This is a genomic window from Agrobacterium sp. MCAB5, assembly GCF_052114365.1.
Classification (GTDB): Bacteria; Pseudomonadota; Alphaproteobacteria; order Rhizobiales; family Rhizobiaceae; genus Agrobacterium; species Agrobacterium tumefaciens.
The window spans coordinates 169,199-226,869 of the sequence record NZ_JBFREP010000004.1; the positions used below are offsets into that span (position 1 = coordinate 169,199).

Here is a 57,671-nt window from a genome sequence, read left to right on the forward strand (position 1 = left end):
GTGGACGCCCTGGCGRTAYTGGATGCTGCATCGATGACCTATGTCGCTCTTCTGCACAGCATCGTGCTCGGGGCGGGCACGCGGCTCATCATGGCCGATCTGCGTGAAATGGCGCAGGAGCTGGGCTTTGAGGAATGCAGGACGCTGGTTGCGACCGGAAATCTGGTCTTCCGTGCACCGGAGGCGCCTGTCTGCGAAATCGAGGAGGCGCTGGAGCGCGCCTTTGAAAAACGGTTCGGCAAACACGTCGATATTCTCGTTCGCTCAGCGCCTGATTGGCTTGCCCTGACTGCCACAAACCCGTTTCCGGATGGCAATCCACCGGATGTCTGCGTAAGGGTGATGCGCAAGCCGCTTGCCGGGGATTATCTTGGAATCTTGGAGAAGTACCGCCAGAAGGAAAAGATCGCCATTGTCGGCGGTGACCTGTGGATCGACTTTTGCGGCAAGCCAAGCGAAAGCCGGCTTCTCTCTGCGCTGACCACGAAGAAGCTCGGCATCGGCACGACCCGCAACGCCAACACCGTCAATGGAATTGCCGAAATGCTTCGCTGAGCCGCCGTTCACCTTTGACTGGAACCGGAAAATTCTTTATCAGCCTGCCTGCCCATCTGCGAAAGAGGGCGTTCTTTTTTATTCCAACACCACCCGCATTCGTTGGCGGGACTGGATCAGGAGCATTCGACGATGTCACAAACCGTTTCCCTTACATTTCCCGATGGGTCCGTACGCAGCTATCCCGCCGGCACGACCGGCCGCGAGGTCGCCGAATCCATCTCCAAATCGCTTGCGAAGAAGGCTGTCGCCATTGCGCTTGATGGCACCGTGCGCGATTTGTCCGAGGCAATCACCGATGGCAAGATAGAAATCGTCACGCGTGAGGACAGCCGCGCGCTGGAACTCATCCGCCACGATGCCGCCCACGTCATGGCCGAGGCCGTGCAGGAGTTGTGGCCCGGCACGCAGGTGACGATCGGCCCTGTCATCGAGAACGGCTTCTATTACGACTTTGCCAAGAACGAACCTTTCACGCCCGAAGATCTGCCGAAGATCGAAAAGCGGATGAAGGAGATCATTCAGCGCAACAAGCCGTTTACCCGCGAAGTCTGGTCGCGCGAGAAGGCCAAGGAAGTGTTTGCCGCAAAGGGCGAAAACTACAAGGTCGAGCTGGTCGATGCCATTCCCGAAGGTCAGGACCTGAAGATCTATTATCAGGGCGACTGGTTCGATCTTTGCCGCGGCCCGCATATGGCGTCCACGGGTCAGGTCGGTACGGCCTTCAAGCTGATGAAGGTAGCCGGCGCCTATTGGCGTGGTGACAGCAACAATGCGATGCTGTCGCGCATCTACGGCACCGCCTGGGCGACCCAGGAAGAGCTGGACAATTACCTGCACGTTCTGGCCGAAGCCGAAAAGCGTGACCACCGCCGTCTTGGCCGGGAAATGGACCTGTTCCATTTCCAGGAAGAAGGTCCGGGCGTGGTCTTCTGGCACGGCAAGGGCTGGCGCATGTTCCAGACGCTGACGGCCTATATGCGCCGTCGACTTGCCAATACCTATCAGGAAGTCAACGCGCCGCAGGTGCTGGACAAGTCGTTGTGGGAAACCTCCGGTCACTGGGGTTGGTATCAGGAAAACATGTTCGCGGTGAAATCCGCCCATGCCTTTACCCATCCCGATGACGAGGATGCGGACCAGCGCGTCTTTGCCTTGAAGCCGATGAATTGCCCCGGCCACGTGCAGATCTTCAAGCATGGCTTGAAGTCTTACCGCGAAATGCCCGTTCGCCTTGCTGAATTTGGTAATGTCCATCGCTACGAGGCTTCAGGTGCACTGCATGGCCTGATGCGCGTTCGCGGCTTCACGCAGGACGATGCGCATGTCTTCTGCACGGAAGAGCAGATGGCGGCGGAATGCCTGCGCATCAACGACCTGATCCTCTCGGTCTATGAGGATTTCGGTTTCAGCGAGATCGTCGTCAAGCTTTCGACCCGTCCGGAAAAGCGCGTCGGTTCCGACGATCTCTGGGACCGTGCCGAAAGCGTCATGATGGAGGTTCTGAAGACCATCGAGGAACAGTCCGGCGGCCGCATCAAGACCRGCATTCTGCCGGGCGAGGGCGCTTTCTACGGGCCAAAGTTCGAATATACGCTGAAGGATGCCATCGGTCGTGAATGGCAGTGCGGCACGACTCAGGTGGACTTCAACCTGCCGGAACGTTTCGGCGCCTTCTATATCGATCAGAACTCCGAAAAGACGCAGCCGGTGATGATCCATCGCGCCATCTGCGGCTCGATGGAGCGCTTCCTTGGTATCCTGATCGAGAACTTTGCCGGTCACATGCCGTTGTGGTTCGCGCCGCTTCAGGTCGTGGTCGCGACGATCACCTCGGATGCGGACGATTATGGCCGCGAGGTTGCCGAAGCACTGCGCGAGGCGGGTATGGCTGTCGAAACCGACTTCCGCAACGAGAAGATCAACTACAAGGTCCGCGAGCACTCGGTGACCAAGGTGCCGGTCATCATCGTCTGCGGTCGAAAGGAAGCGGAAGAGCGCACTGTCAACATCCGCCGTCTCGGTTCCCAGAACCAGACGCCGATGTCGCTCGAAGATGCGATTACAAGCCTCGTGGAAGAGGCGACGCCGCCGGATGTGAAGCGCAAGCTTGCGGCGAAGAAGCAGGTTGCGTGACAAAAAACAACGGCCCCTTCGGGGGCCGTTTTCGTTACTGGCTGAGGGAAGTGCGGCCTATTCGAAATCGCCGGTCATGTCTTCCGGCGCCTGATCCTTCATCAGCACTTCCACATCGGCGTCCCGGCCGGACGTGACCTTGAAGTTGCGCTGGTAGACCTTGTCCTTGTTGCGTGCCATGGCGGTATATTCGCCTTCCGCCAGAACCATGGTCGAAAATGCGCTGACGCTTTCGTTCACAACGTCGCCGCCGCCGTTCAGCACCGACCAGGCCGTATCGGCAATGGCTTCGCCGCCCTGTTCGGAGACGAGTTTGAGCGTGATCTGTGCCGCCTGATGCTGCAGGGTCGCTTCGGTCAGCTTGCCTGCCTCCACCTGAATATCGGCGCGCACCACCGCATTGACGTTGCCGTATTCGGAAACGACATGATAGGTRCCKGCATTGAGGCGAACGACGGTGTTGGGCTTGATGTCGGCCATGACAAGGCCGCGCTCGCCATCCGGTCGGGCGTCGGAGGAATAGACGGAAAATTTGAGCTGGTTAGCGGAGATCTGTTTGTCGGAACCCGCGATCGCATTCAGAACGAAACCGCCAGCATCGAGAATCAGCACCTGTTTCTGGACATTACCGGAGCTCGGAACATTGAGTTTCTTGGTAACACCTGCGCGCCCGAAGGCAACGTTGACGAAATATTCGCCGGGTACCAGATGGAACTGCGCCGAACCACCCTCGGAGCTTGCCAGCATCGGCAACTTGCCGTCAGCGCCCGGAATGGGGCTGAAGACGCGCCAGGAAAGGCCTTCCTTCACCGCTTCGCCTTCACTCGTCAGTTTCGCTTCCATGTCGATATCACGGGCGGTGCTTGCGGGGGCATTCGGGGCGGTAGGAGCGGTGAAAGCATTGAGTTTCGGCATTTTAGGCGTGCCGCCAAGCTGCTTGAAGTCCTTGAAAGCGTCTTGCGAAAAGGCTGCCTGTGATAAAACGCCGATCGCGGCGAACGCAATGGCCAGACGTGCCGCGATTTTGATTGCCGACATTTTCGATACCGATTGACTTCTTGATTTTCCCGCATCACTTCAAAACCAATGCCGTGGCTATTTCAAGGCCCATAATTTCGCGATGACAGCACAATGGAAGAATTTTGATCATGACAAGTGACATCAAGCTCCTCGACTATCTCAAGGTTCGCCGCTCCACCCCCGCCCTGCAACTTGCCGAGCCGGGTCCATCGAAAGCGGAAATCGAGGAAATCCTGCGCCTTGCCGTGCGCGTGCCTGACCATGGCAAACTGGCGCCGTGGCGCTTCATCGTTTATCGCGGCGACGACCGCGTGCGTCTGGGMGARGARGCKCTCCGGATCGCGCTTGAGAAGAACCCGGAACTGGACCTGCAGCAGCAGGACGCGGAGCGCACCCGCTTCACGCGCGCTCCCGTCGTCATCGCCGTCATCAGCACCGCCAAGCCGCATTTCAAGATTCCGGAATGGGAACAGGTCATGTCCGCCGGTGCGGTGTGCCTCAATCTCATCTTCGCCGCCAACGCCAATGGTTTTGCGGCGAACTGGCTGACGGAATGGCTTGCCTTCGACCCGGCCTTCCTGTCGGAACTGGGGATTGCCGCAGACGAGAAGGTCGCCGGATATATTCATATCGGCTCAACGACATTCCCGCTTGTGGAGCGGCCACGGCCGGAGCTTGCGGATGTGGTAACCTGGGTTGGGGAYGTCTGATGTTCTAYACCACCGACACCAACCAGCACGGCCTGCCGCATGATCCGTTCAAGGCTATCGTCGCGCCCCGGCCGATCGGCTGGATTGGTTCTAAAGGCCGGGACGGCTCTTTCAACCTGTCGCCCTATTCGTTTTTCAACGCGATTTCGGACCGGCCGAAGCTGGTGATGTTTTCCTCCAGCGGGCGCAAGGACAGCCTTCGCAATGTCGAGGAGACCGGTGTCTTCACCGCCAACCTCGTCAGCCGCCACCTCGTCGACCGGATGAACGCGTCTTCTGCGCCGGTGAACTATGATGTCGACGAGTTCCGGCTTGCCGGTCTGACTGCCGTTGACGGGCGGGTGGTGGATGCGCCTTTCGTGGGGGAGGCGCTGGCCGTTCTGGAATGCCGCGTGACCGAGATCATCCAGCTGAAGGACATCGACGGYACGCCGGCGGACTCGTGGATGGTGATAGGGCAGGTCATGGCTATTCACATCGACGATRCGATMATTCGTGATGGTCGCATMGATATGGGACTGGCACGTCCGGTGGCCCGTATGGGTTACATGGACTACTGCGACGGCGGCAGCGACGTGTTTCAGTTGAAGCGTCCGTCTACTGCGCCGTAGAACTTCTTTGCCGGCAACTGTTAAATTTTATGGTGAACCAAACGTAAACTATTTGCGCCTAGAGTTTTATACATGGCGGCGGCAATGATGCCGTCGTCCATTGTTGCGAATGTGTTTCGAGGCTCAGGTGATCGTACAGGCATTTCTTCGCTGGTCTGAAAAGGCTGGATCGACCGAGCGGGCGAAGGCCGCCAATGCGCTCGGCCGTGCCTATCTGCATTCAGACATGGCGCGGGAGAACCGTGACGCCGCCTATATGGCGATGACCTATCTTCTTGACGACCCTTCTCCGCGCGTGCGGCTGGCACTTGCCGAGGCGCTGGCGGATGATCCCGATGCGCCGCGCGCCATTCTCGTTTCGCTTGCCGAAGACCAGCCGGAGATTGCCTGCACCGTGATYGCCCGCTCGCCGGTTCTYGGCGAGGCCGATCTGGTCGATCTCGCCGGGCGCGGCGAAAGCCTGACACGCGCCTTCATTGCGGCAAGGCGGGGCCTGCCGCGCGGTGTCTGCGCAGCACTTGCCGAAGTCGGTGATCTGCCGGAAACGATGATCCTTCTAGAGAACGACGACGCCTTCATCACACCGTTTTCGCTGCGCCGCATTGCCGAGCGGCATGGCTGCAACGCCGACATTCGCGACCTGCTACTGTGCCGAGAGGTGCTGCCCGCCGATACCCGCCATCTTCTGATGGCGCGCGTCAGCGAGGCCCTGGCAGGTTCGGCGCTGGTTCATGCCCTGATCGCGCGCAACCGCGCCGACAGTATTTTCCGCGAAGCGGAAGATTCCGCCACCATCCTCATCGCCGCCAATGTTTCGTCGCCGGAGTTGCCGGCGCTGGTGGAGCATCTGCGGCAAAGGCTGGAACTGACACCGGCGCTTCTCATCCATGCCGTCTGTTCGGGCAGGCTGGAGTTTTTCACGGCTGCGATGGTCAATCTCTCAGGTCTCGATGACCGCAAGGTGCGCGCCATTCTGGCGACCGGACGGCCGCACGCGCTGAAGGCGCTGTTCCAGTCCGTCGGTCTTTTGGGCGATGTGGTTGATGTCTTCATTGAGGCGACGCTGATGTGGCGCCGTGCCGCCCGATCGCATCTGTCGCAGGCCGCAGCCTCTGTATCGGCCGAACTGCTTGCGCATTTCCGCAACGTCGATGGTTCCGAAAYGCTTTTCGAACTCTTGCACGCCGTGCGTAAACTGACCATTGCCGAGGAACGGCAGAAAGCGCGGCACTATGCGGAAGCGCTGACGGTCGAGGCGGCCTGAGGCTTACTTCTCGAACCGCTTGGCAATCCACGAATAGCTGTTTTCCACCATTCTGACCGGCGTTCCGAGCAGGTGCTTCACGCCTTCAGTGGAAGGCAGGATGCGGCTGACGCGGCTGATCGCCTGTTTTGTCAGGCTCTCTTCTTCCTTTTGCGTGACCTGTGCCGGTGGCTCCTCTGTTCCGGCCGGGGCCGTGGCGACGGGAGGCTGCGTTGCGGGCGCGTTGCCCGCAGTCTGGGGYGTCTGCTCGCCCGGTGTCTGGCACACGGCCACCACGACCGGGTAGGACGCATTTGCGAAACGTTCCAGCTCTTTCTCCGACACGGCGTCGCATAGTTCGATGCTCGTCCAGCGCTGCTGCGAGGTGGCGAGGTAATGGCAATCGGTGGCGGTGTCGTCACAGCCTAGGAAGGTCATGAGAACGAGGGCTGTTTTCATGGTGTGTGTTGCCTCTGTCGGGAATTATGCTCTAGAAACTCATCTATCCCGATTGCAGTGACATTACGACGAAATACGCATTTTTTTGAGAGAAAGCAGGCATCGCATTGGCCCCCGAAATCAAGCTTGAAACACCCCGGCAGGAAGCGGTTCTGCGCCTTATCGATCTGTCTAACGTCTATATGGCGTCGCTTTATCCCGCCGAAAGCAATCATCTGGTCGATATCGGCCAGCTGGAAAAGGACAATGTCTCCTTTTTCGTGGCGCGGCATGATGGCCGTGTCGTTGGCTGCGGCGCGCTGGTGGAGGCGGGTGACGGTACGGCGGAGGTCAAGCGCATGTTCGTCGATCCGGAGGCGAGGGGATTGCGGATCGGCAAGCTGATCATGGATACGCTCATTGCGCGCGGCGCCGAGCTAGGGCTTACCGCCATCCGGCTTGAAACCGGCATCAGCCAGCCGGAGGCGATCGGTCTTTACCGCAAGGCGGGGTTTGTCGAGATTGAGGCGTTTGCGCCCTATAAGCCGGACCCGCTCAGCCTGTTCATGGAGAAGACGCTTTAAAGGCGAGGCGGGCGCTATYGGCGCGCTTTGCAGAACACTCGATGCCGCCTTTGGCGATGTCATCCTCGGCCTCGTGCCGGGGATCTGCCGACGTCTGGTAACATCGTTGGGTTGCAGATGCCAGGGACGGGCCCGAGCATGACGAAGACGAGTTTTAAGACGCTGCTTTTCGGAACGCCGTCGCTTCGTTGCTATCCTCTTCACGCGCAACGATGTCGTCGAGCGGGTCATTTTCAGCTGTAGGGGTCGGCGGAACGTCGACGGTGGMGCCAGYGGAGATTTCCACCTCTCGCACCCATTCCCGCCAGATTGCCACCAGCAGCGCCATCAGCACCGGGCCGATGAAGAGGCCGAGGAAGCCCATGGTCTTGACGCCGCCGACGAGGCCGAAAAAGGTCGGCAGGAAAGGCAGCTTGATCGGGCCGCCGACGAGTTTYGGACGGATSGTCTTGTCGACGATGAAAAGCTCGACMGARCCCCAGATGAATAGCCCMAGGCCATAAGCGGGAGAGCCGCTGGCGACCAGATAGATCGATACGAGAGTGAAAGAGAGCGGCGCGCCGCCCGGGATGAGCGCCATGACACCGGTGAGCACGCCGAGTGTGACGGGCGAGGGGACGCCGGCAATCCAGTAGGCAATGCCGAGGATTATGCCTTCGCCGATGGCGATCAATGTCATGCCGGTGACGGTGGAGCTGATGGTGGCTGGCACGACGCGGGAAATGCGCTCCCACCGCGTCGGCAGGATGCGTTCYCCCACAAGATCGACCTGATGGGAGAAGCCGGCACCGTTGCGATAGACAAAGAACAGCGCAATCAACATGAACAGCAGGGTCAGCACGAGGTGGAACGCGCCGTTGCCCGCGGCGAGGATCGCCCGGTAGATATTGCCGATATTGGCACCGCTGACGAGCTGGATCACTTCGCCGATCGCACCCGGTGTGCCGATATATTTCACCCATTGCTCGCCGAGCCAGGAGCCTACGCCGGGCAGCGCCGCGATCCAGTCTGGCACGGGTGCGCCCACCTTGTTGACATGCACCGCCCAGCCGAACCATTCGCGGATTTCGCTGGCCGTATAGGAAGCGGCGATGAAAATCGGCACCACGAGGAAGGTGAGGATGAGGATGATGGCGATGGAGGCGCCGAGCGTGGTGTTGCCGCCCACCTGCCGCAGAAGCCGCGTATAGACCGGCCAGCTGGCGAAGCCGATGACAAGGGCGGCCAGAACCGGAACGAGAAAGCCGTGGAAGAAGTAGATGCCCGCAAGGGCGACGAGAACCAGCAGCCAGCGCGCAGCCGATATTGGCGGGATCAGAGCGATCCGCGTCGGGCTTGCAGGACCAAGCCATCTCGGTTCGCCACTGGGCTTACGGCTGTCAATATTACTCACGGCAGGCTCTTTCTCGCATTCTCCCCGAAGGGTGCATTCACTCTGTCACACCAATACATATAAGTGCAATATAGCCGTATCACATTACCGTTGTGTGTTTATCGCTCAGCCTATTGAACGATTTTGGTAAAAATAGAACATCGGTCTTGGCGCGCGCATTGAAATATGACAATTGAACTCCGTTTTTATTGCGGCCTCCGCTTGCCGCGCCCGCTCTTCAGGTCACGCCATGCTGCGCCGTTTCTTCGCCTATTACCGTCCCTATCGCGGTCTGTTCATTCTCGATTTTTCCTGCGCGGTTCTGTCGGGCGTGCTCGAACTCGGCTTTCCGATGGCGGTGAAGGCCTTTGTGGACGTGCTGTTGCCGGGCGGTGAGTGGGGCATCATCCTTGCCGCCTCCGTCGGGTTGCTCGTCATCTATGTGCTGAATACTGGGTTGATGGCGACCGTCACCTATTGGGGACATATGCTAGGCATCAATATCGAGACCGACATGCGGCGTCTGGCCTTCGACCATCTGCAGAAGCTGTCCTTCCGTTATTTCGACAACCAGAAGACCGGCCATCTGGTCGGGCGGCTGACGAAGGATCTGGAAGAGATCGGCGAGGTGGCCCATCACGGCCCCGAGGATCTGTTCATCGCCATCATGACCTTCATCGGCGCATTCCTGCTGATGCTGTCGGTCAATGTGCCGCTGGCACTTGTCACCGCCGCCGTCGTGCCTGTCACCGCCTGGGTGACGAGCCGTTACGGTGGCCGAATGACGCAGAACTTTCGCGCGCTCTATGGTCGGGTAGGCGATTTCAACGCCCGTATCGAGGAAAATGTCGGTGGCATGCGGGTGGTGCAGGCCTTTGCCAATGAGGACCACGAACGCGCGCTGTTTGAGAAGGACAACCAGAAATACCGCCGCACGAAGCTGGATGCCTACAAGATCATGGCGGCCAGCACTTCGCTCAGCTACATGAGCATGCGGCTGACGCAGATGATCGTGATGATCTGCGGCGCCTGGTTCGTGCTGCATGGCGGCCTGACGGAAGGCGGCTTCGTTGGCTTCCTGCTTCTGGTCGGCGTGTTTTTCCGGCCGGTTGAGAAGATCAACTCTGTCATCGAGACCTATCCGAAGGGCATTGCCGGTTTTCGCCGCTTTACCGAACTTCTGGATACGGCGCCGGATATCATCGACGCACCGGATGCGATCGAGGCACCGGCGCTTTCCGGCGCCATTGAATATCGCCATGTCGGTTTCGGTTATGCCGAGGGCAAGCAGGTTCTCGACAATATTGACCTGAAGATCAATGCGGGCGAGACGGTGGCCTTCGTCGGGCCTTCGGGGGCGGGCAAAACGACGCTTTGCTCTCTGCTGCCGCGCTTTTATGATGTCACCAGCGGTTCGATCACCATTGACGGCATCGATATCCGCAAGATGAAGCTTGCCTCGCTGCGCAACCAGATCGGAATCGTGCAGCAGGATGTGTTCCTGTTTGGCGGCACGATCCGCGAGAATATCGAATATGGCCGGCTCGGCGCTTCCGATGTCGAAATCATGGATGCGGCGCGGCGTGCCCGGCTCGATGGCGTCATCGAAGCGATGCCGATGGGGCTCGACACCGTCATCGGTGAGCGTGGCGTGAAACTTTCCGGTGGTCAGAAACAGCGTCTTGCCATCGCTCGCATGTTCCTCAAGAACCCGCCTATCCTTATTCTCGACGAGGCGACCTCGGCGCTGGATACCGAAACCGAGCGGGCCATCCAGCAATCGCTGACGGAGCTTGCCAAGGGCCGCACAACGCTCGTCATCGCCCACCGGCTGGCAACGATCCGCGATGCGTCACGCATCGTTGTGGTGGACCAGACGGGTATTGCSGAAACGGGCGCCCATGCCGAGCTTCTGGCCGCCAAGGGCCATTACAGCCGCCTGCATGAGGCGCAGTTCAGCGGGCATCTTCAGGGTCTGAGTTAAGCGGCGCATCTTGCGCCGCATATCAGGCGTTYTCCGCTGCGTTTTCCTCGATGATGCCGGTATTCGGCTCGGGCTTGCCGGGATGGCTGGTGACGAGATAACCCATGGCGACAGCGGCGGCGACRATGACCAGCAGCACCACGCCGCTGATGGTCATCAGCCAGTCGCGCGGCCTTCGCTGYGCCATGATATATTTCGGCCACCGGTWMGGCTGGTTCGCCACGCTGAATTTATTGCCGTCTCGCATGAAYTTCCCCGGACTATCKTTGCTTCGTGACAGACAAACGCGGGCATGCACGCGGCTGTTCCGCAATGGCGGGGCAGAGGCGATGACAACGCCGTGAAGCCTGCTGCCTGACCGGCCGCAAAGGGACTGTCTTGATCAGGCAGATTGAACCGCGATGCGATTTCCCTCGCTATCGGAGATTTCGGCGACAAAGAGATTTTCTTTGACTAGAGTTTTTGGAAACAGAAGTTCACTGCCATTGGCAACAGCTTTGGCGAGGACATCGTCAATGTCCGGGACACTCAGATAAATGATCATCCCGTCCTGCGTGGGAACGTAAGCATCGCCCTGGGCAAGCGCGCCGCTGGCCCCATCCTTTCCTTCCTCGAAGGGGAAAAAGGCCATTTCGTTGTCATGGATCGTGACAACCTCTGCGAAGTTCAGATCGAAAACTGCGCTGTAGAAACGGATCGCTCTTTCAAGATCGGTCACCGGAATTTCGACGTGGGCAATGAGATTCACGCGGCAAATCCTCCTGAAACATTTGCTGAAAGCCTATCGGGCGTCTGTGTGCATATCACGACAGCCCATGTGTCGATGGCGGAGCCAATAAGGCCATGGCGCGGCGCGAAAGTCAGTCGCTTTCGTTGAGGTATCCACGGTTTTGAACGGTGTCCCGGCTCGATGGCGTTATGCACCACATTTCCGCTTTCCGATCAGCTGTCGCCAATTTGCCGCAGAGGCACACAGCCACAAAAGCCCGCTTGCCAGTTCGCATCCTTTATGCGAATGATTTGCAATTGCATAAACTCAATTTCCCATTTGAGAGTTCACGATATGGACAAGCCTGTCTTTGGATGGCGGCGGAATGGCGACGATCTCTCGCTGTCCGACGTTCACAGCTCGATCAAGATAAGCCCGAATGCCGGTACGTTTCGCCGGGCGATGGCGTTCTTCGGACCCGGATATCTCGTCGCGGTCGGTTACATGGACCCCGGCAACTGGGCAACGTCGCTCGCCGGCGGTTCCAAGTTTGGCTACACGCTGCTGACGGTTGCGCTGATATCGAACATCATGGCCGTTGTCCTTCAGGCGCTCTGTGCCCGTCTGGCGATTGCTTCCGGCCGCGATCTGGCGCAGGCCTGTCGCGATGCCTATCCGAAACCGGTGGCGATGGTGCTCTGGCTGCTGGCCGAAATCGCAATCATCGCCACCGATATTGCCGAGGTCATCGGCACGGCGATCGGTCTCAACCTGATTTTCGGCATTCCGCTCGAACTTGGCGTCCTCATCACGGCGCTTGACGTGTTCCTGATCCTCTATCTGCAAAGGCTTGGCTTCCGCTGGGTGGAGGCGCTTGTCATCACGCTTCTCGGCGTCATCGCGGTGTGTTTCGCCATTCAGCTGGCGCTGGCCGATCCCGACTGGAGCCAGGTGATTCGTGGTTTTGCGCCGACGACTGAGATCGTCACCAACCCCGAGATGCTCTATCTGGCGCTTGGCATTCTGGGCGCGACGGTGATGCCGCATAATCTCTATCTGCATTCAGGGATCGTGCAGACGCGCGCCATCGGCGAGACGCTGGCCGAAAAACGCGAGGCGCTCAAATTCGCGACACTCGATTCAACCATTGCCCTGACGTTTGCTCTCGTCATCAATGCCGCGATCCTCATCCTCGCAGCGGCGACCTTCAACAAAACGGGTCAGACGAATGTTGCCGAACTGGGGGAAGCGCATAGTTTGCTCGCGCCGCTGCTTGGCCTTGCGATTGCGCCGACGCTGTTCGGGGTGGCGCTTTTGTGCTGYGGCATCAAYTCCACCGTTACGGCAACRCTTGCGGGCCAGATCGTGATGGARGGYTTCCTCAAGATGCGGCTTGCCCCGTGGCTGCGCCGCCTCATCACCCGAGGCATCGCCATCATCCCCGCCGCCGGCGTCACCATCGCCTTCGGCGAAAGCGGCACGTCTCAACTGCTGATACTGACGCAGGTGGTCTTAAGCCTGCAACTTTCTTTCGCCGTCTTCCCGCTGGTCATGTTCACCGCCGACCGCGCCAAGATGGGYGAACTGTGCGCCCCGCGATGGCTCTCGGCGTTTGCATGGCTTATCGCCATCGTCATCGCCGCACTGAATGTAAAATTGCTGTTTGATTTTATCGGGTGAAAAAAAGGTCAGGCCGCGCCTTTTCGAAGCGCGGCCGCCGTTCCCTCGGGACTGACGGCGATGACTTCTAGATAGGCGCGAGCCGGTTGGTCCCAGTTAACGGAACCTTGCTCCCAATCGCTTAGGGTGCCGGCAATCAAACTGTGAGTACTGATCACTATAGGGTCGTATAAAATCAGCGCTGGCTGCTCGACATACGCGCCTCGACTATGTCGTCATCGGTCAGAACGATCATCTCGCTGTTAAACCCTGAAATCTTTGCGAGATGATGAAATAGCTCTATTACGCGCTGATATTGTTTAACGACGAGATCCAACACATCTTCGCCCGTTTCGGTCTGAAACGGGCGTCTATAGCGATATAACTGACCTGCGGGCGATAGCGAGATCGCGATACCCGAATGCTCTGCGAAACGACTGCCATAGGGACGTCTGTGGGTGAAGGTGTTTCTCAGGTCAGTTAGTTCCCACATCCAACCACCAGTTTCCCATTGCCCCTTCTGTTTGGATTCCTTGATGAGACCGCTCGCGACCAAGTAAGCAAGGAGAGGATCCGCATCTAGGTGGCGTGACCTGAGTTTCTTGCACAGCAATTTATACGAATCCAATTTGGCAGGATCTTCCCCGATCCTCAATGCTATAAATGATGCAAGGTAATCCCGAGCAGCTCCGGCATGCATGAAAAAGGAGTGAACGTGTGTGTTCAGCACCTGATCTAGTGTCACGGAAACGCGCTCTCCATTCAATTGGTCCGTCGCCATTAAATCTACTAGCTGTTCATAGTAGAAAGCGGAGATATGCTCGACGCTAATATCCATCCCTCGAAGACTGAGAGCAATGAATTGCGCTAACTTCTCGTCCGGCTGCTGATCGTCTATGATTGCTGCGATATCTGCGTGACTGGGTGTGGAAAGTGAATTCAGTCGGTGTCCGCATCGTTCATCGCCAATTCTGCTGGATATGTTCCTCCATAGGTCTGCTGCACCCAACATGTGATTGGACTGCCCAGGAATGATGGGAACCCAGTTGCTGTAGTAGGATCCATTGCTCCATCCTGAGTGCTGAAAGGCGATAGGAGTGATGCCCAACGAGCGCGCGATATTCCAAATCTCTTCTCTTGAGAAGGGTCCGAACGTGGCTAGCTGCCCTCGAATTAGAACAGGTTCAAATGCCCAGCGATCATCTTGGATGCGTGCGGCACGGATACCTCCCGAAAAATGGAGATAGAAGCTTTCCCCATCATTTAAACGTGGGATCCATCGCAGTGGCTGCCCGTCGAAGCGAAGACTTTTTTGTTCCTTCACCTTCGCTCCCTCATGCTTCCAAGTATTTGCTGTGCGACATCCGTTTTCACTGTTTGTTCTGGTAGGTTTATTCCGGGCACAGGAACGTGCCCGGAATAGGAGTTATATTGCGTTAGTTAGTCTTAGCTTCCGAAGTGGCCAGTTAGAGGTTCTTGTCCGGTATCAGCCTCGGTTTCTCAACCCTCTTGTTACCTGCTTAAATATTATCAAGAGCAACCGCTCGTCGCACCGCAAGTATCGCACTTCTCGCAGGTGCCGTTGCGCACCATCGTGAAGTTCTGGCATTCCGAGCACATGTTGCCGGTATAGCCTTGCGCGATCGAGCGCATGCGGCGTTCGTTTTCCTTCTTCTTGGCTTCCGCCTTGGCCGATGCCGCGTCGGCGGCGGCCTTGTCGGAGAAGAGGGCGGTGGCGGTCTGCTTGGCTTCCTGAACCACGTCGTCGATTACCTCTTCGGCAATCTCTTCCGCCAGTTCCTTGGCGCGTTCTTCATAATCGCGCTTGAAGGAGACGATTTCCGAGGTGGAGATCGCGACTGTCGGTTCCAGCTTGCGGGCGGCTGAGCCTGCAAAGGAAGTGACGTTGGCCGAGGCGCGGGCGGGGGCTGCCGTTGCCGAGCCCTTGGGTTCGGAAGCAGCACGTTCGCCTTCGTTGTTGGAAACCAGCGTCGGCTTGTAACCGCGTGTCCAGCCGGTGGAGAGCAGATTGGTCTTGCCTTCCTGTATACCCTTGCCGAGTGCGGTATTGGAGAAGTCAGAGGTATCGACATGAGCGAGGTCGTGGCGGCCGAGATAGGATACGGCGAGTTCGCGGAACACGTAGTCGAGGATCGACGTGGCGTTCTTGATCGCGTCGTTGCCCTGCACCATGCCGGCCGGTTCGAACTTGGTGAAGGTGAAGGCCTCCACATATTCTTCCAGCGGCACGCCATATTGCAGGCCAAGCGAAATGGCGATGGCGAAGTTGTTCATCATCGCACGGAAGGCAGCGCCTTCCTTGTGCATGTCGATGAAGATTTCGCCGATGCGGCCGTCACCGAATTCGCCGGTGCGCAGATAGACCTTGTGACCGCCGACCGTTGCCTTCTGGGTGTAACCCTGACGGCGGTTCGGCAGCTTTTCACGCTCGCGCGATACCCGCTCGATGACGCGCTCGACGATCTTTTCGGTGATCGTCACGGCCTGCTGGGCGAGCGGCTGCTGGATCAGTTCTTCAACGAAGTCTTCGTCGTCCTCATCTTCCACCAGCGAAGCGTTGAGCGGCTGGGAAAGCTTGGAGCCATCGCGGTAAAGGGCGTTGGCCTTGAGCGCCAGCTTCCAGGACAGCATGTAGGCTGCGCCGCAATCTTCCACGGTTGCATCATTCGGCATGTTGATCGTCTTGGAGATCGCACCCGAAATGAACGGCTGTGCTGCCGCCATCATGCGGATATGCGATTCGACCGAGAGATAACGCTTGCCGATCTTGCCGCAGGGGTTGGCGCAATCGAATACGGCCAAGTGCTCGTTCTTGAGGAACGGTGCGCCTTCCAGTGTCATCGCACCGCAGACGTGCACGTTGGCCGCTTCGATGTCCTTTTTGCTGAAGCCAAGGTGCTCCAGCAGGTTGAAGCTCATGTCGGACAACTGCTCGTCGGAAACCTTGAGCGTGCCCTTGAGGAAATCGGCGCCCAGCGTCCACTGGTTGAAGACGAACTTGATGTCGAAGGCGCTTTTCAGCGCGCCGTTKACGGCTTCGATCTTCTCATCGGTGAAGCCCTTGGCCTTCAGCGWCGAGGGATTGATGGCAGGTGCCTGGTTGAGATTGCCGTGRCCAACGGCATAGGCTTCGATTTCGGCGATCTGGCTTTCCGAATAACCGAGCGAACGCAGGGATTCCGGCACGGCGCGGTTGATGATCTTGAAGTAGCCGCCGCCGGCGAGCTTCTTGAATTTCACCAGCGCGAAGTCCGGCTCGATGCCGGTCGTGTCGCAATCCATCACGAGACCGATCGTACCTGTCGGCGCGATAACGGTGGTCTGGGCGTTGCGGTAGCCGTGCTTTTCGCCAAGCTCCAGCGCCTTGTCCCAAGCGGCTGTAGCGTGGGCGACAAGGTCCTGATCCGTGCAATCGGAATGGATGAGGGCAACCGGGTTCACCGACAGGCCTTCATAACCGTAGGAAAGGCCATGGGCGGCGCGGCGGTGGTTGCGGATGACGCGCAGCATGTTGTCGCGGTTCGGCGCAAAGCCCGGGAAGGGGCCAAGCTCGCCGGCCATTTCAGCCGAGGTGGCATAGGAAACACCGGTCATGATGGCGGTCAGCGCACCGGCAATGGCGCGGCCTTCGTCGCTGTCATAGGGAATGCCCGAGGACATCAGCAGGCCGCCGATATTGGCGTAACCGAGGCCGAGCGTGCGGTATTCGTAGGAGCGTTCGGCAATCTGGCGCGAWGGGAACTGCGCCATCATGACCGAGACTTCGAGAACGACGGTCCACAGGCGAACCGCATGTTCGTAATCGGCGATGTCGATGCGCTTCGTTGCCTGATCCTTGAACTGAAGCAGGTTCAGCGAAGCAAGGTTGCAGGCCGTGTCGTCGAGGAACATATATTCCGAGCACGGGTTGGAAGCACGGATCGGGCCTTCGGCCGGCGAGGTGTGCCAGTCGTTCATGGTGGTGTTGAAGTGCAGGCCGGGGTCGGCCGATGCCCAGGCGGCGTGGGAGATCTTTTCCCAKAGGTCRCGGGCYTTCAGCGTCTTCATGACCTTGCCGTCCTTGCGGGCGGTCAGGTTCCAGTCACCGTCGTTTTCAACAGCGCGCAGGAAGTCATCCTTCAGCGATACGGAGTTGTTGGAATTCTGGCCTGAAACCGTGAGGTAGGCTTCGGARTCCCAATCCGTGTCGTAGGTCTTGAACTGGATGTCCTTGTAACCCTGCTGCGCGAACTGGATGACGCGCTTGACGTAGTTTTCCGGCACCATGTCCTTCTTGGCAGCGCGGATTTCGCGCTTCAGGGCAGGGTTCTTGGCCGGGTCGAAGCAATCGCCGTTATCTGCCTCGCAATTGACGCAGGCCTTCATGATTGCCTTGAGRTGCTTGGCAACGATCTTGGAACCGGTGACGAGAGCGGCAACCTTCTGCTCCTCGTTCACCTTCCAGTCGATATAGGCTTCAATATCGGGATGGTCGGCATCAACGACGACCATCTTGGCCGCACGGCGSGTGGTGCCGCCGGACTTGATTGCGCCGGCTGCCCGGTCGCCGATCTTGAGGAAGCTCATCAGGCCGGAGGACTTGCCGCCGCCGGAAAGCTTTTCGCCTTCGCCGCGCAGGTAGGAGAAGTTGGAGCCGGTGCCGGAACCGTATTTGAACAGGCGTGCTTCACGCACCCACAGGTCCATGATGCCGCCTTCGTTGACCAGATCGTCTTCGACAGACTGGATGAAGCAGGCATGCGGCTGCGGATGTTCGTAAGAGGACTTGGACTTGGTCAGCTTGCCGGTGAAGGGGTCGACGTAGAAGTGGCCCTGGCCCGGGCCGTCGATGCCATAGGCCCAGTGCAGGCCGGTGTTGAACCACTGCGGGCTGTTGGGGGCTACACGCTGGGTCGCCAGCATATAGGCAAGCTCGTCGCGGAAGGCGAGTGCGTCTTCCTCGGTGGAGAAATATTTGCCCTTCCAGCCCCAGTAGGTCCAAGTGCCGGCAAGGCGGTCGAAAACCTGACGCGCATCGGTTTCGGAGCCATAACGCTCACCCTCGGGGAGGTCCTTCATGGCCTTCTCATCGGCAACCGAACGCCACAGGAAGGAAGGAACATCGTTTTCCTCAACCTTCTTAAGCACCTTCGGCACGCCGGCCTTGCGGAAGTATTTCTGCGCCAGAACGTCGGTCGCGACCTGGCTGAACTGCGCGGGAACGTCGATATCCGCCAGACGGAACACGATGGAACCGTCCGGGTTCTTGATTTCACTGACGGCCTTGCGGAATTCGATTTCCGCATAAGACGATTGGCCGGGCTTCGTGAAGCGGCGTTCGATGCGCATGGTTTCGTGTCCTCGTCCATTGGGCGCCCGGCAAAGGGCGCAAAAATTCGTTCCAGCCGTGCGAACTATGCGCGCAGCCGGTTGTTGCCGATCTGTAAGGGATGTTCATCCTTGGATGTGATCCCTGTATCTCGTGGCTTATTCGGCTGCAAGAGTCATGTGAATACTAAATATAGTATCAACAGCTTCCTGCCGCCAGTCCCCGCGTCATGTTTTTGGCGGTATCCGCAAGGCACGCAAAATCCACCGGCGAACCGCCCCCTGATGGTCGGGACGCCCCTTCTGGACTTGCGAACTGAGATTGAAAGGAACCGGCCTCGTTACTTTCCGGTCCGTTGCCGCCGCAACATAACTGTCACTTTCCTCCTGCGGCATAGATTCGTCAAGCCATAGATTGAAACCGTTTTTTAACCACAAGATATTGTGTGCAGCGCCTGTGGAAAACGGGGATAGCAAAAGCGTTCAAAAAAATCAGTGACTTGGCGCGAGACTTTGAAGCTTGCGCGAGGCTGGTTTCCGCAGCGGAAAGCGAAAACCCCGCATTTCCGGGGTGCGGCATAAAGGCGACACTGCGGTTTTTCCGTGTTTTTTTGCCGTTACCAAAAAAGCATTTCCACACAAAAAAACCGCCCCGAAGGGACGGCTTTTCAGGCATGGTTTTGGGTTGCGACAGGCGATCAGCCGCGCGATCCCTTGGCGATCGGTTCCTGATAGGTGAAGCCCATGTCCCAGGGAAAATAAATCCAGGTGTCCTGGCTGACCTCGGTGACGAAGGTGTCAATGGTCGGCACGCCCTTCGGCTTGGCGTAAACGCAGGCAAAATGCGCCTTCGGCAACATTTCGCGCACTTCCAGTGCGGTCTTGCCGGTGTCGGTCAGATCGTCAACGACGAGCACGCCTTCGCCGCCGTCGGACATCAGCTCCGGCGCCACGCCCTTCAGGAGAACCGTGTCGCCCTGGTTGACGTAATCGTGGCGGGTGGCGATGCAGACCGTATCGATCAGGCGGATGTTCAGCTCGCGGGAAATGATCGCTGCCGGCACGAGACCGCCGCGGGTGATACAGACGATCGCCCGGAACTCCCGGCCAAGGCCGGCAAGACGCCACGCAAGCGCGCGGGCGTCGCGGTGAAACTGATCCCAGGTTACGGGAAAGGCTTTATCGGGAAGGGACATGTCGTCTACCATCTGGTCAAAATTGTCGATGGCTTTGGCTAATAGCCGCAAGACCTGCAAAAAGGCAAGCATTGCGCGCAGGCTCTTGCGGCTTCATCCACGGCTACCGGTGTTTAACGCGACAAAAGCGTCATCGCCGTCATGGAATCGAGCAGCGTGCGCGTCACGCCGCCGAACAGCAATTCCCACCAGCGGGAATGGCCGTAGGCGCCCATGACCAGAAGGTCGATGCTGTGGTCTGACAGCCGGTTTTCGATAGCCGCCTGCGGCGAGATGCCGGCGATTTTTTCCTGCGAGGTTACCGTGACGTTGACGCCGTGGCGGGCGAGTGTTGCGGCCAGTTCGGTTCCGGCAAGTCCAGACGATTGCGTTTCGCTCTCGGCCTGATCGACGGAGAAGATCTCGACGCTCTCGGCTGCAATCAGGAAGGGCAGGGCATCGAAGGTGGCGCGTGTTGCCTCGCGGGAGCCGTTCCAGGCGATCAGTACACGCTTGACCGGTTTGGCAACCGTCAGCACATGCGGAACGAGAAGAACAGGGCGGCCGCTTTCATGGAGAAAGCCGTCTATATCCGAGCGGCTGTCGGAGAGTGCGGAGGAGTTGCTCTGGCGGGCGACGATGAGATCGGMGCAGCGCGCGCTATCGATTGCCGATGACGAGGCGTAACCCACYGAGGTTACAAAGCTGCGCCACTCATGCGAGATGCCATTGGCAGACAGCGTGTGTTCGAAGAGGTTTCCAACATCCGTGGTTTCCTTGTGCGCCACGTCCTGAAGCACCTGAACGGTAGCGGGGTCGGGAATTTCCATCGGCGCGACGAGCGGAACGGCGGCCAGCGTTTCCATGTGCAGGCCAATCACATGCGAGGAAAACTGGTTGGCAAGACTTACCACGAAATCGCCGAGCTTTTGCGTGTTCTCCACATTGTCGATCACTGCCAGTATCGTTTTGTAACCCATTTTTTAGCTCCTCGGTGACGCGTCGTTTTTGGGAGAGTGGCTGCCTTTGCCGGGTGCCACCTTGATTTTGGTCAATCCGCTTCCGTCTCAGGCGGTTGCATCGCCCTTGCTGGCCGACAGTGTTTTTTCCTGACCAATGGTTTCGATCATCGTCGCCACTGCATCCGCCGCCGCTTTCAGGACGGTGGCATCACGGGCGCGCACGACGATCTCCGTCGAAAAGCGTTGTCCGTCATATTTCGGGTAGGAGCCGATGCTGGTTTCCGGGTGCGCTTTCTGGATTGCGGTCAGCGGCGTGCCGATGTCACCTTCGCCATAGGGAGAGCGCACCGACTGCGACATGACTTTCGCGCCGGTGCGCAGCGTTGGCATGACATTGTCCAGCATGGCCTGAAACACCTGCGGAACGCCGGCCATGACGTGGACGTTGCCGATGACGAAGCCGGGGGCGACCGAGACGGGATTGGCGATGTGGCTTGCCCCCCTTGGCATGCGTGCCATGCGCTTGCGCGCTTCGGTGAATTCCATCTCGCGCACACGGTACATGTCACCCAATATCCGCAAAGCCTCGGCATCGTGCTCGCAGGGCAGGCCGAAAGCCACGGATACCGCATCAGCGGTGATGTCGTCATGGGTCGGGCCGATGCCGCCGGAGGTGAAGACATAATCATAGCGGGCGCGCAGCGCATTCAGCGCTTCGACGATTGCATGCTCCTCGTCGGCGACGATGCGCACTTCCTTCAGATCTATTCCGGACATGGTGAGCACATCCGCGAGGTGCCCGATATTCTTGTCCTTGGTGCGTCCCGACAGCAATTCGTCGCCGATGGCGAGCATGGCGGCGGTCACGACAGATGGGGTGGGTGAGGGATTGGACATGGGGGTACTCGTCAGCTGTTTTGTCCGACGTTAGTCCGCCGCCCGGTGAATGCAAAGCGGTTTTGAAAAAATGTCTATCTGTGAAAGGTTGACGTTCCGGCGTTTCGTTCACTGATTGCGAACAGTGCGTATGCGGATGCACCGCTGGTGTGGGACCGGCCTCTGGGCTACCTTTGCATCACATGCTTGTAACGGGTCACCACTAATGATCATCGCGTTCTTAAAAAGGCTTCTGGCTGGTACGCCTGAGACGATTAACCCTAAGGATACAAAGAAAATGACAAAAGTTCTGGTGCTTTATTATTCATCTTACGGCCATATCGAGACGATGGCATATGCCGTTGCCGAAGGCGTGAAGTCTGCCGGTGCGGAAGTTGTCGTCAAGCGCGTTCCGGAACTGGTTCCTGAGGAAGTCGCCAAATCCTCACACTTCAAGCTCGATCAGGCTGCCCCCATCGCGACTGTTGACGAACTGGCAGAATACGATGCCATCATCGTCGGCGCCGGCACCCGCTTCGGCACGGTTGCCTCACAGATGCGCAATTTCTGGGACCAGACCGGCGGTCTGTGGTTCGGCGGCAAGCTTGTCGGCAAGGTCGGCTCTGCCTTCACCTCGTCGGCCACGCAGCACGGCGGTCAGGAATCGACCATCCTTGGTTTCCTCCCCACCTTCCTGCACCACGGCATGGCCGTTGTCGGTCTGCCCTATGCTTTCCAGGGCCAGATGGGCGTCGATGAAATCAAGGGCGGCTCGCCTTATGGCGCCTCCACCATCACCGATGGCGACGGCTCGCGTCAGCCTTCCGCTATCGAACTGGAAGCCGCACGCTACCAAGGCGCACATGTCGCCAAGCTGGCCGCCAAGCTTTCCGCTTGAGCCTGCATTGCTGGAAAAAGAAATGCGGCCCGAAAGGCCGCATTTTCTTACCCCGGCATCTAACGTCGCCGGTACCGCAGGGAATAATTTTTAAGGCGGGTCAGATCGGCAGGTTAACCATGAAAAGGCAGCTTGCAATCACGACGCCGAGCATGGAAATTTCGAGAAAACCATTCAATCCGTCACGCATTTCAATCCTCCTTGTTGATCGAAGAGAGAACGGAAAAGATTTATCGCGGTTCCATAACAGCAGAATGAAATTTAGGAAATTTTAATGCCCTGCCGCTCCGCCACAATACGGAGTAGACATCGGTGCTTCAGCCGGTAACGACGAAGGCGACCACGAGGTGGCCGAGAAGGCCGATGGCGAGGCAGGAGAGGAGAAATATGAACAGGGCTTTTTTCATGTTTCCAGAAGCTTCCATCTGATTTAACCCTTTAAACCTGTTGTCCTGACTTGTTTCGCCTCAGGACGCCATTTTAATTCTCGACCATGGGTCTTGATGCCGTCAGGCCTTGATGTCGAGACCAGCCTCGATTGCGGCAGCGATGAAGGCCTTGCGCGCATCTTCCGGCTTTTTCCTGCCAGCATCGACGGCGGCGCAGACCAGCAACGCCGCGTCCAACGCATCGCCATCCTCCATCGGCCAATCCTCGATCATGGCCCAGGACGCCGCCTGCGTGGTCTCGATGCTCGTATAGTCGCCCGGCGTTTCGAACGCGATCAGGACGGGTTTTTGCCAGCGCGTGTTCATCGCTCATCCGTRTTGGTTRTCGTGCCCGGCTCTAAACCAAGCGGGCAGGATGCGCAATTGGTTTCGGTTGGCTCGCGGTGCGGTCAGTCGTCGCGTCCGAACAGCCAATCGCGAATGATGCGGCGGTCTATGAGTTCGAGCGAGCGATCGGGCGCAATGCGATAGGTTTCCACCGCCCTCGTGCTGCCGTCGATGCGGAACTCGTGGCTGAAGGTACTGCCGATCGGCGATTTCGTCAGCTTGGTGCGCGGCTGGCCCTTATAGGTGATGCTGCCGGGGATCGGTTCGACATAAGCGGCCGGGCCTGAGGTCGTGCAGCCCGCAAGCGTAAGCGCGATTGCGGCCAATGATACGAGCGTTTTCATCCTGTCCTCCGAAGTGCGTCTGCGAAAACGATATGGAGGCGCAACGGTTCCCCGCGAGTGATAAAGGGCAGAGCTATTCGCACCTGCTACTTGCGTCTCGGATTTTGAGTGTCGCGCGCGACCCAGCGGAAGAAAGCGTAGACGAACAGGCCGAAGATGAAAAGTGGGATGAGGTTCGCAAAACCGGACATATGATTCTCATTTCTCCCTCCCGATCCGGGGTCTAACCGGAGACAAAGAGGCAAGGCAAGCGTGGCGTGCAGCGCCGCAGGTAAAATGTCCGTGTGCCTGTTTGGGGAACGGTTTGCGTGCGGCGGGAAGATCGCCGGAGAAGAAGGAAACAGGTGAGACCTGGCGCACTGCCAGTGATACCAGGTCTCCCAGTCCCCCGCCAGTTTCAGGGAACGGGTGACTTGATTTAGTATGACGAACGGTACGCGATATACATAGACCGAGAAATTACCTCGAATAAATCGCTACCTTGGTCGATGACCAAGGGGCCGGAGCGTGGTGCGTAGCCAATYGCWGMCGCCATGCGCGCGCACGACCCGCCGCGTTGTCCGCAAATGCCGTTTAACCCGTTGAATCGGCTGGAGATGCATTCTCGGCCCACGCCATAAGCGGATGAAGTAAACGGAACTTTTTGCGTGTTTGATCATTAAATACAGCGCATACCTATTATTCATGGAGGGCTAAACATGATCGGCACCATTCTCGTTATTCTCATCATTCTTTTCCTGATCGGTGCTTTGCCAAGCTGGGGTTACCACAATTACGGTTATGGTCCCTCGGGTGGCCTCGGACTGGTCCTGGTCATCGTCCTCGTTCTTGTTCTGCTGGGTCGCATCTGATCGATCCGCATTGAAGATGCAGCAACTGCCCGCACCCGCGCAAATCGCCGGCTGCGGGCATTGTTTCTTCTGGAATATGAGTGAGATACAAAAAATGACGGAATCCGAAGGGCTTAGGACGTGGACGATTGGCCTTTGTTCATAGGATCGGAAAAAACAGCACATTCGGAACGAACCCTCTTGCGCGCATAATGGATTCGTTCTAAATGCCCGCCATCGCTCGAATTCATGAGCGTGTGAGGCCTCGTGGCGGAGTGGTGACGCAGAGGACTGCAAATCCTTGTACCCCGGTTCAATTCCGGGCGAGGCCTCCAAAAATTTCACCGAATAGAACCTGTTTTTTTGAACCTTTGGCYCACCTTGCGGTCATCGGCTGCCCTTGCTGTTCTAAAAAATCCCGGCCATTTCGCTTTTTCCAGCACTTAGGGCTCACCGCGCTTGAAAGCGCAGGCTTGGGCAATTATGAGATTGTTTAAAGGCGAGGGGAGACCCGTGCCGTTTTGAGCTTTTGGGGCCGAGGCTTCCCGACCGGCATCCGCGAAATTGAGGCGATAACGATATGATGGATTTCGAAACCGCACGCGCCAAYATGGTCGACAGCCAGTTGCGCACGACCGACGTGACGTCGCATTCTGTGCTGAAGGCGTTTTTGAGCGTGCCGCGCGAAGCTTTCGTGCCGGCGGGTGTGCGGCAGATTGCCTATGTGGACGAGGATCTGCAGATCTGTCCCGCCCGGGATGGTCGCCCGGCCCGTTACGTCATGAAGGCCTCGCCGCTGGCGAAGCTTTTGCAGCTTGCGGCGGTGACCAAGGAAGACGTGGTGCTGGAAGTCGGYGGCGGCGCCGGTTATACCGCGGCCATCCTGTCCCAGCTCGCCGGTTCGGTGGTTTCGCTCGAATGCGACGAAACGCTGGCGGCTGAGGCGACGGAGACGCTGGCCTCGCTCGGATATGACAATGTTGCTGTTGTCACCGGCGATCTCGAAAAGGGTTATGCGGGCGAAGCACCCTATGACCTGATTTTCATCAACGGCTCTGTAGAGGAAGTGCCGGCGGCACTGACCGACCAGCTGCGCGATGGCGGACGTCTGGTYGTCGTTGTCGGATACGGTAACGCTGCCAAGGCAACCGTTTACCGTCGCGATGGCAACAGCACCTCGGCTGCAACCTCTTTCAACGCGTCGATCAAGCCTCTGCCCGGTTTTGCCAAGGCGGCCGAATTCGTTTTCTGATCTTTAAAAGCGATCATTGTTTTGGACGCCGGGGTGGACTTTCCGCCCCGGCTTTTATTTTTGCGGGTGCCGCACCGGCAGACCCGCTTCGCCCACCCAATTGCCCCAAAAGMCCATYCTCACAAAGCTGTGCATCACGGCGAAACTTGTCGAATCAGTGATTTAGTTCCTGACTATGCTGCCCTAGACTAAGGGTGATTCGGGGTGTGCGTATTTCTACCCCTTTTCAGGCCATCGGCCCGAAAACCGGAAGCGATTTTCGACAGGAACGGTGTGCAGATTTAAAATTTTGGAGCGTCCTTTGGGCGTCCGTATGGACGCAAGGCGGTCTAGAGAGTGGAAACCGGGGATTGATATGGCTCAGCCAAGCGTAGCGCGTGAACCGTCCATGGAAGAGATCTTGGCGTCCATACGCCGGATCATCGAAAGCAACGAGACCGGGCCTACCGGYGCGTTTTCCGGGCAGTTGCCGCCTGTCTATGACGACGAAGACGATGGCGCAGGCGAAGCGTCCTTCGTGACGGAGGCCATCAGCCCGCCGGCGCGCGTTCCCCCCGCCGCAAACCAGGCATTTGGCGCAAGGCCGGTGCAGGATTTTTCCGCGGCCTCCGAAAAACAGACACCAGAACAGCAGGAAATCTCGGCCGAGAAAAGCATGTCGCTTGCCGATGTCGCCGCCCGCGTTCGCGCTGCCGCCGACCGCAACGCTGCCATGGGGCCGCAGGCATTTGCCGCCCAGGCGCAGCGTGAGCCCGCGCAGGCAGYCCCGGCCGCTCATTCCTCCAGCGTACCGCAGCCTTCGGCTGCGCAACAGGTTGAACGCCCTGCGCCGCAGCGCCCGACGGATGTGCGGCCGCTGCTGGCGGCCGCTGCCGCGAGCACCAGTGAACAGCCGGCAGCTTTTGCCGCCGAGGATCGTGCTGCTGCTGCCGCTGTCGAGAGCGCAGCTTTCGAGAACCGCTTCGACCAGCTGACGCTGCGTGGCGCCATCGAAACGCCTGTAGCCCAGGATCATTTCGAGATTTCGGTGCAGGAACCTGCTGTCGAGATGCCGTCATTCGATCTGGCCGAGCCCAAGGAAGAGGGCGGTTTGTCGCTCAACCTCATTTCCGAGGCTGCCGGTGCGCAGATCGCCCGTTCCTTCAGCGAACTTGCGGAAATTTTCGATGGCGTCGAACGACGCTCAATCGAGGATATGGCCGCCGAAATGCTGCGTCCGATGCTGCAGGACTGGCTGGAAGACAATCTGCCGACCCTGGTKGARCGTCTCGTGCGTGAGGAAATCGAACGTGTGGCGCGCGGCTCGCGCCGCTAGGCTCTGTTCGTCCGCATCTTGTAACATGCGCAAGATAATGAAACAGAGGCCGCTCCGGCACCGGGGCGGCTTTTTTGTTGAAGATGAAGGCGCTATGGGGTCATAGTCGCTGACGGGTCGGTTTCTGTTGACTCTCGACCATCCATCCTTATTTAAAAAAAATCCACACAAGAACTCTAAAATTCAGGTCAGGAAATGCTCGAAAAGACCTACGATTCCGCATCCGTCGAACCGAAAATCGCCAAAGCCTGGGACGAGGCGAACGCTTTTCGTGCCGGCGCCAACGCCAAACCGGGCGCGGAAACCTTCACAATCGTCATCCCGCCGCCGAATGTCACCGGCTCCCTGCATATGGGCCATGCGCTCAACAACACGCTTCAGGACATATTGGTCCGCTTCGAGCGCATGCGCGGCAAGGACGTGTTGTGGCAGCCGGGCATGGACCATGCGGGCATCGCCACGCAGATGGTCGTCGAGCGCAAGCTGATGGAACAGCAGCTTCCGGGCCGCCGCGAAATGGGCCGTGAGGCCTTCGTGGAGAAGGTCTGGGAATGGAAAGCCGAATCCGGCGGTTTGATCTTCAACCAGCTGAARCGYCTCGGYGCGTCCTGCGACTGGTCGCGTGAGCGCTTCACCATGGATGAGGGTCTGTCCGAGGCCGTTCTCGAGGTGTTCGTCACCCTTTACAAGCAGAACCTGATCTACAAGGACAAGCGCCTCGTCAACTGGGACCCGAAGCTGCAGACCGCGATTTCCGACATGGAAGTCGAACAGCTGGAAGTGAAGGGCAACCTTTGGCACTTCCGTTATCCGCTGGAAAAGGGTGTGACCTATCAGCACCCGATCGCATTTGACGAGGARGGCAAGCCCACCGAGTTCGAAACGCGCGATTACATCGTTGTTGCTACCACGCGGCCAGAAACCATGCTCGGAGATACCGGTGTTGCGGTGAACCCGGAAGACGAGCGCTACAAGGGCATCATTGGCAAGCATGTCATCCTGCCGATCGTTGGCCGCAAGATCCCGATCGTTGCCGATGACTACGCCGATCCGACGGCCGGAACTGGCGCCGTGAAGATCACGCCTGCGCACGACTTCAACGATTTCGAGGTCGGCAAGCGTTGCGGTCTGCGCGCCATCAACGTCATGAATATCGATGGCACGATCTCCATCAAGGAGAACGAGGATTTCCTCGAGGGCCTCAATCATCCGGCGGCGCTGCACGGCGCATGGGATCGCCTGGAAGGACAGGATCGTTTCTTCGCCCGCAAGGTCATCGTCGAAATCTTCGAGGAAGCCGGCCTGCTCGACAAGATCGAGCCGCACAAGCACGTCGTGCCGCATGGCGACCGTGGCGGCGTGCCGATCGAGCCGCGCCTCACCGACCAGTGGTGGGTGGACAACAAGACGCTGGCTCAGCCGGCCATTGCCTCGGTTCGCGAAGGCCGCACCAATTTCGTGCCTAAGAACTGGGAAAACACTTATTTTCAGTGGATGGAGAATATCCAGCCCTGGTGTATCTCGCGGCAATTGTGGTGGGGACACCAGATTCCGGCATGGTACGGCCCTGACGGGCAGGTCTTCGTTGAAAAGACCGAGGAAGAGGCGCTTCAGGCCGCTATCCAGCATTATATTGCCCATGAAGGTCCGTGGAAGGCCTGGGTCGAGGAGAAGCTTGAAAACTTCAAGCCGGGTGAAATTCTGACCCGTGACGAAGACGTTCTCGATACTTGGTTCTCATCGGCGCTGTGGCCGTTCTCGACGCTCGGCTGGCCGGAAAAGACGCCGGAACTGGCGCGSTATTATCCGACCAACGTGCTTGTCACCGGTTTCGACATCATCCCGTTCTGGGTCGTCCGCATGATGCAGATGGGTCTGCATTTCATGAAGGACGATGCCGGCAATCCGGTCGAGCCGTTCAGCACCGTCTACATCCACGCGCTGGTTCGCGACAAGAACGGCCAGAAGATGTCCAAGTCCAAGGGCAACGTCATCGATCCCCTGGAACTGATCGACGAATACGGTGCGGATGCGCTGCGCTTCACGCTCGCGATCATGGCGGCGCAGGGTCGTGATGTGAAACTCGATCCGGCACGTATCGCCGGTTATCGCAACTTCGGCACGAAGCTCTGGAACGCCACGCGTTTTGCCGAAATGAACGGCGTAAAGCGCGATCCGCATTTCCTGGCCGAAACCGCATCGCTGACGATCAACCGGTGGATCCTGACCGAGCTTGCCAACACCGCGCGCGATGTGACGGCGGCTCTTGAGAACTTCCGGTTCAACGATGCATCCGGCATCCTCTACCGTTTCGTCTGGAACCAGTTCTGCGACTGGTACCTGGAACTGCTCAAGCCCGTGTTCGGTGGCGAGGATGAGGCGGCAAAGGCGGAATCGCAGGCCTGCGCGGCCTATGTTCTGGATGAGATCTACAAGCTCCTGCATCCCTTCATGCCTTTCATGACGGAAGAGCTGTGGGCGCATACGGCGGGCGAGGGCGAGGAGCGGGCTGATCTTCTCTGCCTTACCGACTGGCCGACTCCGGAATTCCGCGACGATGCCGCGGCTGCGGAAATCAACTGGCTGATCGATCTGGTTTCGGGCATCCGCTCGACGCGTGCCGAGATGAACGTGCCGCCTGGCGCCACCGCATCGCTGGTGGTAGTGGGTGCCAATACCTCGACAGAAGCGCGGCTGGACCGCCATGCCGCCGCCATCCGGCGCTTGGCGCGTGCCGATGAAATCCGTGGTGCCGATGTGGCGCCMAARGGYTCCGCGCAGATCATCATCGGTGAGGCCACCGTCTGCCTGCCGCTCGGCAACCTCGTCGATCTCGCGGCCGAAAAGGCCCGTCTCGAAAAGGCGATCGGCAAGGTGGAYGCGGAAATGGAACGCATCGACAAGAAGCTGTCGAACGAAAAATTCGTGGCCAATGCCGATCCGGAGGTTGTGGCCGCCGAGCGCGASCGYAAGGCGGARCTGGAAGTTCAGCTGACAAGTCTTCGAACCGCCCTGCAGCGGGTCAGCGAAGCAGGATAAGGTTCCTGTTGCGTGTAAAATCAAAACGCCCCGTGAAAACGGGGCGTTTTGCGTTCTGTAAGGGCCGGCTCAATTCATTGCTGCGTTGCAATGGCGAATCATGCACTGCGTGACAGCGCGATTATTTCTGCCGCGAAGTGCACAAAACCGCGCGGGAAGACGAAAAAGATCAATAAAAACGGCCTGATAAGCGATTTTCTTCGGAAACGTCCAACTGTGGTTATTTGGCGACATTTCCGGTGTGGATTGGGAGTTTGTTTCGTTTTGTGTCGTTTTTTCTAATTGGATTAGAATAATAGCCTAAAATGATTATGTAAGATGCCAAACATCAAAAACTTACGTAAAAAAATGGCCATCCGGTGGCAACCGCGCCGCGCCACGGCAGATTGTCATTTGCCGCAAAGCATTTCACTCTCTCAATGATCACATTGCCTTGATTGGGGAGAGAGATGGCAAAAACTGCATTTTTTCGCGGCGCAGTATGTTTCGTAGCCAGCATCGCGGCGGTCACGCCTTCACTGGCGGGCGGCCTCGAGCGCGGCGGTTACAACATCGACCTGCTGTTCGACCCGTCCGACTATGTTCTCGACAGTTCCGCCACATTCGTTGCGCCGCAGCGCAAGGTTGAGAATGCGAAGGACAGCCCAAAGGGCGGTCCTCTGCCTGCGTCCTGGTCAACGAGTGCGGATGATTCAGAGAATTTCTGGTCGACCCGTATCGGCGCCAAGGCGGCAATCGGCGATTTTGGCGACTGCATGTTCGACTATTCGCAGCCTTGGGGCGCGCATCTCAATCCCGGCATCTGGCAGGGATCGAGCTACAATATCGAAACCAAGGTAAAGTCGCACAATTACGCCACCACCTGCAGGGTGAAGTTCGATCTTGGCAAGGGTGACTTCTCGATCATCGGCGGTGGCTTCTATCAGGAAATCAGCGGTTACAAGTATCGACAGGTTTTGGGGCCAGACGTTCTTAACTCGTTTCCTGCGTGGCGCAGCTTCAGTGGCGTCGGAAAATTGGAGATGGAAGGCGATGGCTGGGGTTGGCGTGCCGGCATGGCGTATGAAATCCCTGAAATCGCGTTCCGCGCCAGCCTTGTTTATAACAGCGCTGTCGATCACGATTTGAACGGCTTCGCCGACGTGAGAGCGGTCCCACAGACACCCCCGTCCGTATCTCAGACCCTTGCAAAATACGGCGGCAAGCTTGTGCCGATCTATGGGTCTGTTTCCATGCCAGACAGTATCGAACTCAAGGTGCAATCTGGCATAGCGCCAGACTGGCTGGCTTTCGGCTCGGTGAAGTGGACTGACTGGAGCCAGATTCAGGTYATTCCTTTCTGCGCGGTCGGTACGTCCCCCTGCGTTCCCAGTGGCCAAGACACGCTGAACACGCTTGACCTGTTCTATCGCGACGGCTGGACGATCTCCGGCGGCGTTGGTCACAAGTTCAACGAGCAGTGGAGCGGTGCTGTGAGCCTGACCTGGGATCGCGGTACATCGACTGTTATCGGCACCCAGACCGACACMTGGACGCTSGGCACGCAGATCGTCTACTCGCCGAACAAGAATATCGAGTTCAAGGTTGCCGGTGCTCTCGGCCTCCTGACCTCCGGTAGCTCATCCATCAACGGTGGACCTTGCGGTACGGGCTTCACCTGCGGCAATGAGGCGGGCTACGACTTCGGCAACGATCTCGTGGCTGCGATCTCTACGGGCGTCAAGGTCAAGTTCTGACACCATTCGCCACACCTGAACGAAAAGAAAGGTCCGGTTTACCAACCGGACCTTTTTTCATTCCCGACTATGATTCCTGCTCGATAAAAATTTCTAGCCCGAAAGTTTTGTGACGATTTGGCAACACTTTTCTGCAAGCGTGGTGCCGCGTTGGAATGTGGGCATATCTGTCCATTTCCCGCCACAAACAAGGTGCTTGGCTTCTGTTTATGGACGCGGGGATGGAAGAACATGCAGGCGTTTGATGTGGGCCTGCGGAGTTGCGAAGAGTGAAAACGGGTTTGGATTCAGGGTTTAAGCAAGTAATACGGGAATTTGATCCGGGTTTCTTGTTTGGCGCTGACCGGCAGGCGGTCAAACGCCGTTATATTGCCGGAAATTATGCCTATATCTGTCTCACTGAAAATTTGGAGCAATTACCGCATATGACCACCGGCAGTGCGCTGGAAAGTGCTGCCGGAAAGACGCAGTGTGTTCGAAAAATCGCGACCCGGCGGGGTTCAGCTTTGCAGTATTCCGCAAGTATTGGCTATATGCCGGGAAGAGTGAGAGAAGTTCGCCTAAATGCTGAAATGTGAAGCACATGTTCTAAAGCCGCTCATCATGAGCCTTTTGCTTGCGTCGCTCGCAATGCCGGTGCTGGCTTTTGACATCAACGCAGGCGTTACCAAGGAATCCGGCCCCTTCGACCTGTTCAAGTTCGGCTTCAAGGCCTACAAGAACGGTAACAAGGACGAAGCCGTCGAGGCCTATCGCTATGCGGCTGAAAAGGGCCATACCGGCTCGCGCTGGGCGCTTGCCAATATGTATGCCTTCGGCGATGGCGTTGCCAAGAACGACTTCGAAGCCTTCAAGATTTACAGCGAAATTGCCAGCCAGGGCGTCGAGCCGGGCTCCGAGGATACCGGCTTCTTCGTCAACGCGCTGCTTTCTCTTGCCGATTATTACCGCCACGGCATTCCCGGCACTCCGGTAAAGATGGACCTGTCGCAGGCCCGCCAGCTCTATTTTCAGGTGGCTTCCACCTTTGGCGTGGCTGAGGCCCAGTTCCGTCTGGCGGAAATGATCCTTGCGGGTGAGGGTGGACGGGCGGATGTGCAGCAGGCCAAGAAGTGGCTCAATCAGGCACGCAAGCACGGCCATGCCGGCGCCATGTCGATTTTCGGTAATCTGCTTTTCCAGGAAGGCCAGACGACGCAGGGGCTCGCCTTCATGACGGCYGCGCTCGACAAATGCACGGCGGTGGATTGCACCTGGATCCAGACCCTTCAGGAACAGGCTTTTTCGCTCGCGGGTGAAAACGATCGCCGCGCGGCCATCGCGCTGGCGCAGAACATGCAGATCGACGATCCGAACTGACAATTTTGGCTGAGGCGACTTAGAGCACGTCCTGTTTAAACGGAATCGTTTGACGTGCTCTAACTCTTTGTTTCGGAGCACTTTTACCGGAAATTCTCTAACTCGCCCGGCGAGCGCCGTTCAATTGATCGGCGTAAAATTGAAATAACCGCAGACCGGTACGTGGTCGGACGGTTTTTCCCAGGCCCGCACATGTTTTTCGATGCTCACCGATTCCAGCCTGTCGGCCGCTTCCGCCGACAGCATCAGGTGATCGATGCGGATGCCGTTATTCTTAGGCCATGCGCCAGCCTGATAATCCCAGAAGGAATAAAGTCCGGGTTCATCCGTCGTCGCGCGTGCGGCATCGGTAAAGCCGAGATTTTCCAGCCTGCGGAATGCCGAGCGCGTCTTGGGCAGGAACAGCGCATCGCCMGCCCAGACCCGCGGATCRTGGCAATCGAAGGGTTCGGGGATGACGTTGTAGTCACCCGCCAGAATAAGCGGCTCCTCAAGCGCAAGGCGATCTTCGGCAAAGCGGCGCAGCCGCTCCATCCATGCGAGCTTGTAGGGATATTTGACCGGATCGTCAGGCGGATTGCCGTTCGGCAGGTAGAGCGAGCAGACCCGGATCACACCGCCATCAACGGAAAACACGCCCTCGATGAAGCGCGCCTGTTCATCGGCATCGTCGCCCGGCAGGCCGCGATTGATCTCGTCGGGCTTCATCTTCGACAGAAGGGCGACGCCGTTGAAGCCCTTCTGGCCATGGGTCTCGACGTGATAGCCGAGCGCTTCCAGCTCAAGGCGGGGAAAGCCTTCGTCAACCGACTTGATTTCCTGAAGGCAAACGATGTCGGGCGATGAATCCTTCAACCACTGGCAGAGGTTTTCGATACGCGCCTTGACGCCGTTGATGTTCCAGGTGGCAATCTTCATCGGAGTTTCCCTTTTGTGAGGTTACTTTTACCCGATGCAAAAGCGATTGCCACCGTTTTTGGAAACGGCGGGTGAGGATGTGGTGGATAGAAGCCGGGGGCAGGGTAGATCAACAGCTATGGATGCACCGCAGCTCCCCAAACCCTCATTCCTGTGACGAGCACAGGAACGAGGGCGGAGAGAAAGGCGTGAATGATCTCAAGCTTGGCGCTTGATATCACCATCAAATAGAAAAGCTGGTGCCGCAGCCGCAGCTTGCGACCGCGTTCGGATTCTTGATCTGGAAGGACTGGCCGAGCAGATTGTCGACGAAGTCGATTTCAGAGCCGGCCATATAGACAACCGAGAGGCTGTCGATCAGCACCTTGGCGTCGCCACGCGCAATCACGATGTCGTCATCGGCGGGGTCTTCCGCCAGGTCGAACTTGTAGGAGAAGCCCGAGCAGCCGCCGCCTTCCACCGAAACACGCAGAGCCTGCTTGCCCGCATCCGCTGCGACGATCTGGGCGATTCGCTTCGCTGCGGCTTCCGAAAGTGTAATGTCGCTGTTTTCCATGTCGTTCCTCGTGCCGGGGTCAAGAACCGGAGAGCAATAGATTTGTCGCCACCATTATAAACCAGTCAAATAAACGGTCTATAGCGATGTCCGCAACGGCCTTTGCAGCGATGATGCTTTGCGCCGACCTTTGCGATAGGTATGAAGGGTGGATGAAAAGGTCAATGGTCAAAGGCCATGGACTTCGGGTCAAAGGAAGTCCCGGCCAGAGAACAGTACAGGTGGATGAATGATTATAGACCAGCGCGCATTGGGTTTCGGAAGTGGCGAGAGGGCGGTTTTCGCCTCTGATCCATGGACCACGCGCGGGCGTCTTTTTGCCGAGGAGGGKAGCCTGACGCGCTCGGAGTTCCAGCGCGACCGGGACCGCATCGTCCACACCACTGCCTTTCGCCGGCTTAAACACAAGACGCAGGTTTTCATCAGCCCTGACGGCGACCATTACCGCACCCGGCTCACCCACACGATTGAGGTGGCGCAGATTGCCCGCGCACTCGCACGTGCTCTAAAGCTGGACGAGGATCTGGCCGAGGGCGTGGCTCTGGTGCATGATTTCGGCCACACGCCGTTCGGTCATACCGGTGAGGATGCGCTGGATGCGGTGTTGTTGCCCTATGGCGGCTTCGATCACAACGCGCAGTCGCTGCGCATCGTCACCAAGCTGGAGCGCCGCTACGCCGAATATGACGGCATCAACCTGACATGGGAGACGCTGGAGGGGCTGGTGAAGCACAATGGCCCGCTGGTCAATGCCGAGGGCGAGGGCGTGAAGGGCCCGGTTCCGCTGCCCATCCTCGAATATTGCGAGCTGCAGGATCTGGAAATCGGCAGCTATGCCAGCCTTGAGGCACAGATGGCGGCTATTGCCGACGACATCGCCTATAATACCCATGATATCGATGACGGCCTGCGTGCCGGTTATCTGAGCTTCGAGATGCTGGAAGAGGTGCCTTTCCTCAGCAAGCTGATGGCTGAGGTACGTGCGAAATATCCCGTGCTAGACAAGGAACGCTTCGCCAATGAAATCATGCGTCGCCAGATCACCCATATGGTCGAGGATGTAATCGGGGTCGCGCAGCAGAATCTTTCCCGGCTGAAACCGAAGAGTGCGGCCGATATCCGCGCCGCTGATTTTACCGTCGCGACTTTCTCGCCGGAAATGGCTGAAACCGACAGGCAGATCAAGAAACTGCTGTTTGCCCATATCTACCGGCATCCGGAAATCATGCGCATCCGCGCCGGCGCTACGCAGATCGTTACCGACCTTTTCCACCGTTATATGGAAGTGCCGGCAGAGATGCAGAGTCACTACTGGGTGGACAGCATTTCCGGTATGAGCAAGGCCGCAAAAGCCCGCCATGTGGGGGATTATCTGGCTGGTATGACCGACAGTTATGCACTGCGCGCCCACCAGCGGCTGTTTGACCACACCCCCGATTTGCGATAGGGCAGCGGGCGATCGCGAAGCCAACCCGGTTATGATGGCCGGACATGAACAGAAGCCCTTCGCGCAGGTTGGAACGATGAACATTTTTGCCGATTTCGATACCAGGATCAAAAACGCGCTCGAGACTCTCGATCTCGTGAAAGAGAACCGCGAAAAGGTCGATTTCAGTCGAATTACGGTCGAATCCCCGCGCGATCTGAGCCATGGCGATGTCGCAACCAATGCCGCTATGGTGTTGGCGAAGCCKCTCGGCACCAATCCSCGGGCGCTGGCCGAACTCATCGTGCCAGCACTTCAGGCMGATGGCGATGTCGATAGCGTCAACGTCGCYGGTCCCGGCTTCATCAATCTCAAGGTCTCTGTCGGTTACTGGCAGCGTCTTCTTGCCGACATGATCGGGCAGGGCATCGATTTCGGCCGCTCGAAGATCGGCACGGGCCAGAAGATCAACGTCGAATATGTCTCCGCCAACCCAACCGGTCCGATGCATGTCGGCCATTGCCGTGGTGCTGTCGTGGGTGACACGCTGGCGAACCTGCTCGCCTTCGCCGGTTATGGCGTGACCAAGGAATATTACATCAACGACGCCGGCTCGCAGATCGAYGTGCTCGCGCGTTCGGTCTTCCTGCGTTACCGCGAGGCGCTTGGCGAAGATATCGGCGCCATTCCGTCGGGCTTCTACCCCGGTGACTATCTCGTTCCAGTCGGCCAGGCGCTGGCGGATGAATATGGCATCAAGCTGCGCGCCATGCCCGAGGAAAAGTGGCTGCCTATCGTCAAGGACAAGGCGATCGCCGCAATGATGGTGATGATCCGTGAGGATCTGGAGACGCTGAACGTCAAGCACGACGTGTTTTTCTCGGAGCGCACGCTGCATGAGGGCAATGGCGGCCCCATTCTCTCGGCCATCAACGATCTCACCTTCAAGGGCCACGTCTACAAGGGCACCCTGCCGCCGCCGAAGGGCGAATTGCCGGAAGACTGGGAAGACCGCGAGCAGACGCTGTTCCGGTCCACCGAGGTGGGCGACGACATGGACCGTGCGCTGATGAAGTCGGACGGTTCCTACACCTATTTCGCCGCCGACGTCGCCTATTTCAAGAACAAGTTCGATCGCGGTTTTTCCGAGATGATCTATGTGCTCGGCGCCGACCACGGCGGCTATGTGAAGCGGCTTGAAGCGGTTGCGCGCGCCGTCTCGGAAGGCAAGTCGAAGCTGACGGTTCTTCTGTGCCAGCTCGTGAAGCTGTATCGCGATGGCGAGCCGGTGAAGATGTCGAAACGCTCAGGCGATTTCGTCACGCTGCGCGATGTGGTGGACGAAGTAGGTCGCGATCCCGTGCGATTCATGATGCTCTATCGGAAGAATTCCGAGCCGCTGGACTTCGATTTTGCGAAAGTGACCGAACAATCGAAGGATAATCCGGTCTTTTACGTGCAATATGCGCATGCCCGTTGCATGTCCATCTTCCGCCAGGCGCAGGAAGCGTTTCCGGGTCTTGCGCTCTCGCAGGACGACATGTCGTCTTCCGTTGCTTTGATTAGCGATATCAACGAGTTGCAGCTGGTTGCAAAGCTTGCTGAGTACCCGCGCCTGATCGAATCCGCAGCCCTTGCGCACGAGCCGCACAGGCTTGCTTTTTACCTCTACGATCTCGCCAGTTCCTTCCATGGACACTGGAACAAAGGTAAAGACCATCAGGAATTACGTTTTATTAACGATAAAAACCGAGAATTGAGCATTGCCAGACTCGGGCTGGTGAATGCTGTCGCGAATGTTTTGAAGTCTGGTCTTACGCTTTTAGGAGCGGACGCGCCTGACGAGATGCGATAACATATCACCATTATTTGCTCACAATACGCTGGCAAGAGCTGCAATGCGTAGATGGTGGAACACGTAATGGTCGAAAAAAATGTCGCGTATAACCGGGACGCCCGGTCTGAAGGGTTCGCTGACAACGATCCTCTGGCAGAACTGGCGCGTATCGTCGGTTTCGATGAGCGTCCTTCGCATGCGGGTTCCGAAGCTGCGCCACGCGCCGGCTCTGCGGCAACCCGCCGCGAACCCGAATTCAATCTCGAAGACGAGYTGCTTCGAGAGTTCGAGGTTTACGATGCGCCGCATGCCGATCCGGTCGTTCTTGACCCGGCAAACGATGTGCGTGCGGGCATCCACCCCAGCGACTTCATGCAGCGCGTCGAATCGGTTTTCGCCCGGCGTGAGCCTGAGCTTGCGCCAGCGGACGAACCCGTGTTCGAGGCAAGCCCCGCACCCGAAGTGAGCCAGGAGCCGCTTCCCGAGGCCGATCAGGCCTACATTCACAATTACGTCGAGACGTCGACGCAGGACATCCGGGCGGATTTCCGTGACGATGCCGGTGCGGTTGCCGAGGTTTTCGATGTGCATTCGCGCCAGTCGCGCCCTGCCGAGCCGGTGGTTTATCAGCAGGCTGCATGGGAAGAGCCGCAGGCTGTCGAGCCGGCTCAAAGCACCTGGCACGCTATGCCTGAGCTTCCGGCCGATGTTTCGAGCAATATTGCGCATTCCGATCAGAGCCATGCGCCTGAGCCGCAGGCTTTCGATCTTGCGGATGAGGTAGAGATCGCCGTCGCCGAAGCGCCGGCRCCGATTTCCGTGCGTCCGCCTTYGCATGGTGGCCGTTCTTCGCTGGAATTTTCCAGCCTGCGTCTGCCGCTTGCCAATTTCGGCGCGCGCCGCGATGTTGCGGCTGGTGATCCCCGGCGAATCGAGCCGAGGTCGGAAGCGCTGCCCGCAGCCCGGATCGAGCCACAGGCCGAACCAGTTCCGGCGCCTGAGCCCGTCTTCGTTCAGGCGGAAGAAACCGCACCGACCTTTGCTCCTTCGGTTGCAGARAAGCCGGTTGAAACAAATCTTTCGCCGATGGACGAGCTGATCTACGGCGTTGCGAAATATTCCATTCCCGGACGCGGCGAAGAGCCTGTCGTTCAGGATGCCCCCATCGCACAGGCTGCGCCTATCGTTCCGGCTGCAAGAGTGGAGCCGCCTTTGGTTGCCACGGCGCCGGTTGCCGCAGCTCCTGTAAAGGCAGCCCCGCCCGTAACAGCGCCGTCCGTTCAGGAGCCGGACTTTGGGGATTTCGCAGGTTTCAACGACGATGATTTCGAGCTTGCGCTTGATGATCTCGATCTTGACCTCGACCTTTCCGAAATCGCTGCAGCGGAAGTCGCACCTGCGCCTGTGCCGCAGCCCGTTCGCCAGCAGCCGGTCGCTCCGGTAGCCGTTGCTGCCGCCGCGCCGCAGCCGGTGCGGGAACAGCCAGCACCTCAGCCGCGCCCGGCCCCGGTTGCTGCAATTCAGGTAGCCGCCCCTCCGGTTCAGCCGCGTCCGGTCGCAGCCGCACCGCAGCCGGTTGCACCACAAACGCTGGAAAGCCTGCCTTTCGATCCCTCGCAGATCGGTGAGACGGAAGAACATCCGGAAAATATTACCGAGATGGACGTGCCGGAATTGCCGGTCGGCGTTTTCGAACCCAAGCCTGTCGCCCGTCGTCACGAAGAAGACCTCGATATCGACACCGAGCTCGCAACGCTRTTTGCCCCGGCGGTTGCCGGTGGTCTTGACCGTCACAAACATGCGGAAAACCGGGCTGCTGCCCCGCAGGCGCGTCCTCAGGCACAGGGTCCGGAGGAGGTCGACGAATTTGAGCGGGCGCTGGAAGAAGATTTCCGCCGCTCCATGCAGGAGGCTGCTGCCTCGCGTGGCAATGCGCCGCGCGATGCCGAGAATACTTATGTCGACCATCAGCCGGCCTATCGCGAAGAAGAAGAACGCGGCGGTCGCCGCTGGATCATGCCGGTTGCCGCAGCAATCGGTCTGGTGCTTGTCGGTGGTGGTGTTTACGCGCTGATGTCGGGCGGTTCGTCCGGTGCGGGCTCCAATGGCGCGCCGGTCATCATTTCCGCCGATAACGACCCGATGAAGGTGGTGCCGGAAAATCCGGGTGGCCGCGTCGTGCCCAATCAGGACAAGGCGGTTTACGACCGCGTGGCCGGTGGTAGCGCTGCCGATCCGAAGCAACCGGCGCTGATCTCCAGCAACGAAAAGCCTGTCGATGTGGTCCAGCGTACGCTGATACCCGAACAGCTGCCGCTGGAAGGTGAAAACGACGCGGACATGGAAGCCACCGGCACGCCGGTTGGCGAGACTGAAGATCCGCGCCTGCTTTCGCCGGAAGAAAAGGCCAGCCAGAACGAAGGTGCCGGTGCRACSGGCGTTTCGCCGCGCAAGGTCCGCACCATGATCGTCAAGCCTGATGGTACGCTGGTTGCACAGGAAGTCGATGCGCCTGCTGCCCAGCCACCGAAGGCCGACAAGGTCGCGGAGCTTGCTGCACCGCAGGCAGCCAAGCCGGGTGAGGGCGCTCCCGCCGTCATCGCCGCTTCGCGTGTTCCGGTTGCGCCTGAACACCCGCAGGCCAATACGCCAGCCGCTTCCTCCACACCGGCCTCGCAGTCGGCTGCGCCCGTTCCTTCGGCGCGTCCGTCCGCACAGCCTTCCAATGTGGTGGCAACGGTGACCAATCAGGGCAACGTCCGTCCTGCTGCAACTGCTCCGGCCCAGCCGCAGGCTGCACAGCAGCAGACAGCMGCCGCCATGCCCGCAGCAACGAGCGCGCCGTCTTCGGGTGGTTATTACATCCAGATCGCGTCCCTGCCGAGCCAGGCGGAGGCCCAGAAGTCCTACCAGAACATGTCGGCCAAGTTCGGTTCGGTGATTTCTGGTCGGGGCGTCGACATCAAGGCCGCTGAGATCGCCGGCAAGGGCACGTTCTACCGCGTCCGCATCCCGGCGGGGGACAAGAAYGAAGCCGTGGCGCTGTGCGAAAAGTTCCGCGCAGCTGGCGGCAGCTGCCTGGTGGCGCGCTGATMGCGGCTGATCCGGTTGAGTGAAGATTGGGGCTGCCGTCTAAGGCAGTCCTCGCAGTGGGGAAAGGCTTTCCTCACATTCGACGTCATCCTCGGCCCCGTGCCGAGGATCTGCCAACGTTTCGCCAACCGTTCGGTTGCAGATGCTCGGGAAAGGCCCGAGCATGACGGCGGAGGGGTTGTCGACTTATCCCCGACGCCTTGCGGTATAAGGCCATTTCCCCATTCTGTGAGCGTGACATCATGACCGATTGCAAAGCTATGATCCTCGGATGCGGCGGGCTTACGCTTTCCGCTGACGAGATTGCCCTTTACCGCAATGAGCGGCCCTGGGGTTTCATCCTGTTCGGGCGCAATATCGGTGATGCGCAACAGATTACCGATCTCGTCGCCTCAATGCGCGATGCCGTCGCGCGGCCGGATGCGCCGGTTCTGATCGATCAGGAAGGCGGGCGCGTTCAGCGCATCAAGCCGCCGCTTTTGCAGGCCTATCCGAATGCCCGCATTCTTGGCGAGATATACGAGCGTGACCGCGAGGAAGGCCTGCGCGCGGCGTGGTTGATGTCGCGTCTGCATGCCTTCGATCTCATGAAATTCGGCATCAATATCGATTGCCTGCCGGTGCTCGACGTGCCGGTGGAAGGCGCCAGCAACGTCATTGGCAACCGGGCCTATGGCTACAGCCCGACCATGGTGGCGGAGATGGGGCAGGCGGCGGCTGACGGTCTCAAGGCGGGCGGYATGTTGCCTGTCATGAAACACATGCCGGGCCACGGTCGCGGYATGGTGGATTCGCACCATGAATTGCCTGTTGTCGATGTGCCGCTGRACGAGCTGGACGCCCATGATTTTGTGCCATTCCGCGCGCTGAACCGTGAATTGATGGCGATGAGCGCGCATCTGGTGTTCAATGCCGTCGATCGGGAGCGTCCGGCAACGACCTCGCCAAAGGTGATCGAGGAGATCATTCGTGGGCGAATCGGCTTTGACGGTCTGTTGATGTCCGACGACAGTTCCATGAATGCGCTGAAGGGCACGCTTGGCCAGCGTGCCGCGAATATTGTTGCGGGTGGCTGCGATATAGTCTTGCATTGCAACGGCGTGATGGGTGAAATGCTTGAGGTCGTGAAGGAGGTTCCCGTTCTTTCCGGCCGTTCGCTGGAGCGGGTGCGGGCCGTGGAAGCGGGTTTTCCCGCCACTGATGCCTCCGACGAAGCTGAACTGAGAGCCGAATTCAACGCCATGTGGGCCGTTTCCTGACAATCGGGCGGCGGCCCGGTACTCGGGACGACAGGCCGGACGCCCGGCGGATGGAACAATGGCAGCAGACAAGTCTCGCACTTCAACGCCTATGGACAAGCTCTGGCAGGATGTGACGCCGGAGCGGCTGACGGGCGAGGCCGGGCTGGTGATCGATGTCGCGGGTTTCGAAGGCCCGCTCGATCTGTTGCTACACCTTGCCCGCACGCAGAAGGTCGATCTGTCGCGCATTTCGGTGCTGGCGCTTGCCGAGCAATATCTGCAATTCGTGGAAACAGCCCGCCGCGTGCGCATCGAGCTTGCTGCCGACTATCTGGTGATGGCGGCCTGGCTTGCCTTCCTCAAGTCCAAGCTTCTCATTCCGCAGCAGGCGAAGGATGACGGCCCCTCCGGCGAAGAAATGGCCGCGACACTGGCCTTCCGGCTGAAACGTCTGGAGGCGATGCGGGAGGCGGCTGAACGCCTCGTCAACCGCGCCCAGCTTGGCCGCGATATCTTCGCCCGTGGCGCGCCGGAGCATATTCCGCATATCAACCGCTCGGCTTACGAGGCGAACCTCTACGATCTCCTGAGCGCCTATGCCAATCTGCGGCAAAGGCAGGCCATCACCCAGGTCACGATTGAAAAGCGGCAGGTCTGGTCGCTTGTGGAAGCCCGGGAACTTCTGAACAGTCTGCTCGGGGATGTCGGCGAGTGGACGGTGCTCGACCAATATCTGCTGCAATATGTGCCTGACCCCGCGATGCGCGTGACGGCAATCGCCAGCGCTTTCGCCGCCTCGCTGGAGCTSGTGCGCGAGGGATCGCTGCAAATCCGGCAGGAGGGCGCGTTCCAGCCCATCTATATGCGCAGGAGCGAGCGAGATGACCGCGCGCCGAATGCGGAAAGGACTGATAATGACGCATGACGACGAGACCGGCGAAGCCGCCATCGTGGCAGATGGGGCGGCGGATGTGGTTGGGGCCGAGCCCGCGGTATTTTCCGAGCGTCAGCTGAAGGAAGCCGAGCGCATTGCCGAGGCGCTGGTCTTTGCCTCGGCCGAACCGGTTTCAGTTGCCTTCATTGCCGAGCGGCTGCCGCGCGGCATGGATGTCGTTGCCATACTCCACGGGCTGAAGGCCGCTTATGGCGAGCGGGGTGTCAATCTGGTGCAGGTGGGCGGGCAATGGGCGTTCCGCACGGCCGGCGATCTCTCCTTCGTCATCCATTCTGAGGAAAAGGAACCTAAGAAGCTTTCGCGTGCGGCGCTGGAGGTTCTGGCGATTGTGGCGTATCATCAGCCGGTGACACGCGCCGAAATCGAGGAAATCCGTGGCGTGCAAACCTCACGCGGTACCCTCGATGTGCTGATGGAAGCGGGTTGGGTGCGTTTCAGGGGCCGCAGGCGCACGCCGGGCAGGCCGGTGACGATCGGCACCACGGTGGAGTTTCTCGACCATTTCGGCCTTGAGGAATTGCGGGACTTGCCGGGCCTTGAGGAACTGAAGGGTGCGGGCCTGCTTTCGGGCCGTATTCCTTCCAATTTCGGCGTGCCTTTGCCGATGATGAGCGACGAATTGCGCGAAGACGAAGACCCGATCACGCAGCTCGATCTGGAAGAGTTGGGCCTGCTTGCACCTGGTGGCGGCGATGGCGACGATTGATATCGTCTTCATGCGGATGACAAGGCACGAAAACTTTATGCCCACAGCCTGTTGAAGCAACGATTTGTTGTTTGAAAAAGCCTTTCAAACGTCTTACATCGTCTGAAAGCGAAATTCAGGAGTTTCAGTTATGGGTTCTTTTAGTGTGTGGCATTGGCTGATCGTGCTGGTGATCGTTCTCGTTCTCTTCGGACGCGGAAAGATCCCGGAACTGATGGGCGATGTCGCCAAGGGCATCAAGAGCTTCAAGAAGGGCATGGCTGACGAAGATCAGACTCCGCCGCCGGCCGATGTCAACGCGAAGACTGTTGACCACAAGGCTGACGAGATCAAGTAAGCGGCTTGAACCTGCTTGTTTTGAGACTGGCGCTAGGGTCTCGGGAGCGTTTTGATGTTTGATATCGGTTGGAGCGAGCTTCTGGTGATCGCGGTCGTTTTGATCGTGGTCGTCGGTCCCAAGGACTTGCCGCCCATGATCCGCGCCTTCGGTAAGACGATGGCCGGCCTTCGCAAGATGGCGGGGGATTTCCGCACGCAGTTCGACGAGGCCTTGAAAGAGGCAGACATGGACGATGTGCGGCAGACAATCTCCGATGTGCGCAATCTCAACCCGACCAATTCCCTGCGCGATGCTATGAACCCGCTTCGCCAGCTCGGCAACGAAATCAAGTCTGATCTCCAGAAGGCGACATCCGCTCCCGATGCGATTTCGTCGACAGCAGCACCTGCAACAAGTGAGCCGGTGGCTCCTCTTGTCAGCGTGCCGGAGCCCGAGATGAAGCTTCCGGATGTGGCGCCTGCGGTGGTTCCCACGCCTTCTGCATCTGGGCCGGTTACTGCGGTTGCTGCTGCGGAAGAAAAGCCGAAGCGTGCGCGTGCGAAATCTGTTGCGACCGTTGAAGCCGAAGCGGTTGCCGCCAAGCCGAAACGCACCACCCGCAGCAAGCCTGCCGCAGCGCCTGTTGAAGAAGCTGCTGTCTTGAAGCCGACCGTGAAGGCTGTCGCCAAAAAGGTTGCTGTCAGGAAAGCGGCAGCGGAGAAGGCGGTTGCCGTTGCGGATGCCAAACCGGCCAAACCGGCAAGAACCAAGGCTGCAAAGCCCAAAAAGGATGAAGCATGAGCGGGGACATCGAGGACAAGCCGCAGCCGCTTATCGAACATCTCATGGAGTTGCGCACGCGGCTGATCTGGTCGCTCGGCGCGTTCTTCGTCGCCTTCATCGCCTGTTTCGCCGTTGCCAAGCATCTCTTCAACCTGCTCGTCATTCCCTATAAGTGGGCGGTCATCTGGGCGGGGCTGGATGTGGCGAAATCATCGCTGATCTATACGGCGCCGCAGGAATTCTTCTTCACGCAGATCAAGGTTGCCATGTTCGGTGCCATGGTGATCTCCTTTCCGGTGATTGCCTCGCAGCTCTATAAATTCGTGGCGCCGGGCCTCTACAAGAACGAGCGCGCGGCCTTCCTGCCGTTCCTGATCGCATCGCCGATCCTTTTCCTTATCGGCGCGGCGCTCGTCTATTTCTTCTTCACGCCCATGGTCATGTGGTTCTTCCTCGCCATGCAGCAATTGCCAGTAGATGGCGAGGTGGCGATTTCCCTGATGCCGAAGGTGTCGGAATATCTCAGCCTCATCATGACGCTGGTTTTGTCCTTCGGCCTGGTATTCCAGCTGCCTGTCGTCACCACGCTTCTGGCGCGGGTCGGGATTCTGACCAGCGACTGGCTGCGGGAAAAGCGCAAGTTCGCCATTGTCATGGCCTTCGTGGTTGCGGCCGTGCTGACGCCGCCAGACCCCATGTCCCAGATCGGTCTTGCGCTACCTGCGATCATTCTCTACGAGATTTCCATCTACATGGCTCGACTCGTGGAGAGGAAACGTGCTGCGGAATCCAAAAGCACGGAGCTGGAAGAGACCTGACGCTTCGCCACGGTCTTCCTGCTCATCAAATTTCCTCGCGCCGGGCCTTTCGCCCGGCGTTTTGCTGATAAAACGCGAGCGACCAACAATAGTCTGGAACGACGATGCACGACATTAAATGGATACGCGAAAACCCCGAAGCCTTTGATGCAGCACTTGTACGGCGCGGCGCAGAGCCTGCCGCAAGCAGCCTGATCGCTCTCGACGAAAAGCGCCGTTCCGTCATCCAGTCCCTGCAGGACATGCAGTCGCGTCGCAATGCCGCTTCCAAGGACATCGGCGCCGCCATGGCGCAGAAGAACATGGAGCTGGCGGAAAAGCTGAAAGCGGAAGTCGCCGACATCAAGGAAAACATGCCGCGCGCCGAGGAAGAGGACCGCCAGGTCACCTCCGAGCTTAACGACGCCCTGTCGCGCCTGCCCAACATGCCTTTCGACGATGTTCCTGACGGYAAGGACGAACACGACAATGTGGTGACCCGCGTGGTCGGCCAGAAGCCMGGCTGGAACCATGAAGCAAAGGAGCACTTCGAGATTGGCGAAGCGCTCGGCTACATGGATTTCGAGCGGGCGGCCAAGCTTTCCGGCTCGCGCTTCACTGTGCTGACCAGCCAGCTGGCGCGTCTGGAACGGGCGCTCGGCCAGTTCATGATCGACCTGCACACCTCGGAACATGGCTACACGGAAGTCTCTTCGCCGCTGATGGTGCGTGATGAGGCGATGTTCGGCACTGGGCAATTGCCGAAGTTTTCCGAGGATCTGTTCAAGACCACTGATGGCCGCTGGTTGATCCCGACGGCGGAAGTGACGCTGACCAACCTTGTCTCCGGCGAAATTCTCGAGCAGGAAAAGCTGCCGCTACGCTTCACGGCACTTACGCCGTCCTTCCGTTCGGAAGCGGGCTCTGCCGGCCGCGACACACGCGGCATGCTGCGCCAGCACCAGTTCTGGAAATGCGAACTCGTCTCCATCACCGACGCGGAAAGTGCTGTTGCCGAGCATGAGCGCATGACGGCCTGCGCCGAAGAAGTGCTGAAGCGTCTTGGCCTGCATTTCCGCACCATGACGCTGTGCACCGGCGATATGGGTTTCAGCGCGCGCAAGACCTACGATYTGGAAGTTTGGTTGCCGGGCCAGAACACCTACCGCGAAATTTCGTCCTGCTCCGTCTGCGGCGATTTCCAGGCGCGGCGCATGAATGCGCGTTATCGCGGCAAGGACGACAAGGCGACGAAGTTCGTGCACACACTGAACGGCTCCGGCACCGCCGTCGGCCGCTGCCTGATCGCCGTTCTCGAAAATTACCTGAACGACGACGGTTCTGTCACAATTCCAGACGTGCTGCTGCCCTATATGGGCGGTCTGACACGGATCGAGAAGGCGGTCTGAGGGAGCGCAGCGTCGCGCTATTGGAGGGAGAATCTTCCAATTACGCCGACGTCATCCTCGGGACATGCCCCCGGGGATGACGTTGAGAGAACTGCACACCTCACTGCCGGTGGGGAGGATGCTCCGTCCCGGAAGATATGAAAAGCGGAGAGAGAAAYATGCGGATTTTGCTGACCAATGACGACGGTATCCATGCCGAAGGGCTGGCGGTGCTGGAACGTATCGCCCGCACGCTGTCCGATGACGTCTGGATCGTGGCGCCCGAGACCGACCAGAGCGGTCTTGCTCACTCCCTTACTCTCTCCGAGCCGCTGCGGCTGCGCAAGGTTTCCGACAAGCATTTCGCGCTGCGCGGTACGCCGACCGATTGCGTCATCATGGGCATCCGTGAAGTTCTGCCGGAAAAGCCCGATCTCGTACTCTCAGGTGTCAATGCCGGTGCCAATATGGCTGACGATGTCACCTATTCCGGCACGATTGCCGGCGCCATTGAAGGTACGCTGCAAGGGGTACGCTCCTTCGCACTCAGCCAGGCTTTCAGCCATTCCGAAGGCCGCGTCGTGCCGTGGGAGGTGACCGAGACCCATGCGCCGGATCTGCTGCGCAAGCTGATGAATGTGGAATTGCCTGATGGCACCTTCCTCAATCTCAATTTCCCCAATTGTGCACCTGATGATGTGCAGGGTGTATCCGTCACCGGGCAGGGCAAGCTCGATTTCGGCCTGACGGTAGAAGAACGCCAGGATGGCCGTGGTCTTCCTTACTACTGGCTGCGCTTTGGCGAACGCCTCGGCACCTTCCTCGAGGGCACGGATATCCACGCTTTGAAGCACGGCAAGATTTCGGTCACGCCGCTAAAGCTTGACCTTACGGATTACACGGTCAAGGATCGGGTTGCGCAAGCACTTGGATTCGGAGTCGCCGATTGAAATCCGCAATGGTTGAAAAGGAAGGTTTTGCCGCTCTCGTTCTCCGCTTGCGGGGCGAGGGGATTTCCGATCTCGACCTTTTKACGGCGGTCGAACAGACGCCGCGCTCCAAATTCGTGCCGCCGCAATTCGCCGCTGATGCCTATTCCAGCCGTACAATCCCGATCGACTGCGGCGCCTTCATGGAAGGCGCTGACATGGCGGTGAAAATCCTGGCTCGCCTGCAATTGAAGCCGGGCCAGCGCGTGCTGGAAATCGGCACCGGCAGCGGTTTCATGACGGCGATCATCGCGCGCCGGGTGGAGCGGGTCTTTTCGCTGGAGCGATACAAGACGCTGGTGCAGCAGGCGCAGAACTGTCTGGACGATCTTTCCATCCGCAATGTCGTCATCCGCCAGGCGGATGGCAGCAACGGTCTGGTGGGCGAGGGTACCTTCGACCGAATCGTCGCCACCGCCGCCTTTACCACCATGCCCCGCTTTTTCGCCGAGCAGATCGTCTCCGGCGGCAYGATGATCGCGCCGATCATTCTGGAAGACGGGCGCTGCGTGATGACGCGCTTCTCCAAGACCGGCAGCCGCTTCGAAAAGGAAGAGCTTTTCGAGACGCCCTATCTGCCGCTCGGCAGCCATATTGCCCGGCATTTGTGACAAAATGAAAATATCGAAGGCGATTAATTTTCGTCTTAGAATGTTCTAAATCATCACAACCAACTGATTTTCCATAATAATATTGTTCAGACATGACACATGCCGTTTTCGTCATGGTTATCGAAGTGTCAAAAAAGCGCCGAGCGGCTTAACGTTTTAACGGCGTGGTAACACTAACGCGCTTTAATCACAAACATCGACGCATGGTTTTCCCGGGATCGGGAAATGGGCCTTGCAAGAAGTGAAATTTGTGCCGGATCGACCTCGATGCGGCGGGTTGGCGTCAGTGTAGATCGAGTTATGCGTATGAGACATTCGTCTAAAATCGGAAAATCAGTCGCAAAAATGTTCGCAGCGGCATTGCTGGCAAGCGTCGCAACGGGCTGTAGCTCGGATGCAACGCGGTTCAGCGGCCTCTTTTCCAGTGGACCGGATCGGATGACGACAGCGTCAATTCCAGCCCGCCAGGGCGGCGGTGCTTATGGGCAGGCCCCGGTCCCGCAAGGCGACATGAACGGTGGTTATGCCTCTGCGGCACCCCAGGGCGGCTACGCCAATCAGAACATGGCGGCCAACTCCTATCCGTCTTCCGGCGGTTATGGCGGTGGCGTTCAGCCTTCGACGGCCCGWTCGGCTTCGGCCTCTCCGGTGCAGCGCTCCGAGCTGTCGGCTCCGCCGGCGGTGGCAAGCCGCGACCCGTCGACCCGCAACGAAGCCATGGCCCAGCCTTTCCCGTCCGCACAACGACCAGCCGCTCCGTCTCTCGCAGCACCTGCACAGCAGGCTGCCGCTCCCGTCGCCGACAATCTCACCACCGCAACCGTCCGTTCCGACAAGAACGGCTGGCATACGGATGGCGCCTCTTCKGTAACGCTGCGTCCGGGTGAAAGCATCGCGACGATCTCCAACCGCTACGGCGTTCCCGAAAAGGAACTGCTGCGGGTCAACGGTCTGAAAACCGCGGCGTCCGCGCAGGCTGGCCAGTCGATCCTTATTCCGAAATTCGGTCAGGTCCGCAATGCCGCCAAGGCTGCGGCTGGTGACATTGCGCTCAACCGCAACGGCGACGAGCCGAACCCGCTGCGTGGTCCAGACCAGAAGGTAGCCGTGCTGCCCTCGCAGAGTGTTGCCCGCGACAAGGTTTCGGCTGAAAACGGCAAGCTCACACCTCCCGGTGGCAAGCCTATGCCGCCAGCCGGTGGTCACAAGGTTCAGCCGGGCGACAGCCTGGCAAAGATCGCCCGTGAAAACGGCGTTTCGGTTGCAGCCCTCAAGGCCGCGAACGGYATTTCCACCGAAAGCATCCGTGTCGGCCAGACACTCGCCATGCCGGGTGCTTCGACCGACGCCATCAAGACAGCCTCCGTACCCGCAAAGGAAGCGGCCAAGGCAGTGGAAACCGCATCCGCCAAGCCGGAACCCTACAAGGCTCCTGCCGCAGCTGCGACCGTACCGTCCGCTCCTGCCGCAACGGCAAGCGTCGGCGATATCGAGAAGAAGTCCGATATGGCCTCGCTCGCTCCGGAATCCACGGGCATCGGCAAATATCGCTGGCCGGTTCGTGGCGCCGTCATCAACAATTTCGGCGACAACGTCGAAGGCAGCCGCAACGATGGCATCAACATCTCCGTTCCGGAAGGCACGCCGATCAAGGCSGCCGAAAAYGGTGTGGTCATCTATGCGGGCAATGGCCTTAAGCAGCTCGGCAATACGGTTCTCGTCCGTCATGACGACGGTAAGGTCACCGTTTACGGCAACGCCGCCAATCTTGACGTGCAGCGCGGCCAGAAGGTTCAGCGCGGCCAGACCATTGCCACGTCAGGCATGACCGGCAGCGCCAAACGTCCTCAGGTTCACTTCGAAGTTCGCAAGGATGCGACGCCGGTGAACCCCTCCGGTTTCCTTGAATAGGTATTGCGTCTCAAGGAATGATGAAGCCGGGCCGAACGCCCGGCTTTTTCATTTTTGGGGGTAGGCCAAGCGTCCTCACACATTCGACGTCATCCTCGGGCTTGACCCGAGGATCCATGGTGCGGTCGGTTTGCGGGCCCTCGGGTCAAGCCCGAGGATGACGGAGGAGAGGAGGTTGCCGAAACGGCAGTTACGCCCTTACCAGCCCAACCGTCGTTTCGATGAAGTCCGCAATCGTGGCGGTATCGTCGAGATCGAAGACGGGAAGGGTGGTGTCGGTCACCGCGTGGTCGGCGGCAATTGCGATGATGTGCGGATCGCTTCCGGCAAGCGGTTCGGTCTTGGCAGCTTCCAGTCGGCGCGCCTCGATCTTCGGCACCGGCTCGTATTTGTAACCCTCGATCAGGACGAGATCGCAAGGGGCGAGGCGGGCGAGGATTTCCTCGAAAGACGGTTCGGCTTCGCCGCGCAATTCATGCATGATGGCAAAGCGGGTGCCGGAGACGATGGTGACCTCGTGCGCGCCCGCCTGACGGTGACGCCAGCTATCGGCGCCGACCTTGTCGATATCGAAATCATGATGGGCATGCTTGATGGTCGAGACCCTATAGCCCCGGGCCGTCAGCTCGGTGACGATGCGGACCGCAAGGCCGGTCTTGCCCGAGTTTTTCCAGCCGGCAATACCGAAGACCTTTTGGSTCATCATGGTTCCATGCTCTCCAGATAGCTTCGAGCGAGCGCCAGTTCATCCGGCGTGTTGATGTTGAAGAACGGATCGAGGCTGCCTTTGGCCGTTTCCAGCGGCGGGAAGGCGATACCGATCGTGACGTGTCGTGCAAGATAGGCGCGGATGCGCCGGTTTGCATCGTTCTTCAGCCATTCCTCCAGATCGTCCGCGAGCGCCACGGGCCATAGCGCGAAAACCGGGTGCAACTGGCCGCTGGAGGCGGCGATGACGATTGCGTCTTCGGCCATGTGTTCGCAGAGGCGGTCGACGAGATCTTCGGGAAAGAACGGGCTGTCGGCGGGCACTGTCAGGAAGTGGCTTTTCTGGGCGCGATGGTTCTGGAAATGCCGCATGCCGGCGAGAACGCCGGCTAGCGGCCCGGCATGGCCGTTCACGGTGTCAGGCAGCAACGGCAGGCCAAAGCTTTCGGCCCAGCCATTCGCGGCATTGATGGTGACATCCGACACCTGTGGCGCGATGCGGCGCACGACATGGGAAAGCAGCGGTTCGTCGCCCAGCATCACGGTCGCCTTGTTGGTGCCCATCCGTCGCGACAGGCCACCGGCAAGCACAAGACCGGGTATTTCAAATCGCGCCGTCATTGCCGCTTTTCCTGCAGCCTTACGATATAGGTGGTGAGGAGAGCGACAAGGCCGGTCGCCAGCATCACGAGAAGAAGCGGCCAGGTTCCGTCCTCTTTGGACAGAACCGAGGAGGCAAGCACGGAAAGTGCCGCACCGCCGCCGATGGTCATGGCGCCGCCGAGACCGGAGGCGGAGCCTGCCAGATGTGGTTGGACGCTGACCATGCCTGCATTGGCACTTGGCAGGGTCACACCGTTTCCGACACCAATGAGCGCAAGCGGCACGAAAAACGCATAGGGGCTTTCCGCCCCRGTRGAGATCAGCGCTATGGCTGCGACAATGCCGGCGATGGCGACGACATTGCCCGACAGCATCATGCGGGTGATGCCGATCTGGCTCGCATAACGGCCGGAGACGAAGTTGCCGAGCATGTAGCCGCTGGCCATGAAGAAGAATTGCAGGCCGAGCATGGCCGGGGCAAGGCCATAAAGCACGCTGCCGACGAAGGGTGCGCCGCCGAGAAACGAAAAGAACATGCCCGACGAGAAGGTCGAGGTCAGCGCATATCCCCAGAAGAGCGGCGAGCGCAGAAGTTCCGGCCAGGCGTGGAACTGCTGCGAGAAGCTTGCCGATCTGTTGTGATTGGTTTCGCCGAGATCAAACCAGGCGAGCACCAGAATGCCGACCCCGAGCAGGGCAAGAAGCGCAAAGCTGGACTGCCAGCCGGAGATATCGTTGAGCAGACCGCCGACCGTTGGGCCGACCATCGGCACCACCGACATGCCCATGGTCACATAGCCGATCATCGAAGCGGCCTGTTCCATAGGGACCATGTCGCGCACGATGGCGCGCGCCAGCACGAAGCCGGAAACGACGGCCGCCTGCGCCACACGCCCGAACATGAAGACGGTGATATCTGGCGCCAGCATGCAGACGAGCGTGGCGACGATCATCATCCCGATGCTGGCAAGCATGACGGGCCGGCGTCCGAAAAGATCGGATAGCGGGCCGATGAGGAGTTGCAGGCAGGCKGTRGCGGCAAGATAGCCGGACACGGCAAATTGCATCACGGCGTAATCGGTCTCGAAATSGAGCGCCATCGCTGCAAGCGAGGGCAGGAACAGGTTCATGCAAAGCGCCGCGACGCCGGCGATAACGACGAGCGTGATGATGTGGGGCGGGGTGGTGCGATCCAGAAAGCGGGCGTTTTTCATGTCATTCTCCCGCTTTTTCCGTAAAGGCAGCTTTCGTTACGGAAGCTGGCCGCACGGTGGTCGCGGCAGTGGGCGTGGCGGCGGAGCGCTTGGCCATCTGCGAGCGCTTGCGCAGGCTTTCACGGTAGAAGGTGTAGAGGCCTGAGCCGATGACGATCACGGCGCCGACGATTGTAAAGCTGTCGATCTTTTCATTGAAGAAGAACACGCCGATCATGAAGCCCCAGAGCAGGCTGGTGTAACGGAACGGCGCGACGAAGGAGATTTCACCCGTTCGCATTGCCAGAATGATCGCCTGGTAACCAACCAGCACCAGAACGGCAGAACCGGCCAGATGCGACAGGATCATGAAGTTCATGGGCTGCCAGCCGCCGAAGGGCTGGATCAGCAGGCCACCCACCGCCATGTTGACGGAGGCGGTAACGAAGGTGACGGCAAGCGAGGGGACATCCGCATACATCTTGCGGGTCAGAAGATCGCGCGCGGCGGTGACCGCAAGCGAGGCGACGACCAACAGCGCGCCTGAGGTGAAGCCTTCCGGGCCGGGCCGGATGATGACGAGCACGCCAATGAAGCCGACGATGATCGCCGCCCAGCGCCGCCAGCCGACGGGCTCGCGCAGGAACAGTGCGGCACCCAGCGTGACGATCAGCGGCAGGGATTGCAATATGGCCGAGGCGTTGGAAAATTCTATGAGTCCGAGCGCCGTCAGATAGAGAACGGCGGCTGTCACTTCGCAGAGACAACGCAGGATGATGATGGGGCGCATCAGGGTTTTCAGCGGCCGGAGCGCGCCGAAGTGCCGGGCGGCGATATAAATCAGCACCACCGTCATGATGCCGCGCACGAACATGATCTGGCCGGTATTGATGTAGGGGGTGACGGATTTCGTCAGGGCGTCGTTGGCCGTAAAGCTTGCCATGGCGAGCGCCATCAGAAGGGCGCCGCGCGTATTGTCCGTCAATGCCATTTCATACTGTCCCAGACCATGCGCAGCCTAACCCCAAATTCCTCTCAGGGGTCGCCCGCCGGGCGGGACCGCGCATTCCTCCATGCCAAGAGACCTGACACGGCCAAGCCGGCATTTCAACCGCTTAAATGGGTGGGTGGACGAGAAACAGGTTCAGCCGCCGGTCACACTCATATGGCGGGCGACAGCGGGGCGCTTGTGGGTGCGGTCAATGATGAAATCATGCCCTTTCGGCTTGCGCAAAATGGCCTCGTCTATGGCGCCCGAGAGATAGGCGTCGCTGTCGGAAGCGCGCAGCGCCGTGCGAAGGTCGGCGGCATCGTCCTGCCCGAGACACATATAGAGCGTGCCGGTGCAGGTGAGGCGGACGCGGTTGCAGCTTTCGCAGAAATTATGGGTCATGGGTGTGATGAAACCGAGCCTGCCGCCGGTTTCCTTTACCGTCACGTAGCGGGCAGGGCCGCCGGTCTGGTAGTCGTTGTCAACAAGCGTGAAGCTTTGTTCCAGATCGGCGCGCAGCCTGGAAAGCGGTAGGTAGCGATCGGTGCGATCTTCCTCGATCTCGCCCATCGGCATGGTCTCGATGACAGTCAGGTCCATACCGCGACCATGGGCAAAACGCATCAGCTCGGGAATTTCAGTCTCGTTGAAGTCCTTCAGCGCGACGGCATTGAGCTTGATCTTGATGCCGGCGGCCTGCGCGGCATCCAGCCCTTCCATCACACGGTCGATATCGCCCCAGCGGGTGATCTCGCGGAATTTCTGCGGGTCCAGCGTATCGAGCGAGACGTTGATACGCCGCACGCCGCAATCGGCGAGTTCAGCGGCGAATTTCGCGAGCTGCGAACCGTTGGTGGTCAGCGTCAGCTCATCCAGCGCGCCGGTGCCAATATGGCGGCCGAGGTTCCTCACCAGCATCATGATGTTCTTGCGCACCAGCGGCTCGCCGCCTGTCAGCCTCAGCTTGCGCACGCCCCKTTGAATGAAGACGGAACAGAGCCGGTCGAGTTCCTCCAGCGTCAGAAGGTCCTTCTTCGGCAGGAAGGTCATGTGTTCGGACATGCAGTAGGTACAGCGGAAATCGCAGCGGTCTGTCACGGAAACGCGCAGATAGGTTATGGACCGGCCGAAAGGGTCCACCATCGGTGCTTTGTTTTCCGTCAGGGACTGCGCTCTTTCGAGCGATCCGGGGAAACTGTTCACGTCTCCGTCCTCACTGCGCGATGCGCCGGGCACAAGATTGCCGGGCATGTGCTTTACAGGTGATGTAGTGACTTGCCTATCGCGAGGCAAGTCCGTAATTCTGACGCATAAGACGAGCTTGCGGAAGTGAAAAATGAGTGATGCCTGGCCGACTGAACTGCTTGTGTCGAAAGACCGGCGGCAACTGACCGTTTCCTTCGATGATGGAAGCGTCTATCGGCTCGGTGCCGAGATGCTGCGCGTGCTTTCACCCTCCGCGGAAGTGCAGGGCCACGGGCCGGGCCAGAAGGTCACTGTTCCCGGCAAGCGCAACGTGACGATCCGCTCCATGATGGCGACGGGCAATTATGCCGTGCGCATCGTCTTCGACGACGGCCATGACAGCGGCATCTTTACCTGGAGATATCTGAAGGAACTGGGAGAGACCGGCGATGCATCGTTTGCCGATTATGAGCGACAGCTCGCCGAAAAGGGCTTGAGCAGGGAACCGCTGTCCCGGTAGGCGGGCGCAAGGCCTGCGGACACTCCCCACCCTCATTCCTGTGACAAGCACAGAAATGAGGGGAGGAGGGCAGCGGCGTCTGGAGCCCGCATGCCTTATGGACAAATAACCCGTTGAATCTGCGCATCGTCTTTCTGTAAAATCATTTTCGATTTTCATACTGATGCGCTAGGAAGTGAGGGAGGGAACACCCTCGTTCTATCAATTTAAACGGGGTGATGTGTGGCGGTCGAAGCGAACGGGAATGATCTGGCCCAGGTGGTCGTGCTTTTGGCGGCGGGCGTGGTGGCCGCGCCGATTTTCAAGCGCATCGGCCTCGGTTCGGTGCTGGGTTATCTGGCCGCCGGCCTGGTGATCGGGCCATATGGCTTCGGCTTCTTCTCCGATTCGCAGGCGATCCTTCATATCGCCGAACTCGGCGTGGTGATGTTCCTGTTCATCATCGGCCTTGAAATGCAGCCGTCACGGCTGTGGTCCATGCGGCAGGATATTTTCGGGCTTGGCGCGTTGCAGGTGCTGGTCTGTATGGCGGGTCTGACGATGGTTGGCGTCAGTCTCGGCTTTCCGCTCATCATGTCATTCGTCGCCGGTACCGGCTTCGTGCTGACTTCCACGGCAATCGTCATGCAGATGCTGCAGGAACGCAACAGCATGTCCAGCCTCAAGGGCCAGCGCATCATCGCCATCCTGCTGTTTGAGGATCTCGCCATCGTGCCGCTTTTGGCGCTCGTTGCCTTCCTCGGTGCTGGTGGTGAGCACGTCACACCCTCGGAGCGCTGGATTTCCGTCGGCATCGCGCTTGCCGCCGTCGGCGCGCTCATTCTGGCCGGGCGTTATCTTCTCAACCCGTTCTTCCGCCTGCTGGCGGCGTCYGGTGCGCGCGAGGTAATGACRGCCGCSGCYYTGCTSGTGGTGCTCGGTTCGGCGCTGTTGATGCAGGTCAGCGGTCTTTCCATGGCGATGGGCGCGTTTCTGGCTGGTGTGCTRCTGTCCGAATCGTCGTTCCGCCATCAGCTGGAAGCGGATATCGAGCCGTTTCGCGGCATTCTGCTCGGCCTGTTCTTTCTCGGCGTCGGCATGGCAATCGATCTTGCCGTCATTGCGTCGAACTGGCAGCTCGTGGTCGTCAGCGTCGCAGGTTACATGCTGCTCAAGGCATTCCTGATCTACGGCGTGGCGCGGGCGCTCGGCACCACCAGGCGCGAAAGCCTGGAGCGGGCCGTGTTGATGGCGCAGGGTGGCGAATTCGCCTTCGTGCTCTATTCCGCCGCTGTCAGCGCCGGCATCCTCGACCGCGAAGCCAACGCCATCCTGACGGCGACCATCATCATCTCGATGGTGCTGACGCCGCTGATGGTCATTCTGCACGACCGGCTGGTGCCGGCGGCCGTTCCCAAGACCGATGATCTCGATGTGCCGGAAAATGTCGAGGGCAGCATTCTGCTGATCGGTTTCGGGCGTTTCGGCCAGATTGTCAGCCAGCCGCTTCTCGCGCGTGGCTACACGCTGTCGCTAATCGACAAGGATGCCGACTTTGTGCGCGATGCTGCGGAATTCGGTTTCAAGGTCTATTATGGCGATGGTTCACGCGCGGAAATCCTGCATGCCGCCGGGGCAAGCACCGCGCGTGCGGTGCTGATCTGCGTCGACGACAAGGAAGCCGCTGTGCGGATCGCGGAGATCGTCAAGCATGAGTTTCCGCTGGTTCCCGTTCTTGCCCGTGCCTATGACCGTGGCCACGCAATCGATCTTGTGAAGGCCGGCGTGGATTACCAGATCCGCGAGACGCTGGAATCGGCGATGAATTTCAGCGAGGAAGTGCTTGGCGCCATGGGYGAGGAGCGKGAAGATGCTGCCCGCTTGGTGGAGGARTTCCGCGACCGCGAYGAGGAACGTTTCGCRATGGAAGTCGTCGGCGGTATTTATGCGGGCCGGTCGCTGATCCGCGGCAATTCCCAGCCGGCGGACCTCGTTGCTGCACGCACCGCGCGCGARCGGGCGGAGCGGGAAAAAGCGGAAGCGGCAGAGGA

The 57,671-nt window shown here is 59.1% G+C and carries 52 protein-coding genes and 1 tRNA gene (2 of these 53 running past the window's edge); 33 read left to right on the forward strand and 20 right to left on the reverse strand.

Features of this window, described 5'->3' with window-relative positions; translation table 11 throughout:
- The 3 genes from yidD to thrS form a co-directional block, all read left to right on the forward strand.
- On the forward strand, positions 1–37 hold the end of the coding sequence (yidD, locus tag AB4Z23_RS11545; RefSeq protein ID WP_013636304.1) for a membrane protein insertion efficiency factor YidD. Its footprint begins 323 nt before the window's first position; only the last 37 of its 360 coding nucleotides appear in the window; the start codon falls outside the window, past its left edge; it ends in the stop codon at positions 35–37.
- Positions 34–555 (forward strand): DUF1697 domain-containing protein, encoded by a 522-nt coding sequence (locus tag AB4Z23_RS11550; protein WP_038491276.1) that lies wholly within the window; start codon positions 34–36, stop codon positions 553–555. The genes yidD and AB4Z23_RS11550 overlap by 4 nt, the downstream gene beginning before the upstream one ends.
- Before the next feature lie 132 nt (positions 556–687).
- Positions 688–2,691 carry a threonine--tRNA ligase gene (thrS, locus tag AB4Z23_RS11555; RefSeq protein WP_441360132.1) on the forward strand — a complete coding sequence of 668 codons (2,004 nt, stop codon included), beginning with the start codon at positions 688–690 and terminating at the stop codon, positions 2,689–2,691.
- Positions 2,692–2,748: 57 nt separating this feature from the next.
- Here the strand turns inward: thrS and AB4Z23_RS11560 are convergent, their stop codons facing one another.
- Positions 2,749–3,729 (reverse strand): hypothetical protein, encoded by a 981-nt coding sequence (locus tag AB4Z23_RS11560; protein WP_003515664.1) that lies wholly within the window; start codon positions 3,727–3,729, stop codon positions 2,749–2,751.
- A gap of 110 nt (positions 3,730–3,839) precedes the next feature.
- On the opposite strand from AB4Z23_RS11560, the gene AB4Z23_RS11565 reads away from it, so the two are divergent.
- The 3 genes from AB4Z23_RS11565 (at position 3,840) to AB4Z23_RS11575 (ending at position 6,296) form a co-directional block, all read left to right on the forward strand.
- Entirely contained in the window at positions 3,840–4,421 is a 582-nt protein-coding gene (locus tag AB4Z23_RS11565) for a nitroreductase family protein (protein ID WP_421476592.1), read from the forward strand.
- Positions 4,421–5,032: a flavin reductase family protein gene (locus tag AB4Z23_RS11570; protein ID WP_441360133.1), complete on the forward strand. Its 612-nt coding sequence runs from the start codon at positions 4,421–4,423 to the stop codon at positions 5,030–5,032. The genes AB4Z23_RS11565 and AB4Z23_RS11570 overlap by 1 nt, the downstream gene beginning before the upstream one ends.
- A 109-nt stretch (positions 5,033–5,141) precedes the next feature.
- Positions 5,142–6,296: a DUF2336 domain-containing protein gene (locus AB4Z23_RS11575; protein ID WP_441360134.1), complete on the forward strand. Its 1,155-nt coding sequence runs from the start codon at positions 5,142–5,144 to the stop codon at positions 6,294–6,296.
- A gap of 3 nt (positions 6,297–6,299) precedes the next feature.
- Here AB4Z23_RS11575 and AB4Z23_RS11580 read toward each other — a convergent pair whose 3' ends face one another.
- On the reverse strand, positions 6,300–6,734 hold the full coding sequence (locus AB4Z23_RS11580) for a hypothetical protein (RefSeq protein ID WP_019566139.1): 435 nt from the start codon (positions 6,732–6,734) through the stop codon (positions 6,300–6,302).
- Between the two features lie 107 nt (positions 6,735–6,841).
- On the opposite strand from AB4Z23_RS11580, the gene AB4Z23_RS11585 reads away from it, so the two are divergent.
- Positions 6,842–7,297 carry a GNAT family N-acetyltransferase gene (locus tag AB4Z23_RS11585; protein WP_025593662.1) on the forward strand — a complete coding sequence of 152 codons (456 nt, stop codon included), beginning with the start codon at positions 6,842–6,844 and terminating at the stop codon, positions 7,295–7,297.
- A 154-nt stretch (positions 7,298–7,451) separates the two neighbouring features.
- Here the strand turns inward: AB4Z23_RS11585 and AB4Z23_RS11590 are convergent, their stop codons facing one another.
- Positions 7,452–8,690 (reverse strand): AI-2E family transporter, encoded by a 1,239-nt coding sequence (locus AB4Z23_RS11590; RefSeq protein ID WP_441360135.1) that lies wholly within the window; start codon positions 8,688–8,690, stop codon positions 7,452–7,454.
- Positions 8,691–8,919: 229 nt separating this feature from the next.
- On the opposite strand from AB4Z23_RS11590, the gene AB4Z23_RS11595 reads away from it, so the two are divergent.
- Positions 8,920–10,653 (forward strand): ABC transporter ATP-binding protein, encoded by a 1,734-nt coding sequence (locus AB4Z23_RS11595; protein WP_035252137.1) that lies wholly within the window; start codon positions 8,920–8,922, stop codon positions 10,651–10,653.
- Positions 10,654–10,675: 22 nt separating this feature from the next.
- Here AB4Z23_RS11595 and AB4Z23_RS11600 read toward each other — a convergent pair whose 3' ends face one another.
- Positions 10,676–10,900: a hypothetical protein gene (locus AB4Z23_RS11600; protein ID WP_441360136.1), complete on the reverse strand. Its 225-nt coding sequence runs from the start codon at positions 10,898–10,900 to the stop codon at positions 10,676–10,678.
- A gap of 135 nt (positions 10,901–11,035) precedes the next feature.
- Positions 11,036–11,401, reverse strand: coding sequence for a VOC family protein (locus AB4Z23_RS11605; RefSeq protein WP_149910050.1), 366 nt, complete (start codon positions 11,399–11,401; stop codon positions 11,036–11,038).
- Between the two features lie 315 nt (positions 11,402–11,716).
- Between AB4Z23_RS11605 and AB4Z23_RS11610 the strand changes: the two genes are divergently transcribed.
- A complete protein-coding gene (locus AB4Z23_RS11610; protein ID WP_421476599.1) occupies positions 11,717–13,042 on the forward strand; it encodes an Nramp family divalent metal transporter in 1,326 nt (441 codons plus the stop codon).
- A gap of 175 nt (positions 13,043–13,217) precedes the next feature.
- Here AB4Z23_RS11610 and AB4Z23_RS11615 read toward each other — a convergent pair whose 3' ends face one another.
- The 6 genes from AB4Z23_RS11615 to AB4Z23_RS11640 form a co-directional block, all read right to left on the reverse strand.
- Positions 13,218–14,345 carry a hypothetical protein gene (locus AB4Z23_RS11615; protein ID WP_421476601.1) on the reverse strand — a complete coding sequence of 376 codons (1,128 nt, stop codon included), beginning with the start codon at positions 14,343–14,345 and terminating at the stop codon, positions 13,218–13,220.
- Between the two features lie 206 nt (positions 14,346–14,551).
- Positions 14,552–18,370 carry a vitamin B12-dependent ribonucleotide reductase gene (locus tag AB4Z23_RS11620; RefSeq protein WP_441360137.1) on the reverse strand — a complete coding sequence of 1,273 codons (3,819 nt, stop codon included), beginning with the start codon at positions 18,368–18,370 and terminating at the stop codon, positions 14,552–14,554.
- Between the two features lie 382 nt (positions 18,371–18,752).
- The gene (locus AB4Z23_RS11625) at positions 18,753–19,025 is read right to left on the reverse strand and encodes a hypothetical protein (RefSeq protein WP_153793569.1); all 273 of its coding nucleotides are present in this window, start codon (positions 19,023–19,025) and stop codon (positions 18,753–18,755) included.
- A gap of 22 nt (positions 19,026–19,047) precedes the next feature.
- The gene (gene gpt / locus AB4Z23_RS11630) at positions 19,048–19,545 is read right to left on the reverse strand and encodes a xanthine phosphoribosyltransferase (RefSeq protein ID WP_003515641.1); all 498 of its coding nucleotides are present in this window, start codon (positions 19,543–19,545) and stop codon (positions 19,048–19,050) included.
- Between the two features lie 113 nt (positions 19,546–19,658).
- Positions 19,659–20,504 (reverse strand): universal stress protein, encoded by an 846-nt coding sequence (locus AB4Z23_RS11635; RefSeq protein ID WP_441360138.1) that lies wholly within the window; start codon positions 20,502–20,504, stop codon positions 19,659–19,661.
- Between the two features lie 87 nt (positions 20,505–20,591).
- Entirely contained in the window at positions 20,592–21,383 is a 792-nt protein-coding gene (locus AB4Z23_RS11640; RefSeq protein WP_013636292.1) for a competence/damage-inducible protein A, read from the reverse strand.
- A gap of 277 nt (positions 21,384–21,660) precedes the next feature.
- On the opposite strand from AB4Z23_RS11640, the gene wrbA reads away from it, so the two are divergent.
- Positions 21,661–22,260 (forward strand): NAD(P)H:quinone oxidoreductase type IV, encoded by a 600-nt coding sequence (gene wrbA / locus AB4Z23_RS11645; RefSeq protein ID WP_019566148.1) that lies wholly within the window; start codon positions 21,661–21,663, stop codon positions 22,258–22,260.
- Between the two features lie 509 nt (positions 22,261–22,769).
- On the opposite strand, the gene AB4Z23_RS11650 is transcribed toward wrbA, so the two are convergent.
- Positions 22,770–23,015: a DUF982 domain-containing protein gene (locus AB4Z23_RS11650; protein ID WP_421476605.1), complete on the reverse strand. Its 246-nt coding sequence runs from the start codon at positions 23,013–23,015 to the stop codon at positions 22,770–22,772.
- An 83-nt stretch (positions 23,016–23,098) separates the two neighbouring features.
- Complete coding sequence (locus AB4Z23_RS11655) at positions 23,099–23,380, reverse strand: hypothetical protein (protein ID WP_003515633.1); 282 nt, start codon at positions 23,378–23,380, stop codon at positions 23,099–23,101.
- A 698-nt stretch (positions 23,381–24,078) separates the two neighbouring features.
- Between AB4Z23_RS11655 and AB4Z23_RS11660 the strand changes: the two genes are divergently transcribed.
- From AB4Z23_RS11660 to exoR, 8 genes are all read left to right on the forward strand, one after another.
- On the forward strand, positions 24,079–24,231 hold the full coding sequence (locus tag AB4Z23_RS11660; RefSeq protein ID WP_003515628.1) for a DUF3309 family protein: 153 nt from the start codon (positions 24,079–24,081) through the stop codon (positions 24,229–24,231).
- Positions 24,232–24,471: 240 nt separating this feature from the next.
- A tRNA-Cys gene (locus AB4Z23_RS11665) sits at positions 24,472–24,545 on the forward strand.
- A gap of 245 nt (positions 24,546–24,790) precedes the next feature.
- Positions 24,791–25,462 (forward strand): protein-L-isoaspartate O-methyltransferase family protein, encoded by a 672-nt coding sequence (locus AB4Z23_RS11670; RefSeq protein WP_003515626.1) that lies wholly within the window; start codon positions 24,791–24,793, stop codon positions 25,460–25,462.
- A 355-nt stretch (positions 25,463–25,817) separates the two neighbouring features.
- Positions 25,818–26,777 carry a cell division protein PopZ gene (gene popZ, locus AB4Z23_RS11675; RefSeq protein ID WP_441360139.1) on the forward strand — a complete coding sequence of 320 codons (960 nt, stop codon included), beginning with the start codon at positions 25,818–25,820 and terminating at the stop codon, positions 26,775–26,777.
- Positions 26,778–26,972: 195 nt separating this feature from the next.
- The gene (locus AB4Z23_RS11680) at positions 26,973–29,816 is read left to right on the forward strand and encodes a valine--tRNA ligase (protein WP_441360140.1); all 2,844 of its coding nucleotides are present in this window, start codon (positions 26,973–26,975) and stop codon (positions 29,814–29,816) included.
- Positions 29,817–30,265: 449 nt separating this feature from the next.
- Positions 30,266–31,552 carry an outer membrane protein transport protein gene (locus AB4Z23_RS11685; protein ID WP_421476607.1) on the forward strand — a complete coding sequence of 429 codons (1,287 nt, stop codon included), beginning with the start codon at positions 30,266–30,268 and terminating at the stop codon, positions 31,550–31,552.
- Positions 31,553–31,821: 269 nt separating this feature from the next.
- A complete protein-coding gene (locus AB4Z23_RS11690) occupies positions 31,822–32,130 on the forward strand; it encodes a hypothetical protein (RefSeq protein WP_233283652.1) in 309 nt (102 codons plus the stop codon).
- Complete coding sequence (gene exoR, locus AB4Z23_RS11695; protein ID WP_003515620.1) at positions 32,117–32,911, forward strand: exopolysaccharide production regulator ExoR; 795 nt, start codon at positions 32,117–32,119, stop codon at positions 32,909–32,911. The genes AB4Z23_RS11690 and exoR overlap by 14 nt, the downstream gene beginning before the upstream one ends.
- Positions 32,912–33,031: 120 nt before the next feature.
- Here the strand turns inward: exoR and xth are convergent, their stop codons facing one another.
- Together xth and erpA are read right to left on the reverse strand one after the other, a co-directional pair.
- A complete protein-coding gene (gene xth / locus AB4Z23_RS11700; RefSeq protein ID WP_065702447.1) occupies positions 33,032–33,829 on the reverse strand; it encodes an exodeoxyribonuclease III in 798 nt (265 codons plus the stop codon).
- Between the two features lie 223 nt (positions 33,830–34,052).
- Positions 34,053–34,385: an iron-sulfur cluster insertion protein ErpA gene (gene erpA / locus AB4Z23_RS11705; protein WP_003515615.1), complete on the reverse strand. Its 333-nt coding sequence runs from the start codon at positions 34,383–34,385 to the stop codon at positions 34,053–34,055.
- 229 nt (positions 34,386–34,614) lie between these two features.
- Here erpA and AB4Z23_RS11710 point away from each other — a divergent pair, with 229 nt between their 5' ends.
- From AB4Z23_RS11710 to AB4Z23_RS11770, 13 genes are all read left to right on the forward strand, one after another.
- Positions 34,615–35,832: a deoxyguanosinetriphosphate triphosphohydrolase gene (locus tag AB4Z23_RS11710; RefSeq protein WP_003515612.1), complete on the forward strand. Its 1,218-nt coding sequence runs from the start codon at positions 34,615–34,617 to the stop codon at positions 35,830–35,832.
- A gap of 76 nt (positions 35,833–35,908) precedes the next feature.
- A complete protein-coding gene (gene argS / locus AB4Z23_RS11715; protein ID WP_003515610.1) occupies positions 35,909–37,666 on the forward strand; it encodes an arginine--tRNA ligase in 1,758 nt (585 codons plus the stop codon).
- A 66-nt stretch (positions 37,667–37,732) separates the two neighbouring features.
- Positions 37,733–40,741 (forward strand): SPOR domain-containing protein, encoded by a 3,009-nt coding sequence (locus AB4Z23_RS11720; protein ID WP_441360141.1) that lies wholly within the window; start codon positions 37,733–37,735, stop codon positions 40,739–40,741.
- A gap of 242 nt (positions 40,742–40,983) precedes the next feature.
- Positions 40,984–42,000: a beta-N-acetylhexosaminidase gene (gene nagZ / locus AB4Z23_RS11725; protein WP_441360142.1), complete on the forward strand. Its 1,017-nt coding sequence runs from the start codon at positions 40,984–40,986 to the stop codon at positions 41,998–42,000.
- A gap of 58 nt (positions 42,001–42,058) precedes the next feature.
- A complete protein-coding gene (locus tag AB4Z23_RS11730) occupies positions 42,059–42,907 on the forward strand; it encodes a segregation and condensation protein A (RefSeq protein ID WP_025593638.1) in 849 nt (282 codons plus the stop codon).
- Positions 42,897–43,643, forward strand: coding sequence for an SMC-Scp complex subunit ScpB (gene scpB, locus AB4Z23_RS11735; RefSeq protein WP_421476611.1), 747 nt, complete (start codon positions 42,897–42,899; stop codon positions 43,641–43,643). Before AB4Z23_RS11730 ends, scpB begins: the two co-directional genes overlap by 11 nt.
- A 130-nt stretch (positions 43,644–43,773) precedes the next feature.
- Complete coding sequence (locus tag AB4Z23_RS11740; RefSeq protein ID WP_003515599.1) at positions 43,774–43,980, forward strand: twin-arginine translocase TatA/TatE family subunit; 207 nt, start codon at positions 43,774–43,776, stop codon at positions 43,978–43,980.
- Positions 43,981–44,034: 54 nt separating this feature from the next.
- Positions 44,035–44,763: a Sec-independent protein translocase protein TatB gene (tatB, locus tag AB4Z23_RS11745; protein ID WP_003515598.1), complete on the forward strand. Its 729-nt coding sequence runs from the start codon at positions 44,035–44,037 to the stop codon at positions 44,761–44,763.
- Positions 44,760–45,563, forward strand: a complete 804-nt coding sequence (tatC, locus tag AB4Z23_RS11750) for a twin-arginine translocase subunit TatC (RefSeq protein WP_003515595.1) — start codon at positions 44,760–44,762, stop codon at positions 45,561–45,563. Before tatB ends, tatC begins: the two co-directional genes overlap by 4 nt.
- A 104-nt stretch (positions 45,564–45,667) precedes the next feature.
- Entirely contained in the window at positions 45,668–46,951 is a 1,284-nt protein-coding gene (gene serS / locus AB4Z23_RS11755) for a serine--tRNA ligase (protein WP_421476614.1), read from the forward strand.
- A 158-nt stretch (positions 46,952–47,109) separates the two neighbouring features.
- Positions 47,110–47,880 carry a 5'/3'-nucleotidase SurE gene (gene surE / locus AB4Z23_RS11760; RefSeq protein ID WP_013636276.1) on the forward strand — a complete coding sequence of 257 codons (771 nt, stop codon included), beginning with the start codon at positions 47,110–47,112 and terminating at the stop codon, positions 47,878–47,880.
- Positions 47,877–48,530: a protein-L-isoaspartate(D-aspartate) O-methyltransferase gene (locus tag AB4Z23_RS11765; protein WP_441360143.1), complete on the forward strand. Its 654-nt coding sequence runs from the start codon at positions 47,877–47,879 to the stop codon at positions 48,528–48,530. Before surE ends, AB4Z23_RS11765 begins: the two co-directional genes overlap by 4 nt.
- 345 nt (positions 48,531–48,875) lie before the next feature.
- Entirely contained in the window at positions 48,876–50,441 is a 1,566-nt protein-coding gene (locus tag AB4Z23_RS11770; protein WP_421476616.1) for a peptidoglycan DD-metalloendopeptidase family protein, read from the forward strand.
- Between the two features lie 190 nt (positions 50,442–50,631).
- On the opposite strand, the gene mobB is transcribed toward AB4Z23_RS11770, so the two are convergent.
- The 5 genes from mobB to moaA all read right to left on the reverse strand — a co-directional run bounded on the left by mobB (position 50,632) and on the right by moaA (position 55,187).
- Positions 50,632–51,147, reverse strand: a complete 516-nt coding sequence (gene mobB, locus AB4Z23_RS11775) for a molybdopterin-guanine dinucleotide biosynthesis protein B (protein ID WP_441360144.1) — start codon at positions 51,145–51,147, stop codon at positions 50,632–50,634.
- Positions 51,144–51,770, reverse strand: a complete 627-nt coding sequence (mobA, locus tag AB4Z23_RS11780) for a molybdenum cofactor guanylyltransferase MobA (protein WP_421476620.1) — start codon at positions 51,768–51,770, stop codon at positions 51,144–51,146. The genes mobB and mobA overlap by 4 nt, the downstream gene beginning before the upstream one ends.
- Positions 51,767–52,966, reverse strand: coding sequence for a multidrug effflux MFS transporter (locus tag AB4Z23_RS11785; RefSeq protein ID WP_441360145.1), 1,200 nt, complete (start codon positions 52,964–52,966; stop codon positions 51,767–51,769). The genes mobA and AB4Z23_RS11785 overlap by 4 nt, the downstream gene beginning before the upstream one ends.
- Position 52,967: 1 nt before the next feature.
- Positions 52,968–53,936, reverse strand: a complete 969-nt coding sequence (locus tag AB4Z23_RS11790) for a DMT family transporter (protein WP_065659332.1) — start codon at positions 53,934–53,936, stop codon at positions 52,968–52,970.
- Positions 53,937–54,089: 153 nt separating this feature from the next.
- Positions 54,090–55,187, reverse strand: a complete 1,098-nt coding sequence (gene moaA / locus AB4Z23_RS11795; protein ID WP_019566166.1) for a GTP 3',8-cyclase MoaA — start codon at positions 55,185–55,187, stop codon at positions 54,090–54,092.
- An 85-nt stretch (positions 55,188–55,272) separates the two neighbouring features.
- On the opposite strand from moaA, the gene AB4Z23_RS11800 reads away from it, so the two are divergent.
- Complete coding sequence (locus tag AB4Z23_RS11800) at positions 55,273–55,641, forward strand: gamma-butyrobetaine hydroxylase-like domain-containing protein (RefSeq protein ID WP_003515573.1); 369 nt, start codon at positions 55,273–55,275, stop codon at positions 55,639–55,641.
- Between the two features lie 222 nt (positions 55,642–55,863).
- Positions 55,864–57,671, forward strand: the 5' portion of a protein-coding gene (locus AB4Z23_RS11805; RefSeq protein WP_019566167.1) for a monovalent cation:proton antiporter-2 (CPA2) family protein. 4 nt of this gene lie beyond the right edge of the window; the window shows 1,808 of its 1,812 coding nt (coding positions 1–1,808); its start codon is at positions 55,864–55,866; the stop codon falls past the right edge of the window.

Bases quoted from the DNA above. Each gene is read 5' to 3' on its own strand.
- wrbA (WP_019566148.1), top strand. From the start codon at position 21,661: ATGACAAAAGTTCTGGTGCTTTATTATTCATCTTACGGCCATATCGAG.
- AB4Z23_RS11800 (WP_003515573.1), top strand. From the start codon at position 55,273: ATGAGTGATGCCTGGCCGACTGAACTGCTTGTGTCGAAAGACCGGCGG.
- AB4Z23_RS11650 (WP_421476605.1), bottom strand. From the start codon at position 23,015: ATGAACACGCGCTGGCAAAAACCCGTCCTGATCGCGTTCGAAACGCCG.
- AB4Z23_RS11640 (WP_013636292.1), bottom strand. From the start codon at position 21,383: ATGTCCAATCCCTCACCCACCCCATCTGTCGTGACCGCCGCCATGCTC.
- AB4Z23_RS11655 (WP_003515633.1), bottom strand. From the start codon at position 23,380: ATGAAAACGCTCGTATCATTGGCCGCAATCGCGCTTACGCTTGCGGGC.
- AB4Z23_RS11625 (WP_153793569.1), bottom strand. From the start codon at position 19,025: ATGCCTGAAAAGCCGTCCCTTCGGGGCGGTTTTTTTGTGTGGAAATGC.
- scpB (WP_421476611.1), top strand. From the start codon at position 42,897: ATGACGCATGACGACGAGACCGGCGAAGCCGCCATCGTGGCAGATGGG.
- AB4Z23_RS11660 (WP_003515628.1), top strand. From the start codon at position 24,079: ATGATCGGCACCATTCTCGTTATTCTCATCATTCTTTTCCTGATCGGT.
- erpA (WP_003515615.1), bottom strand. From the start codon at position 34,385: ATGGAAAACAGCGACATTACACTTTCGGAAGCCGCAGCGAAGCGAATC.
- tatB (WP_003515598.1), top strand. From the start codon at position 44,035: ATGTTTGATATCGGTTGGAGCGAGCTTCTGGTGATCGCGGTCGTTTTG.
- mobA (WP_421476620.1), bottom strand. From the start codon at position 51,770: ATGACGGCGCGATTTGAAATACCCGGTCTTGTGCTTGCCGGTGGCCTG.
- tatC (WP_003515595.1), top strand. From the start codon at position 44,760: ATGAGCGGGGACATCGAGGACAAGCCGCAGCCGCTTATCGAACATCTC.
- gpt (WP_003515641.1), bottom strand. From the start codon at position 19,545: ATGTCCCTTCCCGATAAAGCCTTTCCCGTAACCTGGGATCAGTTTCAC.
- AB4Z23_RS11790 (WP_065659332.1), bottom strand. From the start codon at position 53,936: ATGGCATTGACGGACAATACGCGCGGCGCCCTTCTGATGGCGCTCGCC.
- AB4Z23_RS11740 (WP_003515599.1), top strand. From the start codon at position 43,774: ATGGGTTCTTTTAGTGTGTGGCATTGGCTGATCGTGCTGGTGATCGTT.
- surE (WP_013636276.1), top strand. From the start codon at position 47,110: ATGCGGATTTTGCTGACCAATGACGACGGTATCCATGCCGAAGGGCTG.
- AB4Z23_RS11550 (WP_038491276.1), top strand. From the start codon at position 34: ATGACCTATGTCGCTCTTCTGCACAGCATCGTGCTCGGGGCGGGCACG.